Here is a 56,647-nt window from a genome sequence, read left to right on the forward strand (position 1 = left end):
CCATGCGGGACTACGCCGCCCCGCCGGCCCCCGGCCCCGGCGGGGCGGCCGACGGCCGGACCGTCCGACGGCCCCTCGCCCGCAGGCTGCTGGCCCGCCCCGAGGTGGGCGTCCTCCTCGGCGCGGTCGCGGTGTTCGTGTTCTTCCTCGTCGCCGCGCCCGCGGTGCGCGACGGCGACTCGATGGCGAACATCCTCTACCAGTCGTCCACCATCGGGATCATGGCGCTGCCGGTGGCCCTGCTGATGATCGGCGGCGAGTTCGACCTCTCCTCCGGCGTCGCCGTCATCACCTCGGCGCTGACCGCGAGCATGGTCAGCTACCAACTGACCATGAACGTCTGGGTCGGTGTGCTCCTCGCGCTCGCCGTCTCGCTCGCCGTCGGTCTGTTCAACGGCTGGATACTGGTGCGCACCGGTCTGCCGAGCTTCCTCGTCACCCTCGGCACCTTCCTGATCCTCCAGGGCGTCAACCTCGCCGTCACCAAATGGGTCACCGGCAACGTCGCCACCGACGACATCAGCGACATGGACGGCTTCGGCCAGGCCAGGGCGGTCTTCGCCGCCGGCTTCGACGTCGGCGGCGTCCAGATGAAGAGCACCGTCGTGTGGTGGCTGGTCCTCGCCGCCCTGGCGACCTGGCTGCTGCTGCGCACCCGGTACGGCAACTGGGTCTTCGCCGTCGGCGGGAACGAGGAGTCGGCCCGCGCGCTCGGCGTCCCGGTGACCTTCACCAAGATCTCCCTGTTCATGCTGGTCGGCCTCGGCGCCTGGATCGTCGGCATGCACCAGCTGTTCTCCTTCAGCACGGTGCAGTCCGGCGAGGGGGTGGGCCAGGAACTGATCTACATCGCCGCGGCCGTGATCGGTGGCTGTCTGCTGACCGGCGGCCACGGCTCCGCCGTCGGCCCGGTCTTCGGCGCCTTCATGTTCGGCATGGTCCAGCAGGGCATCGTCTACGCCGGCTGGAACCCCGACTGGTTCAAGGCGTTCCTCGGCGTGATGCTGCTCGGCGCCGTCCTGATCAATCTGTGGGTCAGCCGCGCGGCGACCCGGAGGTGACCCACCCGATGACCACCACCCACGCCCCCGGCCCGCCGCTCGTCGAACTGCGCAGGGCCGGAAAGTCGTACGGCAACATCCGCGCCCTGCAGGGCGTCGACCTCGCGGTCCACCCCGGCCGGGTGACCTGTGTGCTCGGCGACAACGGCGCCGGCAAGTCCACCCTCATCAAGATCGTCTCGGGGCTGCACCGGCACACCGAGGGCGAGTTCCTCGTCGACGGCGCACCCGTGCGCTTCGCCACCCCGCGAGAGGCCCTCGACCGGGGCATCGCCACGGTCTACCAGGACCTGGCGACCGTGCCGCTGATGCCGGTCTGGCGCAACTTCTTCCTCGGCTCCGAACTCACCCGGGGCCCCTGGCCGTTCCGCCGTCTCGACATCGACCGCATGAAGCGGACCGCGGACGCCGAACTGCGCGCCATGGGCATCGTCCTGGACGACCTGGAGCAGCCCGTCGGCACCCTCTCCGGCGGCCAGCGCCAGTGCGTCGCCATCGCCCGCGCCGTCCACTTCGGCGCCCGCGTCCTCATCCTCGACGAGCCCACTGCCGCCCTCGGCGTCAAACAGTCCGGCGTGGTCCTGAAGTACATCGCCGCCGCCCGCGACCGCGGACTCGGCGTCATCTTCATCACCCACAACCCCCACCACGCCTACATGGTCGGCGACCACTTCAGCGTGCTGCGCCTCGGCACCCTCGAACTCAGCGCCGCCCGCGCCCAGGTCACCCTGGAGGAGCTCACCAACCACATGGCGGGCGGCGCCGAACTCGCCGCGCTCAAGCACGAACTGGCACAGGTCAGCGGCGTCGACGTGGCCGAACTGCCCGAGGCCGAGGAGGTTACCGCCCCGCAGCCGCCGCCCGCCGACCCCGCTAGCTGACCAACTGGGGCACCGGCGTCCCGGCCGCCGGCTCCGGGGCGTCCGGTCGCCGGCCCCGCACCACCAGGGCCGCGCCCGCCACCGCGAGCAGGAGTCCGACGGCCCCGGCTCCGACCGGCACGGTCGTGCCGAGCGCCCGGAGCCTGGCGCCGTCCTGCTTCGCCTTGTCCACCGCCCGCTTCTGCGTGGCTGTCGTGTGGGTCAGCGCCGGTACGTCCAGCAGGACCACCGCGTCCTTCGTGGCCCCCGGCGCGCCCAGCGTCTGGCGCGGGCCGAGCCGGGCCGACAGCACCCGGCCGGTGACCTGGTCGACGACCAGCCTGATCCCGTGGTTGGAGTACCACTCCTCGGCGAGCACCTGGGGCGCGTCTACGCACCCGCGTGACAAAACAGACCTCGAACGCCGACCGCTCCGAGCGACACGCCCCTCAAGGGGCGCGGGGAACTGCGCGAACGGCCACGACGGGCCGGTGGTGGTTTCTTCGGAGGGGCGCGGGGAACTGCGCGAACGACCACGACGGGCCGACGGTGGTTTCTTCGAGGGGCGCGGGGAACTGCGCGAACGGCCACGGCGGGCCCGCTCCGGCCCACGAACGGTGCTCCGCTGCTCCTGGACGCGACCACGGCACGGACGGACGCGCCGGGCAGGTGGCGCGACCTCCGGCGTGGCACATTCGAGGCAGGAGGGGGCCGGCGGTGTCGCAGTCCGTCACGCTCGGGTATCGCCACCGGCCTCCCTCCACGATGTGCGGGTGCCTCGGCACGAGGTGTGGCTACGGCACCTCCACGCCCACCCAGGCCCCGCTGCGCACCGACCGCTCGATGGCGTCCAGTGCGGCCGCGCTGTGCACGGCGTCCGTGAGCGTCGCCCCGTGGGGCCGGCCCTCGTCGATCGAGCGCAGGAACCGGTACGCCTCGACGACCTTCAGATCGTCGTAGCCCATGGCGTTGGCCGCGCCGGGCTGGAAGGCGCCGAACTCACCGTCGCCTGGGCCGACGTACACCGTGCTCACCGGCTGGTCCTGGTAGCCGGAGCCACGGCTGACGCCGAGCTCGTTCATCCTGCGGAAGTCCCAGAACAGCGCGCCCCGGGTGCCGTGCACCTCGAAGCCGTACGCGTTCTGCTCGCCGACCGAGACCCGGCAGGCCTCCAGGACGCCCCGGGCACCGGAGGCGAAGCGCACCAGGCAGCTCACGTAGTCCTCGTTCTCGACGGGCCCGGGCGCACCACCCGGGGCGCGGGCGTGGCCGGCCGTGGCAGCCGTCGGACGGGGCCGCTCGGGCACGAACACGGCCGTGTCGGCGGTCAGTTCGGCCAGGTCGCCCAGCAGGTGACGGGCGAGGTCGACGCCGTGCGAGGCCAGGTCGCCCAGCACCCCGCTGCCGCCGCGCTCCCGCTCGTACCGCCAGGTCAGCGCGGAGTCGGGATGGGCGGCGTAGTCGCTGAACAGCCGGATGCGGGCATGTGTGACCGGGCCGATCTCCCCGGCGGCGATCAGCGTGCGGGCCGTCTCGACGGCGGGCGCGCCCCGGTAGTTGAAGCCGACCGCGCCCTGCACACCCGCCCCGGCGACCGCGTCGGCCACGGCACGGGCGTCCGCGACCGTCAGGCCGACCGGCTTCTCGATCCAGATGTGCTTGCCCGCCGCGGCCATCGCCGTGCCGATCACCCGGTGCAGGAAGTTCGGCGCCGTGATGCTGACGGCCTCGACCCGCGGGTCGGCCGCCACCTCCCGCCAGTCCCGTGTCGTCGAGGCGAACCCGAACTGCTCGGCCGCCAGCTCGGCCCGCCCCGGCACCTCATCAACGACCGTCACCAGCTCCGGCCGCAGCCCGAGCAGCGGATAGTGGTGCGGCAGCCGGGCGTACGCCCGGCTGTGCACCCGGCCCATCCAGCCGAATCCGACGACCGCGACACCGAGCGCGCGCACCACCATGGCCAGCTCTCCTCTGTGTCCCCGGATGCCTCTTCGGACCGGAGCGAACAGCCCCGAACCACCCTGGGCGCCCGTGTTCACAGGTGTCAATCCGTGCCGCCCGGCCGACCGGGCGCACCCCGCCTCAGAGGGTGATCGCGTACGCCTTGCGCAGCGTCTCGTGAACCGTCCACGTCGTACGGTCGCCCGCGCGCAGCACGGCGAGGTCGCCGGGCCCGACCCGCAGCGTGGGCCCGCCCTCGACCTCGACCGTCGCCGAGCCGCTGATCACCACGAACAGCTCGTCCGCCTCGGTGTCGGTCACCACGCCCGGGGTGATCTGCCAGACGCCCCGGATCTGCTTGCCGTCCGCCGACTCCCAGACCACCTTCCCACTCACCTCGGGCGTGCCGGAGACGATCTGCGCCGGGTCGAGCGGCTCGGGTTCGAGCTCGGCGTCGGGGATGTGGAGAGCGAAGCTGTGCGTCATGGGGCGACCTTAGCCAGCGGGCGGGGCGCTCGGGCGCCGACAGAGTGTGGGGTATCGCCGCTGGTGACCGGACAGTCCGTCGGGTCGGGCCGGACGGGCGAGGTGGCGGGGGCGGGCGGTCCGGGCGATCGTGGAGGGCAGGGCAGGGCAGGGCAGGGCAGGGCAGGGCAGGGCAGGACGAGGGCAGGCCGTGCACGGTGGCGGCCGTGACGCGGTCGCGCCGGCTCGGCGAGCGATCCCTTGAGGAGCGACGAATGATCGACGTCACCGACCAGATCACCTCCGTGCGGCGCAGGGTCGGCCGGCGTCCGTTCCGGGGAGCCGATGCCCGCGGCGTCACCATCGGGCGCACCTTCGACGTCCCGCTCGACGACCTCTGGCACGCCTGCACCAGCCCCGAGCGCCTCCCGCAGTGGTTCCTGCCCCTGACGGGCGACCTGCGCGTCGGCGGCCACTACCAGTTGCAGGGCCATGCCGGCGGCACCGTGGAGCGCTGCGACCCGCCCGAGAGCCTCCTCGCCACCTGGGAGTACGACGGCGACGTCAGCTGGATCGAGCTGCGCCTGACACCCGAGGGGGAGGGACGCAGCCGCTTCGAGCTGGAGCACTTCTTCGAGGCCGACGACGAGAAGTGGGCCCGCTACGGCCCCGGCGCGGTCGGGGTCGGCTGGGACATGGCCCTGATCGGACTCACCCTGCACCTGTCCACCGGCGAGGCCGTAGACGGGGAGCGGGCGATGGCCTGGTTCGGCTCCACCGAGGGCCTCTCCTTCGTCACCGCGGCCGGCGAGTCCTGGTACACCGCGAACGTCGACGGCGGCGAGGACCCGGCCGTCGCCCGCGCCGCCGCCGACCGCAACGCGGCCGCCTACACCGGCGCCGAGCAGGGGTAGCCGCCGGGGGCCCGTGGCGGCCATGCGGTAGGGTTTTACCTGCACGATCACCGGGCTTCGCCCGCTGATCGGGACACCGGGACGTGGCGCAGCTTGGTAGCGCACTTGACTGGGGGTCAAGGGGTCGCAGGTTCAAATCCTGTCGTCCCGACTTTGCTTCATGCAAGTCGGAGGCCGTCTTCTCAGAAATGGGAAGGCGGCCTTTCGTGCGTTGCTCAGCGGATGTCTTGGTCGAGCTGGACGTCGTCCCAGTGGAGTCCGAGGGCTTCGCCCTTGCAGTCGGCAGTCGGCAGCCGGCGGTTGGCGGTTGGCGGCGAGGTCCGGTGAGCAGGGCGAGTACGGCGACGGCGATGACTGACCCCGTGGACGCGGTGGTCGACCCCGTGGTCCTCGACGAACAGCTTCTCCGCCCCTGGTTCAAGAAGGCCAGGAATCGGGGCAAGGGACGCACGGGAATTGCGAGACCTGCACCCGGGAATTACTGCATACGAATGAATATGGTTGCGCGCGTTTTAGAAATGACTCCGTCAGGGGATCGCGGGCGTGATAAGTGTGAGCTGCGCCCCCGCCGGATGTCCCGGAGGGAGTATCGAAAGCGATGGGTTTTCATGGGGTCTCAAGTCATCGAGGAATTCACTGAGGAGCGACTGAAGGCTCTTCTTCAATCGCATTTCCAGATCGATCCGACGAAATTGGACGGGAGTGCGCGGTTCTCGGAGTTGGAACTGGATTCGATCGCCGTGATGGAATTGATCGTGGTGATCGAAGAGCAGACCGGAGTCGATGTCCAGGAAAGTCTCCTCGAACAGATGAACCTCGACACCACCCTCGCCCAGGCCGTCCAAGCGGTCCAACAGGTCTTGTGTACGACAGAAGCCGCCGCGAAGAACGACGGATGAACCGCCACGCGGTGGCCGTCACCGGACTCGGAATGGTCACGCCCGGAGGCGTCGGTGTCGGCGCCACCTGGGACCGCCTGTGCAGCGGCGACCCCACGGCCACCCACGATCCGTCGATGGACGGGCTGCCGGTGACGATGTCCTGCCGGGTGGCCGACACCGACCTCGCGGCTGCCCTGGGTCCCGGCCTGGCATGGCGCACTGACCGATTCATCCAGTTCGCTCACGCAGCGGCCAAGGAAGCCGTCACCGACGCCGGGCTCGACTCCGCGCTGTGGGACGGCAGCCGAGTCGCGGTGGTGATCGGTACCGGGGGCACGAGCCACGACACCACCCTGAAGGTCTGCCAGACCATGGAGAAGGGTCGCCTTCTCGGACTGTCGCCCACGACGCTGCCCCGCAGTCTGCCGAACATGGCCGCCGGCGAGGTCGGGACCATGCTCGGGGCGCTGGGTCCCACTCTGGGCGTCAGTACCGCCTGCGCGTCCGGTGCCACCGCCATCGGTATCGCGAGCATGCTGATCCGATCCGGCGCGTGCGACCTGGCGGTGGCCGGTGGGGCCGACTCCGGCTGCAACCGACTGGCGTCGGCGCTGTTCTGGAGAATGGGGGCGCTGTCCACCCGTGTCCATGACCCGGCCGGCGCGTCCCGTCCCTTCGACACCGACCGGGATGGCTTCGTCCTGTCCGAGGGCGCCGGAGTTCTCGTCCTCGAAAGGGTCGAGCACGCTCGGGCCCGACGAGCCCGCGAGTACGCCCGGCTCACCGGCTACGGCTTTTCGGGCGACGCCCACAACCCCACGGTCCCCCATCCCGAGGGTGCCGGCGCGGTGCGGGCCGTCAACGCCGCCCTGACCGGCGCCGAGCTTGCAGCCGGCGATGTGGGACATGTCAACGCCCACGCCAGCGCCACACGGCTGAACGACCGTGCGGAAGCCACGGCGCTACGCCGTGTCTTCGCCACCCCGCCACCTGTCACCGCGGTCAAGAGCGTCCTGGGGCATCTGCTCGGCGCCGCCGGGGCCGTGGAAGCCGTCTGCTCGGTGCTTTCCCTGCACCATCGACTCATCCCGCCCACCGCCAACCTCGACCGGATGGACCCGGAGATCGACCTCGACGTCGTCACCAAGCGGCCACGGTCCGCCCGTCTGGAGGCAGTGCTCTCCACCTCCTTCGGCTTCGGCGGCCAGAACGCGGCGCTTGTGTTCCAGCGCTCCTGACATCGCCCGGTGACCCGGAACGTCCAGCTCTCGAGGCATCCGAACCGCGTCCGGCCGCGGAGCGGATGGAGGACCGGGACCCGATGCCGACCGCCCGCTGGCGGGCCGAAAGTCTGTGATGACCCTTCCCCTCGATCTCCTGACAGAGCTGGAACCGACCGTGGCCAGGCTTCTGGACCGCCATCTGGCCGCCGCACCGGACTGGTTCCCCCACGCCTACATCCCCTGGAGCCAGGCCACCGACTTCGACGGCCCGCTGAACGGCACGCCCTGGCAGGCCGATCAGTCCGAGCTCCCGAAGGCCGTGGCGGACGCGCTGACGATCAACCTGCTGACCGAGGACAACCTGCCGAGCTACCACTTCGAGATCGCCACGCAGTTCGGCCGCGACGGCGCCTGGGGCGCCTGGGTGCACCGCTGGACGGCCGAGGAAGACCGCCACGCCCACGCGTTGCGGGCCTACCTCCACGCACGCCGTGCCGTGGACCCCGTCGCCCTGGAGCGCCAGCGCATGCGGCACGTGTCCACCGGCTACACCAGCGACCACGCGTCCTTTCTGCACGGCCTGGCCTACGTCACCGTCCAGGAACTGGCCACCCGCGAGGCCCACCGCAACACCGGACTCGCCTGTGCCGATCCCGTGGCCCGTCAGCTGACCACACGGATCGCCGCCGACGAGAACCTCCACATGATCTTCTACCGCGACCTGTACACCGCAGCAGTGGAGTCGGACCCCGACGGCGCCGTCTGTGCCCTCGCCGACGTCATCTGCGCCTTCGACATGCCGGGCACCACCATTCCCGGCTTCCAGCATCGCGCCCTGCGGATCGCCGCGGTCGGCATCTACAACCTCGACGTCCACCGCCGTCATGTACTGCAGCCCCTGCTGCGCGCCCTGGGAGTGATGACCCGCTCGGGTCTCGGCTCCGCCGGCGAGCAGGCCCGTGACCGCATCGGCCGCCATCTCGACGAGTTGCAGACGAAGGCCGAACGCTCCGACCGGCTGTTCGACCGGATGAGAGAAGCCGCTCCCGCCGCTCTGCTTCCCAGCCCTGGTTCATCCATTTCGTACGACGAGAGAGGCGGCCCGTGAACACCCGGACCGACCAGCGTCATCGCGCAGGCGCCACCGCCGAGGACATTCAGGCGCACTACGACATCGGCAAGGACTTCTACGCCCTCTGGCTCGACCCCGGCCTGACGTATTCCTGCGCCCTGTGGGACGGCATCGCCGGGGCGCCCGGGAGCACGGACCTGCTGGTGAAGGCACAGCACGCCAAGCTCCGCTACCACCTCGGCCAGGCGGGCATCACGGCGGACAGCCGACTGCTGGACATCGGTTGCGGCTGGGGCAGTCTGCTGCGGATGGCCACCGAGGAGACCGGTGTCAGGCACGCGGTCGGCCTCACCCTCAGCGCCGACCAGCACGCACATGTGCGCTCGCTCGGGTTGACCGGGGCGGACGTCCAGGTCCAGGACTGGCGCGACCACGAGCCGGAGGACGTGTACGACGGCATCGTTTCGATCGGAGCGTTCGAGCACTTCGCCGATCAGACCATGTCCCGTGACGAACGGATCGGGGCCTACCGTGCCTTCTTCGCGCGTTGCGCTGGATGGCTGCCGCCGCTGGGCCGGCTCAGTCTCCAGACCATCGCGCTCACCGACGACACGGACCACGACGAGTCGGTACCCGAATTCTTCGCACGCGCCGTCTTCCCCGGATCGGCACTGCCGCGATTGTCCGAGATCGCCACCGCGTGTGAGCCGTACTTCGCGATCAGCAGGCTGCGCGAGGACGGTGCGGACTACGCACGCACTCTGCAGGGCTGGTCCACCCGCCTGTTCCAGGCCCGGGAACAGGCTCAACTGCTCGTCGGCCCCGACAACTACCGGCGGTATCGCACCTACCTCCGAGCCAGCCAGATCGTCTTCATGCGCCAGGCCTCCACGCTGTACCGCATCACGTTGCGTCGCTGGCCGGCACGTCGAGGTCCCGGAGGGACTTCAGGGCGTCAGGCTCTCCCCGAGTGACAGGAGGACCTTCCGCCGGTGCGGGTTGATGTTCTCGAGGGAGAGCAAGAGGTAAAGACTGGCCTCATTGTGTTGCGGATCGTATGCGAACTCGCTGCACACCCATGCGCCGGCAAGCAGGTATCCACGGAATTTGGGGGGAATGCGAAGGCCGGGGTCGCGGTCGGCCGATGCGGGATTCCAGAGGGTGTGGGGGCGTACGCGATAGCGGTCGGGGCCCAGATGACCGCCGGCCACCACGTGGTCCCAACAGGTTGCGGCCAGGGCGCCACCCCCGTCGTCGAGGGGAAGAGTCATACGCCCTGAGAGCCAGGCGTGGCCGCTGCGGGTCATGTAGCGGATGATTCCCGCCCACAGCATGGTGATCACAGGGCCGGTGCGGTGGTCGGGGTGAACGCACCCTCGGGTGAGTTCGACGAGCGCCGGCCTCAAGGCGCGATGCGGACTCAGGTCGAACAGGGCCTCCGAGGCCAGTCCCCCCGTCCGCGCGGCGCCTTCGGGCGGGAGGAGGCGGTACATGCCGACCATTTCACCGGTGTCCGTGCGGCGAATGACGAGATGGTCGCAATGCCGGTCGAATCCGTCCATCTCGCGGCCCTGCTCCGAGTGATACCAGGATTTGAGTTCTTCATTGAAGATCCGGTGGCGCAGCTGCTGGGCTTCGAGAATCGTATTTTCGTCACGAGCGACAGAGGCCGTGTAGCGCTGTTCTCCTGCTTTTTTGCAATCGACGGCGGCGGATGTACTCATGATTGTCCTTGTGTGTGAGGGGGCTTTGAGATTGCGGGTGCGTGCCTCGATGCGCCCTGTTTACCGTATATCCCAGGGCTTGCCCGGCAGACGCGCGGTTCCTGTGGCCCGAAATGGTGAGGGGGCGGCGGCTCGTCGGCCCGGAAGCAGAGAGAACTCGTTATACAGTTGCCCCCATGCTCACGGCGAAGTGGATTCTCGGACATCCGTGCAGGATTCTCGCAATGGTCGCCGTGCTGGGGCTGGCACTGCTTCCGGTGACGATCGGCGGCTTTAGTCGATTGACTCCGTCTGGATTCACCGCCACCGGGACCGAGTCCGATCGGGCTGACCATGTGATTGAGGAACAGTTCGACGAGCCCTCCGCCGACCTGATCTTCTTGGTATCCGGCCGAACCTCGATGAAATACGGGGATGCGGCTGTCGCCGGCCGCGCGCTTGCCCGTTCCGTGGCCGGTCAGCCCGGGGTGGCGCAGGTGTGGAGCTATTGGGACACGGCAAGCCCCGCTCTGCTGTCCGCAGACGAGCGGAACGCCCTGATCGGTGTCGAGCTGATCGGAAAAGGGGCGCAAGCCGTCAAGACGGCGCAGAGAATTGTTCCGGGTCTGGTGGGGAATCACGGGGAAGTCACCGTAGCCGCGGCCGGACCAGTATGGAGCAATGCGGAAGCAGTCCGGCTGAGCCGAGAAGATCTACGCACTGCGGAGCTGGCTGCCGCTCCTTTTGTGCTGCTCATCCTGATGGTGGCCCTGCGCTCGGTCGCCTTGGCGCTGTTGCCGATGGTGATCGGGGTCGTCTCCGTCTCGGCGACGCTGGCAGTGCTGAACGGGCTGACTTTTGTCATGCCTGTCTCTGTGTTTGCCGTGAATGTAACAGCGGCCCTGGGATTCGGCCTCTCGGTGGATTATGGCCTCCTGGTCATGATGCGTTGCCGGGAGGAGATGGCTCTCGGGGAAGGGGTGGCGGAAGCCGTCGTTCTCGCGGTCCGTTCGGCTGGGCGCGCCGTGCTCTTCTCCGCCGCCACGGTCATTGCCTGCCTGGTGACATTGCTGATCTTTCCAGTGCCGTTTCTGCGTTCATTGGCAGCCGGTGGTATCGCTGTGGTGACTTTCGCCGCATTGACCACGGTCCTCGTCTATCCAGTACTGTTGCGATTCAGTTTGCTTCCTGCGGCACGGTTTGATCGGCGGCTTTTCGATCGGGTGCGAGGAACGCTGCCGCTCCGCGGGAGAAAGGGCTCGGACACGCCACAGGAGATCTCGACCGTCCCTGGGTACAGCAGAGTGTGGGCGTGGCTGGGAAACGCGGCCACGAGGCGTCCTGTTCTGCTCGGCGCTTCGGCAGCAGTGCTCCTGCTGGGCTGCGCGATGCCTTTGAGCAAAGCCCAGTTCGGTATTGCCGACGAGCGCGTCCTTCCCGAATCCACGCAGGTGCGAAAGACCGGTGAGCGTGTGCGCACCGAATTCCCGGACGCAGCCGGGGCCGAACTGCCCATTGTGCTGAGCGTGGCAGATCCCCGCGCTGCGGGCGTCACTGCGAACGTAGACCGCTACGCTCGTCGGCTGTCATCGGTCGACGGCGTCGCCCGGGTGGACACCATCACCGGCTCCTATCGTGGCGGCAGCCGAGTCACCCCGCCGAATCCGGCACTTCAGCGGTTCGCCGGTGAGGGCGCGTTGCTCCTGGACGTACGCATGCCGCCGGGTTCGCAACCGCCGGCATCCGAGCGCCTGTTGGACCAGATTCGCGCCCTGCCCGCCTTTACGCCGCGGATGGTCGGAGGAACCACTGCCCGCACAGCGGACACGAAGACGGAACTGTCCCGGCGTGTTCCTCTTGCCGCGCTCCTGGCCGGAGCCAGCGCGCTGCTTGTGGTCCTGTCCTTCACGGGCGGGCTGTTCGTTTCCTTCAAGACGGTCGCCCTTGCCGCGCTCAGCCTGAGCGCCGGTGTCGGCTGCATGGTTCCCGTCTTCCAGGAGGGGAATGCGGGTATGACGGGCTTCACGGTCACCGGGCAACTTGAGATCAGCATGCTCCTGCTGATGGTCTGCATCGCCCTCGGCCTGTCCGTGGACTATGAAGTATTCCTGCTGGCGCGCATCAAGGAGCAGTACAGGGCGACAGGGGACAGCCGCTCATCGATCGTTCATGGCATGGCCTGTACCGGACGTCTCATCAGCGCCTCCTCCTTGGTGGTGGTGACGACGATGAGCGCGCTGGCCATGTCCCGCGTCACCTCGCTGAAGCTGCTGGGTACCGGTCTGGCGTTGACCGTCCTCCTGGACGCGACGCTGGTCCGCGCGTTGCTGGTGCCGGCTGCCATGCAGCTGGCGGGACGGGCGAACTGGTGGCTGCCGGACTGGTTGCGCCACATCCGCTACCGGATCAGACCCGACAGTGATGCGATGCAGGAGTGGAGCTTCCCCGACAACCTGCGCTGACAAGAGGCTTGGGACGGGAACCGACGGCCCTCGCCGGCCGTGTCCGGGGCGGGGCGGGATTCTCCGGGGACGGTCGAGGGCCGGGCGGACCAGGGGCGGCCTCAGGCTGTGAGTGCGGGTATCAGGACGAACGCCTGTCTGGCTGTGCGGGAGGCCTGCGGAAACGATGGCCGGGCAGGGCGGTCCGAGCGCGCCGGGGCCCTGCGCTCCCACGCCCCCCAGCCTCGTGAAAGGCAGTGATCCCTCGTGAGTTCGAGCGCACGGCAGGCCGCGTTCGACCGGTGGCGGTACGCGGGTGTCCTCCTGCTGCTGTTCCTGTTCGGCACCGAGACATTCCTGGTCTCCCCGCTGCTGCCCACCATCGCGGACGACATCGACGTGTCCGAGTCCGCGGCCGCCCACAGCGTCACCGCGTACGTCCTCGTCTACGCGGTCGCGGCGCCCTTCCTGGGACTGCTCAGCGACCGCGTCGGCAGGCGGCGCACCCTTCTCGCCGGCACCGCGCTGTTCCTGCTCGCCAACGCGGCGGCCGCCGCGGCGGACGGGCTCGCCCTGCTGATCGTCTCGCGGGCCCTGGCCGGCCTCGCCGCCGCCGCGGCCGGACCGGCGATCTGGGCGCACATCGCCGAGACCGCCCCCGACCGGGTGCGCGGCCGGGCGCTCGCCCTGGGCATGGCCCTGTTCTCCTGCGGCCAGGTCGTCGGCGTGCCGCTCGGCGGGCTGCTGGCCGGGGCGGCGGGCTGGCGCTCGGCGTTCCTCGCCCTCGCCGTCGCCACCGCAGCGGCCGTGCCCCTGCTCCTGCGCCAGGTGACCGGCCGCCCCGCGCCCGAGGCCGCGGCACGGAACCAGGGCGCCTTCGTCGCCGTGCTCGCCGCGTGGCGCCACCCCGCCCTGCGCCGGGCCCTCGCCGTCAACACCGCCTTCCACGCGGCCAACCTGGGCGCCTACACGTTCCTCGGCGTGGTGCTCGTCGACCGGTTCGATCTGTCGGTCTCCGCGCTCGGCCTCGTCGGTGTCCTGGTCGGCGCGGGCAGCGTGGCCGGATCGCTGGCCGGCGGCCGGCTGGGCGACCGGGCGCGGGCCGCGGGCCGCGACCACCTGCCGCTGCTGCCGGTGTGGGGGCTGCTCCTCGCCGTGGGTGTCGCGCTGTCCGCCGTGGGTCCTGGCCTGGTGCTCGCGCTGCTCGGTGTGACCGTCTGGTTCGTGGCGAGCGGCGGATTCGTCATCGACCAGCAGACCCTCGCGGGTACCGCCGCCCCCGATCTGCGGGCCACCTCCAGCGCGTGGCTGACCTCGACGATGTACGCCGGAACCGGACTCGGTGCCTGGGCCGTCGGCGCCTTCGACGACGCGGCGACCGGCACGCTCCTGATCGGGTCGGGCCTCGCCCTGGTCTCGGCGCTCGCGGCACTGGCCGTGAGCGCCGGGATGCGACGGGACGGGAGACGCCAGGGCGACACGGCGGCCCCCGTGCCGGGCCGGGCGGCCGAGGAGACGGCCCGACCCTGACGTCCGGGAGCCGGACGGGCGTACGGACGTCAGGGCCGGGCCCCCGCGCTCAGCCCGCCGCGCGCGCGTCCGCCTCCGGGTCCACCGCCCGCAGCGGCCGCGCGCACAGCCCCGTCATCCGCTCGCGGTCCCGCTCGGTCGACGGCGTGAACAGCAGGATGAGGGCGGAGGGGTCGTCCACCGGGTGGAAGGACGACAGCGACAGCGTCATCGGGGCCGACCCCGGGGGCCGTACCGTCACCGTACGGGCCGTCAGCTCCGCCACCGAGTGGCACCCCCACCAGTGGCGGAGCTCCGGCGCGTCCTCCTCCAGCCGGTCGTAGAGCTCACCCGTGCGCCCGTCGGCCAGGGCGGGACCGGCCTGGGCGCGGAAGTGCTGGAAGATGTTCATCGCCAGCGGCTCCCAGTCGAGCAGCACCGTCCGCAGCCGCGGGTCGGCCACCATCAGCCACATCAGGTTGCGCCGGTCGCCCGGCACCGACTCGGGGCTGCCCCACAGGGCGCTCCACGCCGTGTTCCAGGCGAGCAGGTCGAAGTGCCGGTCCAGCAGCACCGCCGGACTGGCCGGCCAGGAGTCGAGGATCGGCCGGACGGTCGCGGCCAGCCCCGCCGACTCGGCGCCGGACGCCACCGGTTCGTGGTAGCCGGCCAGCCGCATCGCGTGCCGCAGCCCGGCCGCGTCCAGCCGCAGCGCCCTGGCCACCGACGTCAGCACCTGCCTGCTGGCGGTCACCCGGCCCTGCTCCAGCCAGGTGTACCAGGCGAGCCCGACACCGGACAGCGAGGCGACCTCCTCCCGGCGCAGGCCGGGCGTGCGTCGCCGCGGCGTCGCCGTGAGCCCCACGTCGACGGGCTTGAGCAGCTCACGGTGGGCGCGCAGGAAGGCCCCCAGCTCCTGGCTGGGGCCGGGGGTGGGAGTGGACATGCTGACGGCTCCTCGTTCGGTTCGGTTCCGCGGTCGGGCCGGAGTCCCGGGAGGGCATCCGGACCCGTGGGGTTCAGCCTAGGCCGCGTCGTTCGCGTGCGCCGAGCCGCCACAGCCGTACCGGCATCGCGCTGACCCGCCCCTGCCGTGACTGCCGCTCCCAGGCGGCCCGGCCGACGGCGGCGAAGAACTCCGCCCGCTTCTCGGGCTCCAGCACGGAGGCGTAGTAGTCGCCGAAGGTCGCCGCGTGGAAGTGCTCGTACTGTGCCGCGTCCCGCACGGTGACCACCGCCTCCCGCTCCCACCAGTCGTCGATCGTGAAGAACTCGGACAGCAGTTCGGCGAGTTCGCTCTCGGAGCGGGTCCGGGTCGCGATGGGCAGCACCTCGTGGCCGGCCAGCAGCGCCGGTACCGACTCCCGCGCGACGCCGAGCGCCGTCAGGGCCTCCCGCACGATGTCGTCCTCGCCGCCGAGCCCGTGCTCGTCCCGCGCCGGGTGATACGTCGTCAGCAGGAAGCTGCCGCCCGGCGCGAGATGGTCCCGCACCCAGGCCAGCACCCGGTGCTCCACCGGGTACAGCCAGTGCAGCACCGACGTCATCGTCACCACGTCGGCCCGGTACGGCAGCGCCGCCGGCGCGGTCAGATCGGCCTGCCGCAGCACCACCCGGTCGCCGTACGGGCGCAGCCGTTCGCCCGCCTCGGCGATCCGGTGCTCCGAGCGCTCCAGCCCGACGGCCAGCCGCAGCGAGGGGTGGCGCTCCAGCGCCTCCTGGAGCAACTGGCCTATCCCGCTGCCGAGATCGACCAGTACGCCGGGCTCGCCGGGCACCCGGTCGAGCACCCAGTCGCGGTCGTGCACCTGACGCAGCCGGCTGGCGTCGTCGTATCCGCCCAGGGTGCGGGCCTGGGCCTCGATGTCGGACAGGGTCACGACTGCTCCTCAACGGTGGATGCCGGGGTGGTGGGACGGCCGGGCTGCGGCACGGCGATGAACTCCTCCAGGCGCCGCCGTACTTCGCTCTGGTCGTACCGTTTGAACAGGTTGATCCGGTTGCGGGCCAGGTCGCCGCGGTGGACGAGCTCGTAGAGGTGCTGGCGCTGGCCGAAGCCGTCGCCGGTCAGCTCCCAGGCGAGCCGCAGCAGGCGGGACTTGCGCTCGGCGTCGATGCCGCGCCCGCGCATGTAGCGGTCGAGCAGGGGGCGCAGCCGGGGATGCGCGAGATCCTTCTCGGTGGGCTGCATCAGCAGCCCCGACGCCCCGATCCGGCGCAGTACGTCCACCGCGCCGTCGGCGACCTCGGCCGACCAGACCCGGCTCGCGGCCGTGTCACCGGGGGCGAGCAGCCCGCCGTCGGTGACGGTGGCACGGGCCTCGGCCGCGTCGAGGAAGAGTTCCGTCAGCTCGGTGTACGAGGCGAGCCGGCCGAGGTCCTCCTGGATGTTGCGGAAGCCGTCGACACCGATGCTCTCGGCGACCAGGGTGGCGGTGGCCAGCAGGGTGCGCAGCCGTTCCCGGTAGCGGACGTGCGCGATGTACGCCGACCACGCGTTGATCCGGGCCAGCCCGGTGCGGGCCAGGGGCGCGTCCTTCAGCAGGAAGACCCGGTCCCACGGGACGAGGACGTCGTCGAAGAAGAGCATGGCGTCCTGCTCGTCGTAGCGCGCCCCCAACGGGTGGGCGTGCCCCCACGGTTCGGCGCCCAGCGGCTCCCGGCACAGGGTCACCAGGCCGGGCGTGTTCAGCGGCAGCGCGAACCAGACGACGAACTGCTCGCCGCGCCGCTGGGTGAACGAGGCCGACAGATAGACGAGCACCTCGTGGGCGAGGGGAGCGAGCGTGGTGAGCTGCTTGGCGCCGCGCACGACGATGCCCCGGTCGTTCTCGGCCAGCACCCGCAGCGCCAGGTCCGGGTCGTCCACCGGGTCGGCGGAGCGGTCGATCTGCGGATCGCCCAGCGCGTGCGAGAGCACGAGGTCGTTCGACGCGCAGTACCGGTACCAGGCCTCCGCGTTGGCGCCGAAGCCAGGCCGGGACCGGTCCAGCTGGTGGCGGAAGTCGTAGACACCGACGGCGATCGAGGCCATGAAGGACGGCGAACGGCCGTGCTGCCCGAAGGCGTTCGCATGCCAGAACTCCGCGCTGCGGCGCTGGAGACGCAGTTCCTCGAGTGTGCGCGGCGGCTGGTAGGCGCGGGCCAGGCGCAGGCCGCTGTCGGGGTCCTCGTACGTGAGCAGTTCCCGGTGCTCGGGGGCGTGCTGGAGGTCGAGCAGGTCCGCGAGGGCGTCGGCCGCGGGACGGAACGCGGGGTGGCCGGCCGGGTCCGACACCCGCTCCCCGTCGAGGTACAGCTCACGGCCGTCGTCGAGCTCCGCTCGATACCGGTCGCCGGTGAGCAGCCCCCGGGCGGTGGCGGCCGAGGTGTCCAGCAGGGTCATGTGCGGGCTCCCGTCGAGGGTGTGGGCAGTCCGGCGAGTGAGCGGTACTCGCCGTGGTGGTAGATCAGCGGCTCGCCGGGCACCGCGTCGGCGGCGGCGACCCGTCCGACGAGGACGGCGTGGTCGCCGCCGGGCAGCACGGTGTGCAGCCGGCAGTCGAACCAGGCCAGACAGTCCTCCAGGACCGGCGCCCCGGTGGCCCGGTGGAGCATCGGCGCGGCGGTGAACAGCCCGAGGGCGCGCCCGGCGCCCGGTGCCGCGAAGTGCCGGGCGACCGGCTCCTGATGGCGGGCCAGCACGGACACGGCGTAGCGGCCGTCGGCGCGGATCGCGGCGGTCAGCGGGCTGCGGGCGCTGACCGCGACGCTGACCAGGAGCGGGTCGAGGGAGAGGGTGCACAGGGACGACACGGTCTTGGCGAAGACCTCGTCCCCGTGCCGGGCGGTGAGCAGGGCGACCCCGGTGGTCCAGCGGCGGGCGGCGAGGCGGAAGGCGTCCGTGCCCGCCTCACCGTTCCGGGGCAGGGGCGCGCCCGTCTCGCCGCGCCGGGGCGAGTCCGCGGCTGTCCCCCCGCGCCGGACGGCGTCCGTGCTCGCCTCGACCAGCCCGTCGGGGGGCCCGGCCGCGGCGCGGGCCGGGCCGGCGGTGCGTGGGGCGCTCATCGCAGCCCCACCCGGTAGGCGCGCAGCCATTCGTCGACCTGCACCAGGTGGTCCAGTCCGCCCACCGGGTTGGGCGCGGTGCGCGGACTGGGCAGCGGGCGGCCCTCCTTCAGGGCCCGGCGTACGGTCTCCCGGTCGACCAGGTCGAAGACCGGGGCCGCCGGGTCGGCGAGCAGTTCACGGGCGCGCTCGGTGAGGACCTGTGTGTAGCGCACGGCGGGTGTCGACGGGTAACCGCTCTTGGGCCGGTCGGCGACCTGCGTCGGCAGCAGGTCGCGCACGGCGTCGCGCAGCAGCCCCTTGGGCCTGCCGTCCGGTGCCTTGAGGGCCCAGGGCACGTTCCAGGCGTACTCCACGAGGCGGTGGTCGCAGAACGGCACGCGCACCTCCAGGCCGACCGACATGCTGATCCGGTCGACGCGTTCCAGCAGCGGCGGCAGCCAGCGGGTGAGCGCGAGATGGAACAGCTCACGCATCCGGCGGTCGGTGCCGCTCTCGCCGGGCAGCGCGGGCACCTGCGCCAGCGTGCCGCGGTACTGCTCGGCGGTGTACTCCTCGGGCCGGACCACGGCCCGCACCTCCGGACGCAGCAGCGCGGCCGGGGTCGTACGGCCGTGCAGCCAGGGGAAGGTGTCCGCGGCGCGGGCGGCGGGGTCGTGGAAGTAGGGGTATCCGCCGAAGACCTCGTCGGCGGCCTCCCCGGACAGGGCGACCGTCGAACGCCGGCGCACCTCGCGGAACAGCAGGTGCAGCGAGGCGTCCATCTCGCCCCAGCCCGGCCGGTCCCGGGCGCGCAACACGGCCTCCCGGGCGTCGAGGAGGTCGTCGTCGGGGATGACGACCGTGGTGTGCAGGGTGCCGATGTGCTCGGCGGCCGCCCGGACGAAGGGGGCGTCGGCGCCGGTGCGCCAGTCGTCGGGCGCCCGGTCGGCGCTGCCGGGGAAGTCCACCGAGAAGCTGCTGACCTTGCCCTGCCCGGCCCGTTCCCGGGCCAGGGCCGCGAGCGCCGTGATCGCGCTGGAGTCGACACCCCCGGACAGCAGGGTGCACAGCGGCACGTCGCTCATCAGCTGGCGCTCGACGGCGTCGGCGAGCAGCTCGCGCACGGTCCGCCGGGTCGTGGCCGGGTCGTCGGTGTGCGGCCGGGAGACCGGCTGCCAGTACCGGGTCTCCCGGGTCACGGACCGCCGTACCCGCACCAGATGGCCGGGACGCACCTCGCGCAGCCCCCGGAACAGGCCGTGCCCGGCGGTGGGTGCGGCGGGCAGCGCGAACAGTTCGGCGATGCCCTCGGCGTCCAGTTCGGCGCGGAACTCCGGATGGGCGAGCACGGATTTCGGCTCCGAGCCGAAGAGGACGCCCGTGGCGTGCGCGTGCCAGTACAGCGGCTTGATGCCCAGGTGGTCGCGGACCAGGAGCAGTTCCTGCGCGCGCTCGTCCCACAGGGCGTAGGCGAAGATGCCGTTGAAGCGGCGGGGTGCCTCGGCGCCCCACTGGAGATGGGAGCGGAGCACGACCTCCGTGTCGGAGCGGGTGCGGAAGGTGTGGCCGAGGGCCTCCAGTTCACGCCTGAGGTCCGTGTGGTTGTACAGCTCCCCGTTGTAGGTGAGTACCGTCCTGTCCGCCTCCAGGGGCTGGGCGCCGCCGTCGAGGTCGATGACGGAGAGACGACGGTGGCCGAGTGCCGCGTGCCGGGTGAGCCGGATGCCGGCGGCGTCGGGGCCGCGGCAGGCGAGGGTCTCGGTCATCTTCTCCACGGTGGAGCCCTGGGTCCGCAGGTCGGCCGCCCAGTCGAGCCATCCGGTGACGCCGCACATCACTGCTCCCCGGAAAGGTCGGCGGAACGGTCCTGCTCGGCGGGGGTGCCCGCACAGGCGGACGCCTCCCAGCGGCAGCCGTGTCCGGTGGGCCCGGTGCGCAGGCTGTGCGACGGCTCGAAACCCTTGGCGCGGATGTTCGCGGACAGGGCCTTGACGCAGTATGTGCAGGGCGAGGCGAGGGTGATGCGGACGCCGGAGCGCCGGGCCTTCTCCCGGTAGTCCCAGATCGCGCAGTGGGTGATGGTCAACGCCGCGCGGTCGGCCTCCCCGGTGTCGGGGTCGTCGTCGAACTCGTAGTCCGATCCGTACAGTTCCGCCTGGCGGGCGATGCGGTGCACGGGGTCGGCGGCGCCCCGGCCGCGGTCGGGCTCCACCTCGCGGTGGACCTCGCCGATGGCCGCCGCCCAGCCGGCGAGCGCCTGTTCGCCGAACCGGGCGACGAGGAAGCGCTCCATCAGGGCCTGGCCGCGGAAGAAGACCCGCTGCCAGGCCACGGAGGTGCCGGTCTCGGCGTCCGGCAGATCGGCGAAGATCTCCGACTGGAGCGCGAACCAGTCCACGAGGTGCGTGTTGTTGTTCCGTGCGGCCAGCAGCCGGGTCAGCCCGGACTCCGCCTCGTGCAGTCGCTGCCTCCAAAGGCTCGACCGCTCGGCGTCCGGCATGCCGCGGTAGGTGTTGCGCAGCCGCTCGGCTGTCTGCGGCTCGGGCGCACCGGGCGTGCGCGGGCCGTCCAGTACGGCGGTGACGGGACGCCCGGTCTCCCGGGCGCCGAGGCTGTCGTCCGCGGTGGTCGCCGGAACCCCGTCGGAACCGTCGCGTGCGATGCCTGCTGCGGGCGCATCGCTCATCTCGGATCTCCTTCGCGGTGGGGAGCGGACCGGTGGGGTCCTGTTGTACGGCAACGCTATGAAGCGGGCCGGGCAGGTCAGAAGCCCCGAAAGGCTGCGCCGACGGCGACCATCGGGGCCCGGGGACTGCTCCGAAGGTCGCCCCTGGGGGCGTTGATGTGGTGAGGGACGAGGTGCTTTCGGCTGACGCCGAGTGGCTCGGGGGCCGCCTGTCCGGCGTATTCCGGCCTTGAGGCCTTGAGGCCTTGAGGCCTTGAGGCTCTGCGGCTCTGCGGCTTGCGGCCTTGCGTCTGCGGTCTGCGGTCTGCGGTCTGCCGTCTGGCCGTCTGCGGCCCTGCGGCCTGCCGCTTGCCGTCTGCCGGCCCTGGACCGACGCGGGCGACCGTGGGCGCTCCCCGAGGACGCCGACGGGCGGGCACCTCACGGTGCCCGCCCGTCGAGGGTCGGCGGCTCAGCCCGCCAGGCCGTGGCGGTGCGCGTACAGCGCGGCCCGCAGCCGGTCCGACTGGCCGATCTTGCGCATGGCGTTCGTCAGGTGCTTCTTCACCGTGGCCTCGGCCAGCGCCAGTTCGCGCCCGATCTCGGCGTTGCTCAGCCCGCGGGCGAGCTGCGCGAGGACCTGGCGTTCCCGGTCGGTGAGCCCGCAGTGCTGCGGCAGGGGCTCGGCGGCCTCCCCGGCCAGGCTCGCCGCCTGCACACGGGCCGGCGGGGGAGCGGGCAGGAACACCGAACCGCCGGCACCGGCCACGGAGACCGCGCGGATGATCCGGTCCTCGGCCAGGTCGAGCGGGAAGCAGCCGCTCGCACCCGCCAGCAGCATGCGACTCGCCTCGGCGGTGCTCTCCGCCCGGCGCAGCAGCAGCACCCGCGCCTGGGGCGCCACATCGGCGGCACGCAGCCAAGCCACCAGCGCCAGGTCCTCCGCGAGCGTCCCGCCGCGGCCGAGCAGCACCACGTCGGGCTGGATCCGGCGCAGCGCCTCGGGCAGCCGCAGCGGGTCCGCGGAGCTGCCGACGACCGTGAGGCCCGGGTCTGCGTTCAGGACACTGCGCAGTCCGGCGCTGGCCACCGGGTGGCGCTGGGCGAGGAAGACCCGGACGACGGGCGCCTGGCGGTGGGCCCGCGGCCCCGCGCAGGTGGCATGGCCGCAGTCGCAGACGGCCACCGGTGGCCGCCCGCCGGGCCGTTCCTCCGACTCGGCCAGCAACTGGTGGCCGGCGATCATGTCGAGCGGGTTGTCGATCTCGGCGTGCAGCGCCCTCGGATCGTCGGGCGCGGGCGCGGGCGCGATGGTCAGCGTGGTCACGACGAACTCCCTGACAGAGCAAGGGAGATGGCGTCAGAACGGCGGTACGGCTTCATGTGTGTCCCCTCGGCGGTGGCGGATCGGCCTGGAGCAGGGAGAGGGGCGCGGACGGACGGAGCCGTCGGGTCAGCGCCCGGCACACGGACGACAGGACTCGTCGAAGCACCTGCGGTGCCACGAGCCGCCGATACCGACCAGGGTGAAGTCGGTTCGCCGTTTGACCATGCGAGCAGCGTAATTCGGCCGTTCGACGGGGGTCAACAAGGACCGGACCACATGCGTATGAGGGAACCGTGTATTCCGTACGGCCGGTCCTATGACCAGTGGTATCAGCATCAACGCCTGGCTGGTTCCCGCCCACGCGCTCCCCGCACTCTTCTGGCGAACCGCATCCGGCCAGGAAGGAAACCGAGCGCATGGCCGCCCACCCCCGCAGGACCGAAGGATGAGGCGGTACCTGTTGCGGCGTCTGCTGCTGGCCGTGCCCACCCTCCTCGGCGTCACCGTCGTCGTCTTCGCCGCCGTCGCCCTCGTCCCCGGCGACCCCGTGCTCGCCCTGCTCGGGCCCGGCGCCTCCGAGGAGGCCAGACAGCGGCTGACCGAACGCCTCGGGCTGGGCGAACCCCTGCCGGTCCGCTACGCCCACTGGCTGGGGCACGCGCTCCAGGGCGACCTGGGCGTCTCCGTCTCCGCCCAACGGCCGGTCGGTGAACTGCTGTTGCCCGCGCTGGGCCAGACCCTGCTGCTCGCCGGCGCCGCGTTCCTGCTGGTGCTCACCGGCGGCACCCTGCTCGGCGCACTCGGCGCGGGCCGTCCCGATGGGCCCGCCGCCCGGGTGTCGCGATCGCTCGGCACCCTCGCCGTGTCGGCGCCCCAGTACTCGGTGGCGCTGCTGCTGATCGCCGTGTTCGCAGTGGGGCTGCGCTGGTTCCCGGCCGGCGGCACCCGCGACCTGTTCACCGGCGGCGGTCCGGCCGACCAGCTGCACCACCTCGTGCTGCCTGCCGTGGCGGCGGCGCTCGTGCCGCTCGGTCTGACCGCCCGGGTCTTCGGCGCCGCCCTCGGCTCCGTCCTCCAGTCCGACCTGGCCGACGGACTGCGCGCCCGCGGCCTGCGCCGCCGGGCCGTCCTCAGGCACTGCGTGCACAACGCCGCCCCGGCCCTGCTCACCATCGGCGGGCTCCAGCTGGCCTATCTGCTGGAGGGCGTGGTCTTCGTGGAGACCCTGTTCGCCTGGCCGGGCCTCGGCCGGCTGCTCTACGACGCCCTCACCGCGCGCGACCTGCCGCTGATCCAGGCGGGCGTGCTGCTCGTCGCCGTCGCCTTCGTCGGCGTCAACATCCTCGTCGACACCGCGCACGCGCTGATCGACCCCCGGCTGCGAGGTGCGCTGTGAGCAGACGCCCACCCGTCTCCGCGTGCCTGGCCGCCGCCCTTCTCCTGCTGGCCGTCGCCGGTCCGCTGCTGGCCCCCGGCGACCCGGACGCGGGAGACCTGCGCGAGCGGCTGCTGCCGCCGGGCAGTCCGGGCCACCTGCTGGGGACCGACACCCAGGGCCGGGACGTCCTCAGCCGCCTCCTCGTCGCGGCGGGCCCCTCGCTGCTCGGCGGGCTCCTCCCCGTGGCCGTCGCCACCGTCGCCGGCGGCCTGCTGGGCATCGCCGCGGGCCTGGGCGGCCGCCGTACCGAGCACGCCCTGCTGCGCACCCTCGACGTGCTCTACGCCTTCCCTGGCGTCCTGCTGGCGATCACCGTCGCCACCGTGATGGAGCCGGGGCTCCTCGCCACCGTCGTCTCGCTCTCGGTCGTGCTCACCCCGGCGGTCACCCGGGTCGCCTTCACCGAGGTACGGCGCATCCGCGGCGCCGAGTACCTGGTGGCCGCCCGGGTCAGCGGGGCGGGCGCCCGGACGATCGCCGTGCGCCAGGTCGCCCCGGTCGTCACCCCCGTCCTGCTCGTCTACTCCTCCTCCCTGGTCGGGCTGGCCATCGTCTACGCCGCCGGGCTGTCCTTCCTCGGCCTGGGCGTGCCGCCGCCCGCCGCCGAATGGGGCGCCATGCTCGACGAACTGCGGCCCAGCCTGCTCACCCGCCCCGAGGTCGCCGTGCTGCCCGCCCTGACCATCCTCGTCGTCTCCGTTGTCTTCAACACCCTCGGCGAGGCCCTGCGCCGCCGTACCGGGGCCGGCCGCGGGCTGCTCGCGGAGGCCGGCCGATGAGCGCGCCCGAACGGCTGGACGTGGTCGACCTGACGGTCACCCACGGCGGCGTGCGCGCCGTGGACGGAGTGTCCCTGTCCGTACTCCCCGGCGAGGTCCTGGTTCTGCTGGGGGAGTCCGGCAGCGGCAAGTCCACCCTCGCCCGCACGGTCCTCGGCCTGCCCGGACCCACCGCCCGGGTCGGCGGCAGCGTGCGGCTGTCGGGCACCGAACTGCGCACCCTGGACGAGCGGGCCCTCGCCGACATCCGAGGCCGCCGCATCGGCTACGTCCCCCAGGACCCGGACGCCGGGCTCGACCCGCTGCGCCGGATCGGCTCCCAGCTCGTCGAGGTGCTGCTGCGCCACCGGGTGGTCCCCGGCCGCCGCGCGGCCCGCGAGGCCGTCCCGGAACTCCTGGCCGCGGCGGGCCTCACCGACCCGGACCGGGCGGCCCGCAGCCACCCCCACGAGCTCTCCGGCGGCCAGCGCCAGCGCGCGGTCATCGCCCTGGCCCTCGCCTGCTCACCCGGCCTGCTGATCGCCGACGAGCCGACGACGGCGCTCGACGCCCTGGTCCGCACCCGCGTCCTCGACCTGCTCGCGTCCCGCGGTGCATCCGTGCTCCTGGTCACCCACGACATCGGCGTCGCCCGCCGGATCGGACACCAGGTGGCCGTGCTGCGAGCGGGCCGGATCGTCGAGTCCGGCCCGGTGGCGAAGCTCCTGACCGAGCCCGAACACCCCTACGCCGCCGCACTGGTGGCCGCACAGCCGGGAGGCGCCCGATGAACCGGCGGGCAGGCTTCGAAGCGGCGGGCGCCGCGAGCACCGGGCGGCAGAGCGGCCCGGCGGCCCTGCCCGCCCCCGCCCCGCGACCCGGCACCCCCCGCGGCCACGACCTTCTCCGCCTCGACCAGGTCTCCAAGCGCTACCCGCGCGGCCCCCTCGCGCTCGACGGTGTCTCGCTCCAGGTGGCGCGCGGGGAGACCGTCGGGCTGGTCGGGGAGTCCGGGTCCGGCAAGTCGACCCTGGGCCGGCTGGCCCTCGGGCTGCTCGCGCCCGACGCCGGGACCGTCCGCTTCGACGGCCACGACCCCCACCGGCTGCGCGGTGCCGCGGGCCGACGCGTCCGGGCCCGGCTGCAGTTCGTGCCCCAGCAGCCGAGCGGCTCGCTGAACCCGGCGCTGCGGGCAGGCGAGGCGGTCGAGTTCGCCCTGCGCGTCCACGGCACACCCCGCGAGGAACGGCCGGACCTCGTCGCCGACCTGTTCCGCAAGGTCGGCCTGGACCCGGCCCTCGCCCGCCGCCGCCCGCGCGAACTCTCCGGCGGCCAGGCCCAGCGCGTCGCCATCGCCCGGGCCCTGGCGACCGGCCCCGACCTGATCGTGTGCGACGAACCGACCTCGGCGCTGGACACCACCGTCCAGGCCCAGGTCCTCACCCTCCTCGCCGAGCTCCAGCAACGCCTCGGCCTCGCCTACCTGTTCATCTCCCACGACCTGGCCGTCGTACGGCACCTCTCGCACCGGGTCGTGGTCCTGCGCGCGGGACACGTGGTGGAGGAGGGTCCGACCGAAGCCCTGTGGTCCGGGCCCCGCCACCCCTACACCCGCGCCCTGCTCGCCGCCGACGGCGGTGTCCCCGAGCCCCCCACACCGACCCGGCCCGGTGATCCGGCCCCGGTCGGTGAACCGTCCGCCCCTTGAGTCACGACGAGGAACCCATGACGCACCACCACCATCCACCCGTCTCCCGGCGGCGCGCCGGCCTGGCCGCCGTGCTCCTGCTGAGCCTCGCCGCGTCCGGCTGCGGCACCGGCACCGCCGCCGACGACACCCCCGGCGGCGGCAGGTCCGGCGGAACCCTCGTCATCGGCGCGACGGGCAAACTCCCCAACCCCGACACGGTGATCGGCGGCGCCGGCTTCGAGGGCAAGCGACTGGTGAGCTTCCAGCTCTACGAGGGACTGACCCGCTACGACCTGTCCAGCGGTGACGGCCCGTCCGAGATCACCGGAGCCCTGGCCACCTCCTGGAAGGTCGCCCAGGACCGGAAGACCTGGACGTTCACCCTGCGCAAGGGCGTGAAGTTCCAGGACGGCACCCGGTTCGACGCCGACGCCGTGCTGTTCAACCTCGACCGCTATCTGAACAAGCGCAGCCCGCAGTACACCGACGCCCTCGGCGCGGCGGCCAGTGAGTACGCCGGGGGCATCACGTCGTACTCCAAGCTCGGCGACGAGCGGATCCGGCTGGTCACCAAGGAACCCAACGGGCACTTCCCGCAGGACCTCGCCCATGTGCTGATCGCTAGCCCGGCAGCCGTCCGCAAGACGGGCACCGACAAGTTCTCCGAACACCCCGTCGGCACCGGCCCGTTCCGCTTCGTGCGGCAGCAGACGGGCGAACAGATCGAGCTCGCCCGGTTCGACGACTACTGGCGCGGTGCCCCCAAGCTGGACAAGCTCGTCGTGAAGGCGCTGCCCGACGCGGCCGCCCGCACCGCCGCCCTGCGCTCCGGCGAGGTCAACTGGATCGAGTACCCGAACCCCGACGACATCCCGAGCCTGCAGGCCGACGGCGTCAAGGTCGTCACCAACAGCTACGACCACCTCTGGTACTGGATCCTCGACACCGCCGCGAAGCCGTGGGACGACCCGCGGGTGCGCCGGGCCGCCAACTACGCTATCGACCGCGAGGCCATCGCCGAGAACCTGCTGCACGGCACCGCCGACCCCGCCCACCAGGCCGCCCCGCGCGGCACGTTCGCCTACGACGAGACCGGGGACGTCTACACCCACGACCCCGCGAAGGCCCGGCGGCTGCTCGCCGAGGCCGGCTACGCGAAGGGCTTCACCACCTCCGTCACCGTGCCCACCGGCGGCTCCGGGAACCTCGTCCCGGTGCCCATCGCCGAAGCCGTGCAACGCGACCTCGCCGCCGTCGGCATCAAGGCCGAGATCCGCACCACCGACTGGTCGACGCTGATCGGCGCCGAGGCCAAGGGCGAGGTGGCCCGCGGTTCGCAGGCCATCGCCCAGTCCACCACGCTGTTCCAGTCGGAGGCGCTGCTGCCGCTGTTCATCGGCACCGACAGCCCCTTCTGGACCGGCCACTACAGCAACTCCCGGGTCGACAAGCTGCTGGCCTCCGCCGGCGCCGAGGCCGACCGCGCCGCCCGCGAGGCCGACTACAAGCGGGCCCTGGACCTCGTCACCGAGGACGCGCCCTGGCTGTTCGTCGTCAACGACCGCAACCCCAGGGCGCTCTCGCCGAAGGTGCGCGGCTTCGTGCAGCCTCAGTCCTGGTTCCTCGACCTCACGACCGTACGGGTGGACTCATGACCCTCTCCCACACCCCGGCGCCCGGTCAGCCCCCGAAGTGGGGCGTCACGCTGCCGCTGCCCGGACTGACCATCGACCGGCACCGCTTCCTCGTCGAACGGCTCCCCGACCTCGGCTACACGGACGTCTGGAGCGCCGAGGGCGGCGGCACGGACGCCTTCACCCCGCTCGCGACCGCCGCTGCCTGGTCGCCCTCCCTGCGCATCGGCACCGGCATCGTCCCGGTGCACACCCGCGGCCCGGCCGTGCTCGCCCAGACGGCCGCCACCCTGGCCCAGCTCGCCCCGGGCAGATTCCTGTTCGGCCTCGGTGCCTCCGTGCCCGCGCATGTCACCGACATCAACGGCATCCCGTTCGACGAGCCCTTCAAACGCACCCGGGACGTGCTGCGGTTCGTCACCCGCGCCCTGCGCGGAGAGTACGTCGCCGGCGACTTCGACACCTTCTCCATCACCGGCTACCGGCTGCCCCACCCGCCCGCCGACCCCGTCAAGGTGATCCTCGGCGCCCTGCGCCCCGGCATGCTGCGCCTGGGTTTCACCGAGGGGGACGGGGCCATCACCAACCTCCTCTTCCCGGAGGACGTGCCGAAGATCCTGGACGCCGTCGGACCGCAGCCGCCGGGCAAGGAACTCGTCGTCAAGGTGTTCGTCTGCCCCACCGAGGACACCGACTACGCCCACCGCGCCACCCGCCCCTTCCTCGCCTGGATCCTCAACCGCGAGCCCTACCGCAAGTTCCACGAGTGGCTGGGCCACGGCGAGCTGCTGCGCGAGTCGCACGAACGGTGGGCGGAGGGCGACACCGACGGCGCGCAGAAGGCGCTCCCCGACGAGGTCGTGGACGGCCTGTTCATCAGCGGCTCGCCCGAGGAGTGCCGCGAACGCATCCTGCGCTACCACCGGCCGGGCGTGACCACGATCCAGCTGTACGTCTCCCTGCCCCCCGAGGTCTTCGTCAGCCGCGCCAGGGTGCTGGACACCCTGACCCGGCTCGGCCCGGCCGCCGCCCACTGACCCAGACCCCCGAAAGGCAGTCCCGTGGAGCTCGACATACGCGGCGGAGTCCGCGCGGCGCCCGTGCCGGGCACCACCCCCGAGGAGCGTCAGGCCCTGCGCTTCGCCCCCGACCCGCGCGAGCGCGACGCCGACCCGGAGTTCGTCGCCCGCAGCGCCCGGGAGAACGAGGAGGACGGGCTGGACAGCGCGCTCGTCGTGCAGTCCAGCTCCTGGCCGGACCCCTGGCTGGTGGCCTCCTGGGCGCTGGCGGCCACCAGCAGGCTGCGGGTGGCGGTGGCCCACCGGGCCGGCACCACCGCGCCGACCGTGGCCGCCCGGTCCCTGGCCACCCTGGACCGGCTCTCCGGCGGGCGGGCCGCCGCGCATGTCATCGTGGGCTCCAGCGACGCCGACGTGGCCCGCGACGGCGACACCCTGGGCAAGACGGACCGCTACCGCCGGGCGGGGGAGTACCTGGAGGTCTTCCGGCGGTATCTGACGGAACGTCAGGACTTCGACCACGAAGGCGAGTTCTACACCGTGCGCGGCGCCCGCGCGGGGCTGCTCCCGCGGCCCCGCGCCGAGCTGCTCTCCTTCGGCGGCTCCTCACCGCAGGGCGTGGCGCTCGCCGGCCGCTTCGCGGACGTGTACGCGGTGCCGCCGCTTCCCCTGACCGCCACCCGGCAGCACATCGCCCGCGCCCATGCCGCCGCCGCGGAAGCCGGCCGGACCCTGCGGATCTGGCGGCATGTCACCGTCGTCACCGCCCCCACCGACGCGGCCGCCGAGGAGCGTGTCCGCCGCATCCGCGAGGACGCGGTCCGGCTGACCTCCGGCCCGGACACGGCCCGCTGGCTGGAGGCCGTGCAGCTCGACCGGGACCGCGAACGCGGGCGGGCCGACAGCCGCCACCAGCTGTCCGCCTACGTCGCCCGCTCGCTGGCCGGCGCGTTCGTCGGCTCCCCCGACACGGTCGCCGCCCGCATCGGCTGGCTGCGCGCCGCCGGGGTGGGCATCGTCCAGCTCGACATGCCGCTGGAGACCGACCAGGACCGGGAACTGCGCCGGGCGCTCGTCGCCAGGCTCCGCTCGGCCTACCTCCCCTCCCCGAACCGCCGTGCCGCCCACGCCCGCCGCGGCTGGTGAATCCGCGCACCAGGTCACGCAGTTGTCACCGCCCATCTGACGGACGCCCCCTTGACACCGCCGCGAGCGGGACCGAGAGTCCAGGGGAGGAAATCTAGAGGACGGGTGGAGAAACCATGGGGCGCCTCGGGCCGGTCACCGCACGCGTGGCTCGCGTGTCCCCGCGCTCGCCGCTGCTGACCTCCCGCCGTCACATCGACCTGCTGCGTGTCTGCAGCGCCATGGACGCCCGCGGCTGAGGCCGCACCCGTCGATCCGCCGCGCCTGCGCGGCGCTCGACGCCCAGGGCTGAGCCCGCACCCCCGCTGTCGCGCGCGCCGTCGGCGCTGCCTGCGGCGTGCCGGGTCCGACACCACCGTCGCCGTGCGTACGTCCACGCCTTCACCCGGGGAGAACCATGTCCATCGCACCTCTCGCCGCCCGCCCCGCGCCCTCGCTGCGCGGCCGAATCGGCCGCGACGCGCGCAGCGGCCACTACGCCGTGCCCCGCCGCTACCGCCTGTACCTGTCGACGGCCTGTCCCGACGGACTGCGCCTCGCCGTCACCCACGCCCTGCTCGGCCTCGACGCCGTCTGCCCCGTCACCCACCTGCCCGCCGTCCCCGACCTGCCCGACGGCGGCCACTCGGCGCTGCTCCCGCTGTACGAGGCCAGCGCCCACCGCCACACCGGTCCGGCCGCGGCGCCGGTGCTCGGCGACGACTGGACCGGCCGCGTCGTCAGCGTGCACGCCCAGGACATCATGCGCGACCTCGCCCGGGGCTTCGGCGACGGCCGTCCCTCCCTTTACCCGTGCGGGACGCAGGGGGAGATCGAGGCCGTGCGGCGGCTGTGCGCGCGAGGCGTGGAGGACGCCGCCCAGCGGGCCGGTGCGGCCGGTGCGGACCCGGCGGAACGCGCCGCGGCCCTGGACGAGTTGCTCGCCGCGCTGGGAGAGCTGGAGCGGCTGGTGGGCACGGCCGACGAGTCGACGCACCGTCACCTCACGGCCGCCGACGTCGAGTTGTGGGTGGCGCTCGTGCAGCTCGACACCGTCCACCGCCATCACCTGGACGCCGCCGCGGTACAGCGCATCGCGGGGCACCGAGCCCTGTGGGCCTACGCCCGCCGGCTGGCCGCCCACCCCGCTTTCGGGCCACAGCTGGACCTCGACGGCATCGCCCGCCGCCACCATGCCCGTTGTCAGGGCCTGGAGGCCGCCGGAGCGGCCGTCGGCGTTCTCGACTGGGCGGCCCACGCGACGGCGGCCGGCCACCGCTGAGAGTCCGCCCAGTGGACCGGCTTTGACATATGCCAGGGCGGCTGTGTTCACTTACGGCCCAGAACGGTCATGAGCGTCAGCGACAAGCCCTGGCTAGCTGACCGGCAACCCTCGCACCGCGGTGGGGTGCCCCAGGTGACGACCGGACCGGAGCGGTTTTCGGTAAGCGCGAGGCCCTTCGCGGGCCGTCAGGCAGAGGACGACGGACATGGACGCAGCTTCCAGGACGGTGGCAGCACGCCGCCCCCGGGGCCGCGTCCTGCCGCCCGTGACACCGCTCGTCGCCGACCGCGCCGTCGACCTCCTGCGCGTCAGCAGCGCCCTGTGTACCGCACCGGGCCGTGCCCGCCCGCGGGGCTGACCTACTTCTCCCCGCACGGCCCCGCACGCCCGGACGAACACCGCCCGAGCGGTGTCCCGTTGCCCGCCCAGCCCCCGGTCCCGTGCGGTCCGCGCTCCCGCGCGCCGCCGTGCCGCGCCGCACCCCGCCCTCCCCGCGGGGTCCGCCGCGCCGCTCCGGGGTGTCCGACTCCGCTGGAGCCCGCCATGAGTGAACCCCCAGGCGCCGCCGTCTCCCTCGCCGAGGCGACGACCGCCGCCAAGGTCCAACGCCCGCTCGCCGCGCAGCGCGTGCTGCCGCTGCGCCGCCCCGGCCGCTGGATCGCCACCGCGATCGTCCTCGTCCTGCTCGCCCAGTTCGTCCACGGGCTGGCGACCAACCCCTTCTACCAGTGGGACCGCTTCCGCTACTGGTTCCTGCGCCCCGTGATCCTCGACGGGCTGGTCATCACCCTCGAAGTGGCCGCGCTCAGCGCGGTGCTGGGCCTGCTCGGCGGCATCCTGCTCGCGCTCGCGCGGCTGTCCGGCAGCCCCGTACTACGCGCGGTGAGCTGGGTGTACACCTGGCTGTTCCGGTCCATCCCGCTGATCGTCGTCCTGATCTTCCTGTACAACTTCAGCGCCCTCTACCAGACGCTCAGCCTGGGCGTGCCGTTCGGCCCGGCGTTCATCACCTTCGACGAGTCGCGGCTCGCCACCGACCTGGCGGTGGCCGTCGTCGGCCTCAGCCTCAACGAGGCCGCATACGCCTCCGAGGTCGTCCGGGGCGGCATCCTCTCCGTGGACCAGGGCCAGCACGAGGCGGCCGCCGCCCTCGGCCTGCCCAAGGGCTACCAGTTCCGCCGGATCGTCCTGCCGCAGGCGCTGCGCTCCATCACCCCGAACTACGTCAACCAGCTCATCGGCCTGATCAAGGCGACCTCGCTGGTGTTCTACGTGTCGCTGCTCGACCTGTTCGGCTCGGTGCAGACCATGGGCAGCACCTACCCCGGCGACATCGTGCCGCTGCTGATGGTCGCCACCGTCTGGTACCTGGTCCTCACCAGTGCCGTCTCGGTCGTCCAGTACTACGTCGAGCGGTACTTCGCCCGCGGCGCCACCCGCACCCTGCCGCCGACCCCGTTGCAGAGACTGCGCGCCGCCGCCGGCGAACTGCGCGCCCGCGCCCGCAGGGAGGCCGCCGTATGACCGCCACCGCCCTCGAAGTCCACGACGTGCACAAGTGGTACGGCTCCCACCGGGTGCTCGACGGCATCGACCTCACCGTCCGGCCCGGCGAGGTCACCGCGATCATCGGCCCCTCCGGCTCCGGCAAGTCGACGCTGCTCAGGGTGATCAACCACCTGGAGAAGCCGGAGATCGGCCATGTCAGCGTCGGCGGCGAGCTGATCGGCGTACGCCGGCACGGCGAGCGGCTCAAGGAGCTGGGGGAGCGGGCCATCCTGGCGCAGCGCAGCCGGATCGGGTTCGTCTTCCAGAACTTCAACCTCTTCCCGCATCTGACGGTCCTCGACAACGTGGCCGCCGCGCCGGTGGCCACCGGACGGCTCTCCCGCCCGGCCGCCGAGGAACTGGCCCGCGACCTTCTCGGCCGGGTCGGTCTCGCCGACCGCACCGGTGCCTACCCCCGCCAGCTCTCCGGCGGTCAGCAGCAGCGCGTCGCCATCGCCCGCGCCCTCGCGCTGCGCCCCGGGATCATCCTCTTCGACGAGCCGACCTCGGCGCTGGACCCCGAGCTGGTCGGCGAGGTGCTCGCGGTCATCAAGGACCTGGCGACCAGCGGCACCACCCTGGTGATCGTCACCCACGAGATCGGCTTCGCCCGCGAGGTCGCCGACCGGATCGTCTTCATCGACGGCGGCCGGATCGTCGAACAGGGCCCGCCCGAGCAGGTCCTGGACCACCCACGGCACGAACGCACCCGCGACTTCCTCGCCAAGGTCCTCTGACCCCCCTGCCTTCCAGCAAGTCACCCGCTCCACCGGACGACAAGGACAGCCATGCCCTCCCGACGCGCCCTGCTCCGCGGCCTCACGGCGGCGACCGCCGCCGCCACCCTCGCCACCGGCCTCACCGCCTGCGGAGGCGAGAGCGACGCGGCCACCACGACGACCGACAAGGCCGGCACCGTGACCATCGGGCAGCTGTCCAACGGCGCGGCGAAGCAGACCACCCTGAAGGCCGCCGAGGTCGAGTCCATCAGCGCCAAGCTGCCCGACGCGGTCCGCGAGAGCGGCAAGCTGGTCATCGGCGTCGGCGCCCTGCCCGACGGCTTCCCGCCGCTCGCCTACATCGGCGACGACCAGAAGACCCTCACCGGCGCCGAACCCGACTTCGCCCGCCTGGTCGCCTCCGTGCTCGGCCTGAAGCCCGAACTGAAGAACTCCACCTGGGAGAACATGTTCGTCGGCATCGACAGCGGCAAGGTCGACATCGCGTTCGCCAACATCACCGACACCGAGGAGCGCAAGCGCAAGTACGACTTCGCCTCCTACCGCAAGGACGACATCGGCTTCGAGGTGACGAAGAAGAGCACCTGGACCTTCGACGGCGACTACCGCGACCTCGCGGGCCTGATCGTCGCCGTCGACAACGGCACCAACCAGGAGAAGATCCTCCTGGAGTGGCAGGCGAAGCTGAAGAAGGAGGGCGAGCAGCTCACCGTCAAGCACTACGCCAGCAAGAACGCCACCTACCTGGCCCTCACCGGCGGCAAGATCGACGCCTACCTCTCCGCCAACCCCGGCGTCGCCTACCACGTCACCCAGACCGCGAACACCCCCAACGCCACCCGCGGCGCGGGCACCTACTCCGGCGCGGGGGAGAGCCTGCAGGGCCTGATCGCCGCCACCACCAAGAAGGACAGCGGCCTGGCCGAGCCCGTCGCCGAGGCCGTCAACCACCTCATCGAGGACGGCACCTACGCCAAGTGGCTCGCCGCCTGGAACCTCTCGAACGAGGCCGTCGCCAAGTCCGAGGTGAACCCGCCCGGCCTGCCCCTCGACAACTCCTGACGGACGGTCACCGGCCGGGGCCCCACACCTCCGGGGCCCCGGCACCTCACGAACGGATCTCCAGAAGGGACCCACCCGTGTCCGACACCCACCCCGCGCAGCTGCACCTCGCCGTCGCCCTGGACGGCACCGGCTGGCACCCCGCGTCCTGGCGCGAGCCGGAGTCCCGGCCCCGCGAGCTGTTCAGCGCCGCCTACTGGGCCCGCCTGGTCACCGAGGCCGAACTCGGCCTGATCGACTTCGTCACCATCGAGGACGGCCTCGGCCCGCAGTCCTCCCACTTCCTCGACCCGGACGACCGCACCGACCAGGTCCGCGGCCGCCTCGACGCCGTCCTGATCGCCTCCCGGGTCGCCCCGCTCACCCAGCACATCGGCCTGGTCCCGACGGTCGTCGCCACGCACACCGAGCCGTTCCACATCTCCAAGGCCGTCGCCACCCTCGACTACGTCAGCGGCGGCCGGGCCGGACTGCGCGTGCAGATCAGCGCCCGCCCCAACGAGGCCGCCCACTTCGGCCGCCGCACCATCGAGCACGTCGAGGACTACGACGCCCCCCTGGTCGCCGAACTCTTCGACGAGGCCGCCGACCACGTCGAGGTCGTCCGGCGGCTGTGGGACAGCTGGGAGGACGACGCCGAGATCCGGGACGCGGCCACCGGCCGTTTCATCGACCGCGACAAGCTGCACTACATCGACTTCGAGGGACGGCACTTCAGCGTCAAGGGCCCCTCCATCACGCCCCGCCCGCCGCAGGGCCAGCCGCTCGTCACCGCCCTCGCCCACCAGACCTGGCCCTACCGGCTCGTCGCCCGCGCCGCCGACGTCGGCTACGTCACCCCGCACGACGCCGCCCAGGCCCGCGCGATCGTCGCCGAGATCCGCGCCGAACAGCGGGCCGCGGGCCGAGCGGACGAACCGCTGCACGTCTTCGCCGACCTCGTCGTGTTCCTCGACGACTCCGAGGCCGAGGCCGTCGCCCGCCGGGACCGACTCGACACCCTCGCCGGGACCCCGTACACCAGCGACGCGCGCGTGTTCACCGGCACACCCGCCCAACTGGCGGACCTGCTGCAGGAGTTCCAGGAAGAGGGTCTGAGCGGGTTCCGGCTGCGCCCCGCCGTCGCCGGACACGACCTGCCCGCGATCACCTGGGGCCTGGTGCCCGAACTCCAGCGCCGCGGCGTCTTCCGCCACTCCTACGAGGCGCGCACCCTGCGCGGCCTGCTGGGACTGCCCCGCCCCGCCAACCGCTACGCGGCCGTCTGATCCGGAGGGAGAACGCACACCATGAGCAAGCCCCTGAAGCAGATCCATCTCGCCGCCCACTTCCCCGGCGTCAACAACACCACCGTCTGGAGCGACCCGCGGGCCGGCAGCCACATCGAGTTCTCCTCCTTCGCGCACTTCGCCCGCACCGCCGAACGCGCCAAGTTCGACTTCCTGTTCCTCGCCGAGGGCCTGCGGCTGCGCGAACAGGGCGGGCAGATCTACGACCTGGACGTCGTCGGCCGCCCGGACACCTTCACCGTCCTCGCCGCGCTCGCCGCCGTCACCGAACGCATCGGCCTGACCGGCACCATCAACTCCACCTTCAACGAGCCCTACGAGGTCGCCCGCCAGTTCGCCAGCCTCGACCATCTCTCCGACGGCCGCTCCGCCTGGAACGTCGTCACCTCCTGGGACGCCTTCACCGGCGAGAACTTCCGCCGGGGCGGCTTCCTGCCGCAGGAGGAGCGCTACTCGCGCGCCAGGGAGTTCCTGGCCACCGCGAACGAACTCTTCGACTCCTGGCGGGGCGACGAGATCCTCGCCGACCAGGACGGCGGCACCTTCCTGCGCGACGCCAAGGCCGGCGCCTTCGTCCACACCGGCAAGCACTTCGACATCCACGGCCGCTTCAACGTCCCGCGCTCCCCGCAGGGCCGCCCGGTGATCTTCCAGGCCGGGGACTCCGAGGAGGGCCGCGAGTTCGCCGCCTCCGGCGCCGACGCGATCTTCAGCCGGTACGCCCAGTTCGACACGGGCCGCGCCTTCTACACGGACGTCAAGTCCCGCCTCGCCAAGTACGGCCGCCGGACCGACCAGTTGCTCATCCTGCCCGCCGCCAGCTTCATCCTCGGCGACACCGACGCGCAGGCCGAGGAGATCGCCCGCGACGTCCGCCGGCAGCAGGTCAGCGGCGCCACCGCGATCAAGCACCTGGAGTTCGTCTGGAACCGGGACCTGTCCTCGTACGACCCGGACGGACCCCTGCCCGACATCGACCCCGACCCCGGTGAGCACCACATCGCGCGCGGCCGCGCCCAGGTCCGGATGTACCGCGACCCGGTCGCCACCGCACGGGAGTGGCGCGAACTGGCCGCTGCCAACAAGTGGTCCATCCGGGACCTGGTCATCGAGACCGGCAACCGGCAGAACTTCGTCGGCAGCCCGGCCACCGTCGCCAGGGACATCAACGACTACGTCCAGGCCGACGCCGGCGACGGCTTCATCCTCGTCCCGCACATCACCCCGGGCGGCCTGGACGAGTTCGCCGACAAGGTCGTGCCCCTGCTCCAGGAACAGGGCGTCTACCGCACCGACTACGAGGGCACGACCCTGCGCGACCACCTGGGACTGGCCCACCCCGACGGGGCGCGCGAGGAGCGGGCGGCCTCGTGAGGTTCCTCGCCATCACCCTCATCGTCCACCGCCCCGACCCGGTCACCGGCGTACTGAAGCCGACCCGGGACCGGTTCCGCGAGGTCCTCGACAACGCCGTCCTCGCCGAGGAACTCGGCTTCGACGGCTTCGGCGTGGGGGAGCGGCACGAACGGCCCTTCATCTCCTCCTCGCCGCCGGTCGTCCTCAGCCATGTCGCCGCCCTGACCGAACGCATCCGCCTGTTCACCGCGGTGACGACCCCGCCGCTGACGACGCCGAGATGTGGCCGCGGCCGTACCAGCGGCCCGTGCGGGTGTGGCACGGCAGCGCCACCAGCCGGGAGTCGGTCGACCTGGCGGCCCGTTACGGCGATCCGCTGTTCTCGGCGAACGTCACGTACCCCGTCGAGCCGTACGCCGAGCTGATCCGCCAGTCGAACTGCTCGCAGAGGAGTGGGCCCGCCGCGGCCACACGGCCCGGTGAACGCCGGGGACCGGCCCCTGACACGCGAAAGCCCCGCACCTCCCTCGTGGTGCGGGGTTTCCGCGCGCGGCCGGGGGCCGTCCCCCTCCCCCGAAGGAGACGGGCCCCGACCGCTTCCCCGGTGCCGGTCTGTGGTCCGTGCGTCCGTGCCGAGCGGTGTCGTGCTGTCGCGGCGGCGCTGTCACCAGCACATGACCGCTGTCTCGCCCGGACCCCAGCCGGAGTACAGGCGCACACGGACGAAGTAGCGGCGGCCCTTGACCAACCGGGCCCCGATCCGGGCGTTGCGCGAGGTGCCGCCGTCGTCGTCGGCGGCGAGATAGCGGGGTTCGCCGTCGCGCTCCTCGAAGAGCACCACGACGGTGTCGCAGTCGCCGAAGGCGGCGATGGTGTACTCGCGCGTCTCGGAAGGCTCCACCGTGAAATCGGCCTGCTCGCCCGGCCCGAGCCGGAGCGGGGCGGACCGGAACGGCACCAGTGCCGGGTGCGCCGCGTCGAGCGGCGGGTACCAGCGGAGCACGAACTCCTTGTCCAGAGGAGACAGCGTCCCCGGCGGGTTCAGACCGCCGCGGAACTCCTCCGGTTCCAGGATCAGCCCCGACGGGAACGCGAACTCCATGATCGACTGGGGGTCCCAGACCGAGCCGTTGACCTCGGCCGGGCTCAGCTTGCGCAGGATGTTGGCCTGCGTGGTCTCCCGGCTCCAGTGGTGCGGCGGGCCCGCCAGTTCGGCGCAGACCGCCTCGTCGTCCCAGTGGATCGCGGCGTACGGGTTCTGGTGTTCGTGCTGCATGCCCAGCGCGTGCCCGATCTCGTGCAGGGCGGTGCCGTGCTCTGCGGACGCGGTCAGATCCCAGCCGAAGTTCATGGTGCGGTCGTTGATGCCGACGCGCAGGGCGTCCTTGCCGAGGGCCGACCAGGAGCCGTCGCCGAGCTGGAACCCGATGCGCAGCTCCGCCTCCGAACGGTCGGCGACCTCCACGAAGCTCAGCCCGATGCCCAGGTCGTGCCACTCGCCGAAGCAGGCGCGCACCACGTCCCGCTGCTTCTCGGAGCCCACCCAGGACACCCTCCGGGTCTCCCCGGAGCCCGGCACATGGATCACGGAGGCGTCGGACTCGCCGTCGAAGAAGTAGTAGTGCAGGACCGTGCCGTTGACCCACATCGGCCGGCCGCCGACGAGCGCGCTCAGCCGCTCGGCCGCCAGCCCCGCGGACCGCTACTGCCGTCTGCGGGGCGAACTGCGCGACGCCGCCGCCTGGGCCCGCCAGGGCCTGCGGCACACCCCCGGCGACGGGCCCTGCCGCCTCGAACTCGCCCTGAGCGAAGCCCAGTCGGGCGGCGTGGACGAGCGTGGCACCGACGAGCCCGGGGCCCGGTGCGCCGCCGCCTGGCGAGCCGCCGCCCGGGGCGACCTGGAGGCCGCCCTCGCCGCCCTCGACGACGAACGGCCCTACGACGCCGTACGTCTCGGCGCGCCCGGGCGGGCCGCCGGACTGCTGCGCTCCGGCGAGGTGTTCGCGGCCCATGCCGAGGCGCTCGCCCGCGCGGACGGCCCCGCCCTGGACCGGGCGGCCGACACCCTCCGGGAGCGCGGCTTCCTGCTGTTCGCGGCCGAGGCGCACGCCCAGGCCGTGCGGGCGCACCGCGACCCGCTCGCCGCGCGGACCTCGCGCACCCGGGCCGTCGCCCTGGCCCGACGCTGCCAGGGCGCCCGCACCCCGGCGCTGACCGGTCTGGTGCTCGGTGAACTCACCATCCGCCAGCGCCAGATCGTCACCCTGGCGGCCGCCGGACTGAGCAACCGGCAGATCGCCGAGCGCCTCACCCTGTCCGTGCGGACCGTCGGCAACCACCTCTACAGCGCCTACACCCGCCTCGGCGGCGACCGTCAGACCCTGCCGGGCAGGATGACGGCCCCGGACGCCAAGTCGGCCCGACAAAAGCTCCGTTCATGATCCGCACGGCATAATGGGGCCTGCTCGAAGCGCCGTTGTGCCGGTCTCCCTGCAACCGCCGCCCCATCGAGGGCATGAGTCGAGGCAGTGGATCCGGGAAGGCCGCGCCATTGCCGCGAGTGTCCTCATGACGGTTCCGGCAGGGCGTGGCTCGGAATAGAGGTGTGACGAGCACGACCGAGGGCCTTCACCGGCCCTCGGTCACCCCTCGCACCCCCGGACGGCGCGGGCACCCGCACCGCCGGTCCCCGCACGGGCACCCGCACCGCCGGTCCGCACGGGCACCCGAGGACCCGCCCACCCGAGAACCCGCCAGAACCCGCCCTCACGCCGCGCCGAACGCGGTGAACGCCCACCCCGTCGCCTGGTGCACCGCGTCGTCCGGCACGGCGGCACGAGCGTCCCGCAGCGCCTCCGCCAGTGACAGCCCGGCGGCCAGCCCCTTGTGCAGGGCCAGCATGAGCGGCACCACCGCCTCGTCGTTCACGGGCGCGCTGCACGCCACCACCCCCGCGGTGCCCAGCGGCAACAACGCCGTGACCAGGCCCAGCAGTTCGTCCGCGCCGACGGAGGCGAACCGGGCGGTGTCGCAGCAGGACAGGATGATCCGGTACGGGCTGCGGTCCAGGCGCTCGAAGTCGTGGACGACGATCGGGCCGTCGGCCATGCGAAGGGAGGAGAACAGCGGACTGTCCGCGCGGAAGGCGCCGTGCGCGGCGATGTGCGCCAGCGCCGCCCCGTCCAGCGCCCCGAGCACCTTCGGTGCCCGCGCCTCGTCGTGCTCCAGGACCGTGGGAGCGCCGTAGCGGCCCGCCAGTTCGGGCACCTCCGCGCCACCGGTGGCCAGGCCCGGCCCGCGCACCAGCACATGCCGCCCGCCGGGCGGGGGAGCCGTCTCGTGCGCCCTGAGCCAACTGCTCGCCGACGGCGACACGCTCAGTACCCGCTCGCGCAACGACGGCAGCAGCGCCCACGGCACCCGGTGCAGCCGCCCCGGCGGTACGACCACGACCGGCCCGCCGCCCAGATGCGCCGCCGCGGGGCCGAGCAGCAGCTCCTCCAGGCGCCGCCCCATGGCCTCCACCAGCGGCAGCCGGGCCTCCGCCCCGGGATGCGCCAGCCGCCGCAGACCCGCCTGCACATGCTCGGCCTCGGCCACCGCCTGGCCCAGCAGCCCCGCCTCGAACCGCCGCACCCGCCCGCCGCCGCACACCAGCACATGCACCCGGCCGTCCACCACCGCCAGTTCCACCAGCCGTGTCCCGCCCAGCGCCGCCAGCAGCCGTCCCGCGTCGAACCGGTCCCCGTCGCCCGGCGCGTCGCCGCGCATGTGCAGGGTCAGCGAGCGGATCTCCCGCTCCAGGCGCCGCTGTTCGCGCTCCAGGGCGGGGACCGGACGCCCCTCCATCCGGGCGGCCTCCGCACGGGCCGCGATCTCCCGGAAGGCGGTCAGCCCGCTCTGCAGCGCCGGGTCGGCGGGCGGCCGGGTGGGAGGCGCGGACAGTGCCGTCGCGCGCCACCGCTCGCTCCACTCCAGCAGCCGCCGCGACCCGCCCGCCGCCAGCGAGGCCCGCTGCGCCAGCGCCGCCAGCTCCGCGCCCTGCTCGGTGGCCCGCGCCCGCAGCTCCGAGGCGCCCAGGGTGGTCCGGTGGTCGTCCAGCACGGCCAGACCCCGCCGGCACGCCTCCAGCACCCCCCGTCCCGACCCGGCCGCCTGGGCGCGCAGCGCCTGCGCCGCCCAGCCGGTGATCCGCGCCAGCGGCGGACCGCCGTGCCGGCTGCGCGCCGCCACCGCCAGATGCCGCTCGGCGTCCGCCCGCCAGCCCAGCGCCAGGGCTATCCGGCCCGCCAGCAGTGAGGCCTCCGGCGCCGAGGGCGCCCCGAAGGACGCCAGCCGCTCGGCCACCGCGGCCGCGTCCGCCACCAGCCGGCCCGCGTGCCGCCCGGCCGCCACCCGGGCCTCGATCAGCACCAGCCGGGCGTGCGTCTCCCACCACATGCGCCGCTGTCCGGCGAACAGCCGCACCGCCAGCGCCGCGCGCGCGATCGCCGTGTGCGGGTCACCGGCCAGCCGCGCCGCACGGGCGGCCGCCAACAGCAGTTCCGCCTTGCGCGTGGACTGCCCGCCGATCCCGTCCAGCGCCGCGATCGCCGCGTCCGCCTCGGCCAGCGCCTCCGGCGCCAGTCCCGCCGCCATCAGGACCTCGCAGCGCCGGATGTTCAGCATGAACGTCGGGGTGCCCAGTGCCGCGTAGCGTCCCTCGGCCTCGTCCAGCAGCCGCAGCGCCGCCGGGATGTCCCCGGCGCGGAACGCCGCCAGGCCCCGGCTCTCCACCGCGTCCGCCTTGTCGTGCTCCTGGCCCGTGGTGTCCCACAGGGCCTCCGCCGCCGTGAAGTCGGCGTCCGCCCGGTCCACCGCGCCCAGCGCCAGATGCACGGTGGCCCGCAGCGTCAGCGCCCGCGCGGTCCAGATCACGTCGTCCGCCTGCCGCAGCACCGGGATCGCCCGCCGTACGTCCTCCAGGGCCCGCCGGTGATGCCCCAGTACCCACCAGGCGTACGCCCGCCGGTACAGCACACGCGCGCGGGTGTGCCCGCTGCCGCGCAGCACGCCCCGCTCGAACGCGGCGAGCCCCTGCCGGGTGCGCCCCGCGTGCACCAACGCGACCCCCAGCGTGCCCAGTACGTCCGCCTCGCGCTCGGCCGAGTCCGCGCGTGCCGCGCAGTCCCGCGCCCGGCGCAGATGGTGCAGCGCCAGCCGCAGATCGCCGAAGTCCCGCTGCCAGATGCCGATGACCTGATGGGCCACGGAGGCGTGCAGCGGCGGCGCGTCGGACGCCAGCACGCCACGCGCCCGCGCGAGAGCCTCGTTCGGGGCGGCGAACACCATCGGCAGCAGTTCGAGCACCGAGTCGCCTTCCGCTGTCACGTAACGGATGGTAGTGGTCCACGGAACCGTGTCACATGGGTCGGGGTCTGTATCAGGCAACGGGCCCGCGGCTCTGTTTGACGACACGTGCCCCACTGGGAGGATCCGCCATGGCACCACAGCGATTCCACGAGCAGTTCGACCAGATCCAGCGCTCGCTGCCGGACGTTCCCCTGGCCATGGGACCGGACGACTCCGCCGAGTTCATCTACGAGAAGGGAGTCGTCCTCGCCCGCGACGGGGAAGAGGCCCGACTCGTCGAGGACACCGTGCGCGCCCACTTCACCGAGGCGCCCGAACTGACCGCCGACACCATCCGCCGCGCGGGCCCGAGGACCAACCGCTCCGGCATCACCCGCATCCAGGTCGGCGACCCCGGCCAGGGCCTCACCGCCCGCGGCGACCGCGAAGTGGCCGCCGCCCTGCGCGCGTTGCGGCAGGCCGAGGGCCGTGCCGGACGCCGGCTGGTCAGCCGCAACCACCTGGTGTCCATCGCGGTCAACGCCTGCCCGGGCGACGAACCCGAGCCCGTCGCCCGCACAGAGACCCCCAACCCCGGTCTGGACGGCACCCCTTACGACCCCGAGACCGCCGTCGGCGTCCTCGTCGTCGACACCGGCCTGATGAACGACTACCGCTCCTACCCGCCCCTGGCGCACACCCACGGCGACGCCCAGACCCAGGAGACCGACGACCAGGGCATACTCCAGCAGTACGTCGGCCACGGCACGTTCATCGCCGGGCTCGTCGCGGCCGTCGCCCCCAACACCGAGATCACGGTGAGCAACGCGCTGACCGACGCGGGCGCCATCCTGGAGTCCGAGTTCGGCGAGAAGCTGTTCGAGGCCGTCGACCACAGCGGCTGGCCCGACATCCTCTCCCTGTCCGCCGGCACCTCCAACGGCCGTCTCGACGGCCTGCTCGGCGTCGAGAACTTCATGCGCGAACTCCTCCAGCAGCACACCCTGCTGGTCGCCGCCGCCGGCAACAACGGCAGCGCCACCCCCTTCTGGCCCGCCGCCTACGCCAGCTTGCCCGACTACGAGGACGCCGTGCTGTCCGTCGGAGCCCTGCGCGGCGACGGCGAGTTCGGCGCCTGCTTCTCCAACCACGGCCCCTGGGTGCGGACGTACGCCCCCGGCGAGCGCCTCACCAGCGCCCTCACCGGCTTCACCGCCCCCGTGCCGTACGTGTACCAGCACTCCACCTATGACGCCTGCCGCTACGGCTTCACCTACGCCTGCACCTGCCAGGCCCCCAGCCACACCGGCGTGCTGACCGAGCAGCAGAGCGGTGCCGGCGGCAAGCCCGACCAGGTGATGTTCGAGGGCTTCGCGAGCTGGAGCGGCACCTCCTTCGCCACCCCGGTCGTCGCCGGGATGATCGCCGCCCACATGACCGCCCACCAGGTGACCGACCCGCGTCTGGCCCGGCAGCAACTGCTCGCAGCCAACACCGAGTTCGCCGAGGTGCGGGGAGCGCACGTGCCCGCGCTGCGGCCGGCCGGGTGGCGCGCGGTGTCGGTCGCGCCCACCGCGTGAGGCCCGGATGAGGATCGGAGCATGCCCCTCCACGGCGTACGATGACAGGCCGTACACGAGGGGTGGGGCCGTGGACCGTGCAGATGTCGGCGCGCTCGTCCAGTCCGCTGTCGACGGTGACGCGGCGGCCTGGAAAGCGCTGGTGGAGGGCATGAGCCCACTGGTGTGGTCGGTGGTGCGCGCGCACCGGCTGTCCGACGCCGACGCGCACGAGGTCTACCAGACCGTGTGGTTCCGTTTCGCCCAGCATCTGGGCCGGCTGCGGGAACCGGGCAAGGCGGGCTCGTGGCTCGCCAGCACCGCGCGGCACGAGAGCCTGAAGGTCATCAAGAGCCTGAAGCGGCTGACGCCCACCGACGACCCGCAGCTCCTGGACCGGGTCAGCGAGGACCGCACCCCCGAACAGTCGGTCCTGGACTCCGAGGAGGCGGCCGCAGAGACCGAGCGGATCCGCCGCATGTGGCAGGAGTTCGAGGGCCTCGGCGACCGCTGCCGGCAACTGCTGCGGGTGCTGATGGCATCGCCGCCGCCCACGTATCAGGAGGTGTCCGCGGCCCTGGGGATCGCCGTGGGCAGCATCGGACCGCTGCGCCAGCGCTGCCTGCGGCGGCTGCGCGCCCGAATCGACGCACGGGGAGCGCTGTGAACCGCGACATCGGCGACAACGACAACGACAACTGCAACGACAACTACACCGACAACTGCAACGACAACTACACCGACACCGCCTACGACGACGGGGCCCTGGGCGAGGACGCCTTCGACACCGGTCTGCTGGAGGAGGAGCTGCGGCGCGCCGCGGCCGTCCTCGACCCGGTGCCGGCCGGGCTGCGGCAGATCGCCGTCGAGGCGTTCCTGCTGCACGACCTCGACGCCCGGATCGCCGAGCTGACCTTCGACTCGCTGGTCGACGCCATTCCGGTCAGAGGAGCGGCCGACCCGCCGCGGATGCTGACCTTCCGCGCGGGCGACCTGACGGTCGACATCGAGGTGACCGGGGAGGGTCTGATGGGGCAGGTGATGCCGCCCCAGCCGGCCGGGATCGAGGTGCTGGGCGGACCGCATCCGGCCACGCCCGACACCCTCGCCGCGGACGAACTGGGCCGCTTCAGCAGCGATGTGGCCCCGTCCGGGCCGTTCGCGCTGAGGCTGCGGACCGGCGGTCAGGTGGTGGTCACGGAGTGGCTTCGCGCCTGAGGCCCTGACCCCGAATCCGCGCCCGAACCCCGACCCGTACGGTCACCAGGTGCACGGCAGGAGGCGCGGTCCCCGGAGCATCGTCCTGGTCCGCCAGGGCACGTCCTCGGCGGGGACCGCGAGCCGCAGGCCGGGCAGCCGGTCCAGCAGGGTGTCGACGAGCAGCTCGGCCTGCATCCGGGCCAGCGCCGCGCCCGTGCAGTGGTGTGTCCCGTTGCCGAAGGCCAGATGCGCGTTCGGCTCCCGGTCGGGGTCGATGCGCTGCGGGTCCGGGAACACCCCGGGGTCGCGGTTGGCCGCGAGGTAGGACACGTACACCGGCTCCCCGGCGGCGATCCGGTGACCGGCCACCTCGACGTCCTCCAGCGCGATGCGCGCCGGGCCGACGCTGCTGCGGTGCGGGACGAACCGCAGCAGCTCGTCGACGACCCGGCCGCGCTCCTCCGGCGCCTCGCGCATCCGGCGCATCAGATCGCGCCGGGTGAGCAGCAGGTACAGCATCTGCCCGCAGTTGTGGGTGACCGCCGCACAGCCGAGCTGGAGCGGTCCGGCCAGGCCCACCGCCTCCTCCTCGCCCACCTCGCCCCGCGCGACGGCCCGGCCAAGCATCGCGTACACGTCCTCGCCGTCGCTGTCCGCGCGGGCCCGCACGGTCTCGGTGATCCACCCGTACAGCCCGCGCCCGGCCTCCTCGGTGGCCTCGGCGCCCCCGGCGGTGGAGATGATCTCCCGGGTCCAGGCGCGCACCCGCTCCCGGTCGGCCGCGCCCACCCCCATCACCTCGCCGACCACGGCGGCCGGGAACGGCTCCAGCACCCGCTCGACCAGATCGGCCGGGGGACCCTGCCGCACCATGTCGTCCACGAGCTCGTCCAGGAGCTCCTGCGCCTTCGGCCGCAGCCGCACCGCCGCCTCCACCGTGAACGCGCCCGCGACCGTCCTGCGCAGCCGGTTGTGGTCGGGCTGGTCGGCGAACGCCAGCGAGCCGGGGAGGGGCTCGAAGTGCGGTGCCACCCGGGTGATCTGACGCTGTGTCACTTCCGCGCGGCCGAACCGCGGGTCGTCGGTGATCAGCCGTACGTCCTCGTAGCGGGTGGCCAGCCACGCCCAGCCCTCGCCGTGCGGCAGTGTGATGCGGGACAGCGGGCCCTCGCTCATCAGCAGGTCCAGCACCGGGTCGAAGTCCGTGCCCGGCACGGTCAGCGCGGGCCAGTTCCGCACGGTCGGCGGCGCCTGCCCGGTCAGCATGGTGGTCTCCTCGGTCATGCCCTCACCCTCGCCGCCCCGGCGCCGTCTGTCGCGCGGGAGTGCTCCAGCCGGTTACCGCGGTACGGCGTCCACCAGCCGGGCCAGCGCCTCGGCGAGCCGGCCGAGTCCGGGCCCGGCGGGTCCGCCCGGCTCGGTCATGTAAGTGTCCCGGCGGATCTCCACCATCAGCGCCGCCACGCGCGGATCACGACCGTAGAACTCCAGCGGCACGTAGGTCCCCGCGAACGGGCTGTCCAGCCCCGTCTCCCCGATCCCCGCGAACGCCTCCCTCGCGGCCGTGAGCAGCTCCGGCGGGGTGTGGAAGGAGTCGGTCCCCAGACACACGGGAGGCCGCGGCCCGGCCCCGTGCAGCTCGTACGGCAGGGCCTTCGCGGGATAGGAGTGCACGTCGACGATCACGGCCCGGCCGGTCGCCGCGAGCCGGTCGGCGACGGCGTCGGCCATGGCGCGCGCGTACGGCCGGAAGTACCGCTCGACCAGCGGCTCCGGGTCCCCGTCCGCCCGGCGCAGCACCTGCCCGTGCGTGGTGCGCGTGTACACCGCGCCCATGCCGACGGCGAGCATCTCCTCGCGCTCGTCCGGGAACCGCTCGGGGTCCACCACCAGCCGCGACAGCCGGTTGACGAACCGCCAGGGCGTCAGCCCCGCGAGCTCGGCGGCCGCGGCCGCGATCTCCGCCGTGTGCGCGTCGGTGATGTGGTCCAGCTCCCGCTCCAGCGCCGCGTCGTCGAGCACGATCCCGGCCCGTACGCCGGCGGGTATCCCGCGCGCCGAGTGGGGCACGTGCAGCAGGACGGGGGAGTCGGGGGCGCCGGGCAGGACGGCGTAGGACATACGAGGTCTCCCAGGGCGTGCGGGCGGGGGCGGCCGGGGCGGTGCGGCGAGGGCAGACGACTGCGCCCCGGCCGGGCGGCTGCACCGGTCGGGGCGGAGTCGTCGGGGAATCCCGGGGAGCGTCAGCTCAGGGTCGCCAGCGCCGCGTTCCAGGTGGCGGAGGGACGCATCACGGCGGCGGCCTTGGCCGGGTCGGGCTGGTAGTAGCCGCCGATGTCGACCGGCTTGCCCTGGACGGCGTTCAGCTCCTCGACGATCTTCTGCTCGCTCGCGGCGAGCGACTCGGCGAGCGGGGCGAAGGCCTTCGCCAGCTCGGCGTCGTCGGTCTGCCGCGCCAGCTCCTGGGCCCAGTACAGGGACAGGTAGAAGTGGCTGCCGCGGTTGTCGATGCCGCCGACGCGACGGGTCGGGGACTTGTCCTCGTTGAGGAAGGTCGCCGTGGCGCGGTCCAGGGTGTCGGCGAGGACCTTGGCCTTCGGGTTGTCGGTGGCCGTCGCGTACTGCTCCAGGGACGGGACCAGCGCGAAGAACTCACCGAGGGAGTCCCAGCGCAGGTAGTCCTCCTTGACCAGCTGCTGGACGTGCTTCGGCGCGGAGCCGCCGGCGCCCGTCTCGAACAGACCGCCGCCCGCCATCAGCGGGACGACCGACAGCATCTTGGCGCTGGTGCCCAGCTCCAGGATCGGGAAGAGGTCGGTGAGGTAGTCGCGCAGGACGTTGCCGGTCACCGAGATGGTGTTCTCGCCGCGGCGGATGCGCTCCACCGACAGCTTGGTGGCCTCGACCGGGGCGAGGACGCGGATGTCCAGGCCGTCGGTGTCGTGCTCGGGCAGGTACGCGTTGACCTTGGCGATCAGGTTGGCGTCGTGCGCACGGGTCTCGTCCAGCCAGAAGACGGCCGGGTCGCCGCTGGCGCGGGCGCGGGTGACGGCCAGCTTGACCCAGTCGCGGATCGGGGCGTCCTTGGTCTGGCAGGCGCGGAAGATGTCGCCCTCGGAGACCGGCTGCTCGATCACGACGTCGCCGGCCCGGTCGACCAGGCGGACCGTGCCCGCGGTGGCGATCTCGAAGGTCTTGTCGTGGGAGCCGTACTCCTCGGCCTTCTGCGCCATCAGGCCGACGTTCGGGACGGAGCCCATGGTGGCCGGGTCGTAGGCGCCGTTCGCGCGGCAGTCCTCGACCACGGCCTGGTAGACGCCGGAGTAGGAGGAGTCCGGCAGCACCGCGAGGGTGTCGGCCTCCTGGCCGTCCGGGCCCCACATGTGGCCGGAGGTGCGGATCATGGCGGGCATCGAGGCGTCGACGATGACGTCGGACGGCACGTGCAGGTTGGTGATGCCCTTGTCGGAGTCGACCATCGCCAGGGCCGGGCCCTCGGCGAGCTCGGCGTCGAAGGACGCCTTGATCTCGGCGCCGTTCGCCAGCGACTGAAGGCCCTTGAGGATGCCGCCCAGACCGTCGTTCGGGGACAGACCGGCGGCGGCCAGCGCCTCGCCGTACTGTGCGAAGGTCTTCGGGAAGAACGCGCGTACGACATGGCCGAAGATGATCGGGTCGGAGACCTTCATCATCGTGGCCTTCAGGTGCACGGAGAACAGCACGCCCTCCGCCTTGGCGCGGGCGACCTGCGCCGTGAGGAACTCGCGCAGGTGGGCGACGCGCATCACGGAGGCGTCGACGACCTCACCGGCGAGCACCGGCACCGACTCGCGCAGCACGGTGGTGCTGCCGTCCTCGGCCACCAGCTCGATCCTCAGCGCGCCGTCCTCGGCGATCACCGCGGACTTCTCGGTGGAGCGGAAGTCGTTCTCGCCCATGGTCGCCACGTTGGTCTTCGACTCGCCGGACCAGGCGCCCATGCGGTGCGGGTGGGTCTTGGCGTAGTTCTTCACCGAGGCGGGGGCGCGGCGGTCGGAGTTGCCCTCGCGCAGGACCGGGTTCACGGCGGAGCCCTTGACCTTGTCGTAGCGGGCCTTGATCTCCCGCTCCTCGTCGGTCTTCGGGTCGTCGGGGTAGTTCGGCAGCGCGTAGCCCTGGCCCTGGAGCTCGGCCACGGCGGCCTTGAGCTGCGGGATGGACGCCGAGATGTTCGGCAGCTTGATGATGTTGGCCGCGGGCGTCTTCGCCAGCTCGCCCAGCTCGGTCAGCGCGTCGGGGATGCGCTGGTCCTCTTTTAGGTACTCCGGGAACACCGAGATGAGGCGCCCGGCCAGCGAGATGTCCCGGGTCTCCACAGAGACACCCGCCTGCGAGGCGTAGGCCTGGACCACCGGCAGGAAGGAATACGTCGCCAGGGCCGGGGCCTCGTCAGTGTGCGTATAGATGATGGTCGAGTCAGTCACCGGGTGCTCCGCTCCACGTCTGCAACATTGCTCGACATCAAGATATCTCGTGATCGGCCCCGCCTCGACAGGGGTCCGGCCGGATGCGGCCACGGATCGCTTGGCCCGGGATGGAACCGGGGAGGGTGATCTTGCGGTCATCCAGGGTGATCGTCATCTCATCCGAGACGGCCGGACCTGACCAGCCGGCCGCCCGAGTGAAAGCGGACCATGAGATATCGCAGCAGAGTGACCGCCCCGGCCGCCCTGATCGGCACCGCCGTGGCTCTGAGCGCCGGCACCTCGGCCCACGCCGCCACGGGGAAGCGGCCCAAGCACACGGCCGGCCCGGGCCCCGAGACCCTCGGTGACCCCGTCTTCCCGGGCCTCGGCAACGACGGCTACCGCGTCTGTCGCTACCACCTCGACCTGGCCTGGGACGCCACGACCCGGCTCGTCACCGCGACCGCCACGCTGACCGTCCGCGCCACGCGGGCGCTCAGCCGCCTCTCCCTCGACGCCCTCGGCCTCGACATAGCCGACGTGCGGGTGGACGGCGACGCGGTAACCCATGCCCAGGAGGGCGAGAAGCTGCGGATCACTCCCGCGGCGGCGCTGCGCGCGCACCGGGAGGCCGAGATCACCGTCCGGTACACGGCCGACCCGCGCCGCACCCTCGCGCACACCGCCTGGGTGCCCACGCCGGACGGCTTCGCGGTCTGCCCGCAGCCGAACTCCGCGCACACCCTCTTCCCCTGCAACGACCACCCGGCGGACAAGGCGGACTTCACCTTCCGCCTCACCGTCCCCGCGGGACTGCGCGGCGTCGCCAGCGGCACGCTCGTCTCCACCGAGGACCTCGGGGACGGCCGGACCGCGTACACCTACACCTCGCGCGAGCCGATCGCCACCGAGCTCGTGCAGATCACCGTCGGCGACTACGCGGTCAAGGAGCGCTTCGGCCCCCACGGACTGCCCCTCAGGGACGTCGTCCCGGTCGCCCGCGCCGCCGCGCTGGAACCCGCGCTGGCCCTCACCCCGAACCTGGTGAGCTGGATCGAGCAGCGGCTCGGGGCGTACCCCTTCGAGACGTACGGCCTGCTGCCCTGCAACTCCGACGACGCCAACGCCTTCGACTTCACGGGCCTGGAGACCCAGACCCTCACGCTCTACAAGCCGAACTATCTGCTCCAGGCCGAGCCGAAGATCGCCTCGCACATGATGCACGAGCTCGTGCACTCCTACTTCGGCAACAGCGTCAGCCCCGCCACCTGGGCCGACCTGTGGCTGAACGAGGGCCACGCCGATTTCTACGGGCTGCTCTACCGCTACGAGCGGGGCTGGGCCGACTCCCTCGGGCTGACCACGATGGAAGCCCGGATGAAGGACACGTACGCGCGCGGCGACCAGTGGCGCAAGTCCTCCGGCCCCGTCGCCGCGCCGAACGAGGCCAACCTCTTCGACAGCCAGCGCTACCTCGGTGGCGTACTCGTCCTGTACGCCCTGCGCCGGCAGGTCGGCGAGGCGGTCTTCGACACGATCGAGCGCACCTTCCTGGAGCGCTTCCGCAACCGCTCCGCGTCGACCGACGACTACATCGCCGTCGCCACGCAGGTCGCCGGACAGGACCTGTCCGGCTTCCTGCGGGACTGGCTCTACGGCACGAAGACGCCGCGCATGCCCGGTCACCCGGACTGGACGGTGACGCCGGCGAGTTCGGCGCTCACCGCCCCGCACAGCCGCCGGGGCGGGCACTACCACGAGAACTCGGCGACTCTCTGAGCCGTGCGTCCGACGGCTCCGTGTGAGCCGTGTGTGCGAAGGCTCCTTGTGAGCCGTCAGTCGAGCCGGGCGGAGGACACCTCGCCCGGCTCGGCCGCGCCCGCGCGCTGCTGCGGGATGACCACCGCGCCCTGCTCCAGCGACACCGTGCGGGTGGGCGCCGGGATGCGGATGCCCTCCGCGCGGTAGCGGCGGTGCAGCCGCTTGATGAACTCGTGCTTGATCCGGTACTGGTCGCTGAACTCGCCCACACCCAGGATGATCGTGAAGTTGATCCGGGAGTCGCCGAAGGTGTGGAAACGGACGGCCGGTTCGTGCTCCGGCAGCGCCCCGGTGATCTCCTGCATCACCTCGGCGATGACCTCGACGGTCACCTTCTCCACATGCTCCAGGTCGCTGTCGTAGGCCACGCCCGCCTGGAGCAGGATCGTCAACTCCTGCTCGGGGCGGTTGTAGTTGGTCATGTTCGTCCCCGCCAGCTGCCCGTTGGGGATGATGATGAGGTTGTTGGAGAGCGAACGGATCGTGGTCTGACGCCAGTTGACGTCGGTCACATAGCCTTCCTCGCCGCTGCTCAGGCGGATGTAGTCGCCCGGCTGCACGGTCTTGGAGGCGAGGATGTGGATGCCCGCGAAGAGATTGGCGAGCGTGTCCTGAAGGGCCAGCGCGACCGCCAGACCGCCCACGCCGAGGGCGGTGAGCATCGGGGCGATCGATATGCCCAGCGTCTGGAGCACCACCAGGAAGCCGATGGCCAGCACCACGACCCGGGTGATGTTCACGAAGATCGTGGCCGAACCGGCGACCCCCGAGCGGGACTCGGTGACCGTACGCACCAGACCGGCGACCACGCGGGCCGCCGCCACCGTCGCCGCGAGGATCAGCAGCACCGTCAGGGTCTGGTTCACATGCCGCTGCACGGTACGGGTCAGCGGCAGCACGGCCCCCGCCGCGGCCGCGCCGCCCAGCACCGTGGCCCAGGGCACCACCGTGCGCAGGCCGTCCACGATGACGTCGTCGCCGCCCCAGCGGGTGCGGTCGGCCTGCCTGCCCAGCCAGCGCAGCACGACGCGCAGCACGAACGCCGTCAGCAGGCCCGCGGCCAGGGCGATCCCGGCGACGACACAGTCGTGCAGGGTGAGCGTGCGGGTCACCGGTCACCTCCGGGGAGACGGGGTGCGGCGGACCGGGCCGCCGACGGCCGGATGTGAAGTCTCGTCACGTTGTCACCTGCTCGTTTCGGGATGTGCGCAGGCGCCGGCGGCGTTGCGTCGCGAACCGGCGCGAGGGCTCATCCTGCCGTATCCGGAACATCAGTTCGCGCACGTGGTCGGGCTCGTGGTCACCCCGCGACGCGATGTCACAGTCCCTCGAACGTCCCGTGCCGCCCGGACCCCGCCGCGAAACGTGCCGCGCCCCGGAGGCTTTCCGCCAGCACCGCCGCCCCATGGCCGAGTTCGCCCCGCAGGGCCTCCTCCTCCCCCCTGCCCTCCTGGTCCAGCACCGAGGCCCGGTCCGAGCGCAGACAGGCCTGCGGGAAGCGGGCGATCTCCGCGGCCAGCGCCTCGGCCCCGGCGCGGGCGGTGCCGGTGGGCACGAGACGGTTGGCCAGACCGATCTCATGGGCCTCACGGGCCGGGACCGGACGGCCGGTGAGGATCAGGTCCAGGGCGCGCGAGGTGCCGATGAGCCGGGGCAGCCGTACCGTGCCGCCGTCGATCAGCGGCACGCCCCAGCGGCGGCAGAACACCCCGAACACCGCGTCCTCCTCGGCGACCCGCAGGTCGCACCACAGGGCCAGTTCCAGCCCGCCCGCCACCGCGTGCCCGGCCACCGCCGCGATCACCGGCTTGGACAGCCGCATCCGGGTGGGCCCCATCGGGCCGTCGCCGTCCTCGGCGACCCGGTTGGCGCGCCCGGTGCCGAGCGCCTTCAGGTCCGCGCCCGCGCAGAACGTGCCCCCTTCGCCCCACAGCACCGCCACCCGGGCCTCCGGGTCCGCCTCGAAGTCCCGGAAGGCCTCCGCCAGTTCACCGGCGGTCGGACCGTCCACCGCGTTGCGGGCCTCGGGGCGGGAGAGGACGACCGTGGTGACATGACCCACGCGTTCGACGCGGACCGGCATGCGGGAACCCCTTTTCGGCTCAGGAGCGACGAGAAGGGGAGTGTTCCACGGGCGCGTACGGCACCCGCGGGCGTCAGATCACCTTCAGCCGCACGAGCGCGCCCAGGGTCAGCGCCCCCGGCACCAGCGGCACCCAGACGGTGATGATCCGGTACGCCAGCACCACCGCCGTCGCCACCGCGACCGGGCCGCCCGCCGCGACCAGCGCGACGATCAGCGCGGCCTCCACCGAACCGATCCCGCCCGGGGTCGGTATCAGCGCGACGGCGACGGTGGCCGCCAGATACGCGATGACCATGTGCGCGGGCGGCACCGGCAGTTCCAGCGCCATGCCCACCGCGACGAGCCCCGCGGCCTGGAGCACCGGGAAGGCGAACGAACCGCCCCACAGGGCGAGAGCCCGCGCCGGCCGCGTGTGCACCGAGCGGGCCTCACCCAGCGCGGTGCGCAGGAACCTCAAGCCGGGCTCGCGCAACCGCCGGACCAGCAGCACCACCGCCACGACGGCCACCGCGCCCGAACCCAGCCCGAACAGCAGCGGGCCGCCCACCCCCTCGGGCAGCAGGGTGCCCAGCCGCAGCGCGTGCGGAAAGGCCAGCAGCAGCACCGCGAGCAGACCGACCCGGGCCACGCCCTCGGCGAGCAGGAACAGCGCGAGCGCGGCCGAGGACCGGGCGAGCGGGACCCCGCACACGGTCAGGAAGCGGAGGTTCACCGCGCCCGCGCCGAGGCCGGTCGGCAGCAGATGGTTGGCCGCGCCCGCCGCGAACTGGGTGGCCAGCAGCCGCAGCCGGGGCAGCCGCTCGACGACCGCGCCCTGCCGGCTGACCGCCGCCGCGACCCAGGTCAGACAGGTCGCCCCGCCCGCCGCGAGCAGCCACGGCCACCGCGCGTGCGCCAAGTGCCCGAACCCGTCCGTCAGCACGTCACGATGACGCACGGCCACCACGGCGACCAGCGCCACCGGAAGCAGGCACAGGACCTGCCGCACGGGAACGCGCCGCGCGAGCCGTCCCACGGAAATTCGAACCCCTGTCACATCCGGACAGGCTCTCCGTCCGGCGCCAACGCCGGGTAGCGGCAGCGCGGACGGCGCCTTACACGACGGCGACCGGACACACTTCCTTGACCTCAACACCGCTTCAGGTCCTACGGTCGTGCCATGAGCATGGAGACCACCGCCTGGACGCAGTTGTACAGCGTCATGCACGCCCAGCAGGATCGCCGCCCCTTCGCCGCCGCGACGCTGCGCCGTATCGCCGCGTTCGCCCGACCGCACCGCTCCCGGATCGCCCTGTTCGTCCTGTTCGGGGTCGTCACCGCGCTGCTCGCCGTGGCGACGCCGGTCCTCGCCGGAGGGGTGGTGGACGCGATCGTGACCGGCGGAGACGAGGACACCGTCGTACGGCTCGCCCTGCTCATCGCGCTGATCGCCCTTGTGGAGGCGGGACTCGGCATCCTCGGGCGCAGGCTCTCGGCCCGGCTCGGCGAGGGCCTGATCCTCGACCTGCGCACCGCCGTCTTCGACCACGTCCAGCGCATGCCGGTCGCGTTCTTCACCCGCACCCGCACGGGCGCGCTGGTCAGCCGGCTCAACAACGACGTGATCGGCGCCCAGCGGGCGTTCAGCAACACCCTGTCCGGTGTGGTCAGCAACGTGGTCACGCTGGTGCTCACGCTCGCCGTCATGCTCACCCTGTCCTGGCAGGTCACGGTGCTCGCGCTGGTCCTGCTGCCGGTGTTCGTGGTGCCCGCCCGGCGCATGGGCGGGCGGATGGCGCGGATGCAGCGGGAGGCGGCGACGCTGAACGCGGCCATGGGCACCCGGATGACCGAACGCTTCTCCGCGCCCGGCGCCACGCTGGTCAAGCTGTTCGGGCGGCCGGAGGAGGAGTCCGCCGAGTTCGCCGACCGGGCCCGCCGGGTCGCCGACATCGGCGTCCGTACGGCGACCGCGCAGTCGGCGTTCATGACCGCGCTCACCCTGGTCTCGGCCCTCGCCCTCGCCCTCGTCTACGGCCTCGGCGGCTGGTTCGCGCTGCGCGGCAGCATGGAGCCCGGTGCCGTCGTCGCCCTCGCCCTGCTGCTGACCCGGCTGTACGCGCCGCTCACCGCGCTGGCCGGGGCGCGGGTGGAGGTGATGAGCGCCCTCGTCAGCTTCGAGCGGGTCTTCGAGGTACTCGACCTCAAGCCGCTCATCGAGGAGCGGCCCGACGCCCGCGAGGTGCCCGAGGGGCCGGTCGCCGTCGAGTTCGAGGACGTCCGCTTCGGCTACCCCGCCGCCGACAAGGTCTCCCTCGCCTCCCTGGAGGAGGTGGCGACCCTGGACACCCGCGGCGGCGCGGAGGTCCTGCACGGCGTGACCTTCCGCGCCGAACCCGGGCAGACCGTGGCCCTGGTCGGCTCCTCCGGCGCGGGCAAGTCGACGATCGCCCAACTGCTGCCCCGGCTCTACGACGTGGACTCGGGCGCGGTGCGGGTCGGGGGCGTGGACGTCCGCGAGGTGACTCAGACCTCGCTGCGGGCCACCCTCGGCATGGTCACCCAGGACGGCCATCTCTTCCACGACACCGTCCGCGCCAACCTGCTGCTGGCCCGGCCGGACGCGCCCGACGAGGACCTGTGGGACGCCCTGCGCCGGGCCCGCCTGGACGACCTGGTCCGCGACCTGCCCGACGGGCTCGACACGGTCGTGGGCGAGCGCGGATACCGCCTCTCCGGCGGCGAGCGCCAGCGCATGACCATCGCCCGGCTGCTGCTGGCCCGCCAGCGCGTGGTCATCCTCGACGAGGCCACCGCCCATCTGGACAACACCTCCGAGGCGGCGGTCCAGGAGGCCCTGACGGAAGCCCTCGCGGGCCGTACCGCGATCGTCATCGCCCACCGGCTGTCGACCGTGCGCGCGGCCGATCTGATCCTGGTCCTGGAGAAGGGCCGCGTCGTGGAGCGCGGAACGCACGAGGAGCTGCTGGCGGCGGAGGGCCGGTACGCCGAGCTGTACCGGACGCAGTTCGAGCAGCAGCGCGGGGGCGTGACGGACGGGGCCGAGGAGGAAGGGGCGCAAGCGGCGGGAGTGCTGGCGTAGGCCGGGGCCCGGCCGAAGGGACGGCGGCGGGTGGGCGGGGGCACCCGGGACGGCGGCGAAGGGGCAGGGCTACCCGGGACGGCGGCGG

General features: G+C 72.7%; 47 protein-coding genes, 1 tRNA gene, 3 pseudogenes and 1 riboswitch. Of the genes and pseudogenes, 32 read left to right on the top strand and 19 right to left on the bottom strand.

The features are described from left to right. The first annotated feature begins 2 nt into the window (after positions 1-2). Positions 3-1,061 carry an ABC transporter permease gene (locus ABZZ79_RS09695; protein ID WP_356688306.1) on the top strand — a complete coding sequence of 353 codons (1,059 nt, stop codon included), beginning with the start codon at positions 3-5 and terminating at the stop codon, positions 1,059-1,061. 8 nt (positions 1,062-1,069) lie between these two features. Continuing rightward, positions 1,070-1,942, top strand: coding sequence for an ATP-binding cassette domain-containing protein (locus ABZZ79_RS09700; RefSeq protein WP_356688308.1), 873 nt, complete (start codon positions 1,070-1,072; stop codon positions 1,940-1,942). Here ABZZ79_RS09700 and ABZZ79_RS09705 read toward each other — a convergent pair. The 3 genes and pseudogenes from ABZZ79_RS09705 to ABZZ79_RS09715 form a co-directional block, all read right to left on the bottom strand. Further along, positions 1,935-2,333: pseudogene (locus ABZZ79_RS09705) on the bottom strand (porin PorA family protein); the annotation flags it as partial. The gene ABZZ79_RS09700 and the pseudogene ABZZ79_RS09705 overlap by 8 nt on opposite strands. A 382-nt stretch (positions 2,334-2,715) precedes the next feature. Further along, positions 2,716-3,876: a Gfo/Idh/MocA family oxidoreductase gene (locus ABZZ79_RS09710; RefSeq protein WP_356688641.1), complete on the bottom strand. Its 1,161-nt coding sequence runs from the start codon at positions 3,874-3,876 to the stop codon at positions 2,716-2,718. A 127-nt stretch (positions 3,877-4,003) separates the two neighbouring features. After that, positions 4,004-4,348 (bottom strand): cupin domain-containing protein, encoded by a 345-nt coding sequence (locus tag ABZZ79_RS09715; protein ID WP_356688310.1) that lies wholly within the window; start codon positions 4,346-4,348, stop codon positions 4,004-4,006. A 254-nt stretch (positions 4,349-4,602) separates the two neighbouring features. Here ABZZ79_RS09715 and ABZZ79_RS09720 point away from each other — a divergent pair, with 254 nt between their 5' ends. From ABZZ79_RS09720 to ABZZ79_RS09745, 6 genes are all read left to right on the top strand, one after another. After that, positions 4,603-5,241, top strand: a complete 639-nt coding sequence (locus tag ABZZ79_RS09720; RefSeq protein ID WP_356688312.1) for an SRPBCC family protein — start codon at positions 4,603-4,605, stop codon at positions 5,239-5,241. Positions 5,242-5,318: 77 nt separating this feature from the next. Beyond that, a tRNA-Pro gene (locus tag ABZZ79_RS09725) sits at positions 5,319-5,392 on the top strand. 199 nt (positions 5,393-5,591) lie between these two features. Further along, positions 5,592-6,140 carry an acyl carrier protein gene (locus ABZZ79_RS09730; protein WP_356688314.1) on the top strand — a complete coding sequence of 183 codons (549 nt, stop codon included), beginning with the start codon at positions 5,592-5,594 and terminating at the stop codon, positions 6,138-6,140. After that, on the top strand, positions 6,137-7,360 hold the full coding sequence (locus ABZZ79_RS09735) for a beta-ketoacyl-[acyl-carrier-protein] synthase family protein (protein WP_356688316.1): 1,224 nt from the start codon (positions 6,137-6,139) through the stop codon (positions 7,358-7,360). The genes ABZZ79_RS09730 and ABZZ79_RS09735 overlap by 4 nt, the downstream gene beginning before the upstream one ends. Before the next feature lie 160 nt (positions 7,361-7,520). Next, a complete protein-coding gene (locus tag ABZZ79_RS09740; protein WP_356688318.1) occupies positions 7,521-8,453 on the top strand; it encodes an acyl-ACP desaturase in 933 nt (310 codons plus the stop codon). Continuing rightward, positions 8,450-9,391, top strand: a complete 942-nt coding sequence (locus ABZZ79_RS09745; RefSeq protein WP_356688320.1) for a cyclopropane-fatty-acyl-phospholipid synthase family protein — start codon at positions 8,450-8,452, stop codon at positions 9,389-9,391. Before ABZZ79_RS09740 ends, ABZZ79_RS09745 begins: the two co-directional genes overlap by 4 nt. Here the strand turns inward: ABZZ79_RS09745 and ABZZ79_RS09750 are convergent. Further along, positions 9,365-10,141, bottom strand: coding sequence for a GNAT family N-acyltransferase (locus ABZZ79_RS09750; RefSeq protein ID WP_356688322.1), 777 nt, complete (start codon positions 10,139-10,141; stop codon positions 9,365-9,367). The genes ABZZ79_RS09745 and ABZZ79_RS09750 overlap by 27 nt on opposite strands. 176 nt (positions 10,142-10,317) lie before the next feature. Between ABZZ79_RS09750 and ABZZ79_RS09755 the strand changes: the two genes are divergently transcribed. Then, a complete protein-coding gene (locus ABZZ79_RS09755) occupies positions 10,318-12,582 on the top strand; it encodes an MMPL family transporter (RefSeq protein ID WP_356688324.1) in 2,265 nt (754 codons plus the stop codon). Positions 12,583-12,828: 246 nt separating this feature from the next. Further along, the gene (locus ABZZ79_RS09760) at positions 12,829-14,091 is read left to right on the top strand and encodes an MFS transporter (RefSeq protein WP_356688326.1); all 1,263 of its coding nucleotides are present in this window, start codon (positions 12,829-12,831) and stop codon (positions 14,089-14,091) included. A 49-nt stretch (positions 14,092-14,140) separates the two neighbouring features. Here the strand turns inward: ABZZ79_RS09760 and ABZZ79_RS09765 are convergent, their stop codons facing one another. From ABZZ79_RS09765 to ABZZ79_RS09795, 7 genes are all read right to left on the bottom strand, one after another. Continuing rightward, positions 14,141-15,016 carry a helix-turn-helix transcriptional regulator gene (locus ABZZ79_RS09765; protein ID WP_356688328.1) on the bottom strand — a complete coding sequence of 292 codons (876 nt, stop codon included), beginning with the start codon at positions 15,014-15,016 and terminating at the stop codon, positions 14,141-14,143. A gap of 73 nt (positions 15,017-15,089) precedes the next feature. After that, positions 15,090-15,950, bottom strand: coding sequence for a class I SAM-dependent methyltransferase (locus ABZZ79_RS09770; protein ID WP_356688330.1), 861 nt, complete (start codon positions 15,948-15,950; stop codon positions 15,090-15,092). Continuing rightward, the gene (locus ABZZ79_RS09775) at positions 15,947-17,455 is read right to left on the bottom strand and encodes a 4-hydroxyphenylacetate 3-hydroxylase N-terminal domain-containing protein (protein WP_356688332.1); all 1,509 of its coding nucleotides are present in this window, start codon (positions 17,453-17,455) and stop codon (positions 15,947-15,949) included. The genes ABZZ79_RS09770 and ABZZ79_RS09775 overlap by 4 nt, the downstream gene beginning before the upstream one ends. After that, positions 17,452-18,117 (bottom strand): flavin reductase family protein, encoded by a 666-nt coding sequence (locus ABZZ79_RS09780; protein WP_356688334.1) that lies wholly within the window; start codon positions 18,115-18,117, stop codon positions 17,452-17,454. The genes ABZZ79_RS09775 and ABZZ79_RS09780 overlap by 4 nt, the downstream gene beginning before the upstream one ends. After that, positions 18,114-19,934 (bottom strand): asparagine synthase (glutamine-hydrolyzing), encoded by a 1,821-nt coding sequence (gene asnB, locus ABZZ79_RS09785; protein WP_356688336.1) that lies wholly within the window; start codon positions 19,932-19,934, stop codon positions 18,114-18,116. Before asnB ends, ABZZ79_RS09780 begins: the two co-directional genes overlap by 4 nt. Further along, positions 19,934-20,785, bottom strand: coding sequence for a hypothetical protein (locus ABZZ79_RS09790; protein ID WP_356688338.1), 852 nt, complete (start codon positions 20,783-20,785; stop codon positions 19,934-19,936). Before ABZZ79_RS09790 ends, asnB begins: the two co-directional genes overlap by 1 nt. Before the next feature lie 451 nt (positions 20,786-21,236). Then, complete coding sequence (locus ABZZ79_RS09795; RefSeq protein WP_356688340.1) at positions 21,237-22,091, bottom strand: response regulator transcription factor; 855 nt, start codon at positions 22,089-22,091, stop codon at positions 21,237-21,239. 445 nt (positions 22,092-22,536) lie between these two features. Between ABZZ79_RS09795 and ABZZ79_RS09800 the strand changes: the two genes are divergently transcribed. The 16 genes and pseudogenes from ABZZ79_RS09800 to ABZZ79_RS09875 all read left to right on the top strand — a co-directional run. Then, complete coding sequence (locus tag ABZZ79_RS09800; RefSeq protein WP_356688342.1) at positions 22,537-23,487, top strand: ABC transporter permease; 951 nt, start codon at positions 22,537-22,539, stop codon at positions 23,485-23,487. Then, positions 23,484-24,308 carry an ABC transporter permease gene (locus ABZZ79_RS09805; protein WP_356688344.1) on the top strand — a complete coding sequence of 275 codons (825 nt, stop codon included), beginning with the start codon at positions 23,484-23,486 and terminating at the stop codon, positions 24,306-24,308. The genes ABZZ79_RS09800 and ABZZ79_RS09805 overlap by 4 nt, the downstream gene beginning before the upstream one ends. Beyond that, the gene (locus ABZZ79_RS09810) at positions 24,305-25,078 is read left to right on the top strand and encodes an ABC transporter ATP-binding protein (RefSeq protein WP_356688346.1); all 774 of its coding nucleotides are present in this window, start codon (positions 24,305-24,307) and stop codon (positions 25,076-25,078) included. Before ABZZ79_RS09805 ends, ABZZ79_RS09810 begins: the two co-directional genes overlap by 4 nt. Next, positions 25,075-25,995: an ABC transporter ATP-binding protein gene (locus ABZZ79_RS09815; RefSeq protein WP_356688348.1), complete on the top strand. Its 921-nt coding sequence runs from the start codon at positions 25,075-25,077 to the stop codon at positions 25,993-25,995. The genes ABZZ79_RS09810 and ABZZ79_RS09815 overlap by 4 nt, the downstream gene beginning before the upstream one ends. Then, complete coding sequence (locus ABZZ79_RS09820; protein ID WP_356688350.1) at positions 25,992-27,632, top strand: ABC transporter substrate-binding protein; 1,641 nt, start codon at positions 25,992-25,994, stop codon at positions 27,630-27,632. Before ABZZ79_RS09815 ends, ABZZ79_RS09820 begins: the two co-directional genes overlap by 4 nt. Then, positions 27,629-28,648, top strand: a complete 1,020-nt coding sequence (locus ABZZ79_RS09825; RefSeq protein ID WP_356688352.1) for an LLM class F420-dependent oxidoreductase — start codon at positions 27,629-27,631, stop codon at positions 28,646-28,648. The genes ABZZ79_RS09820 and ABZZ79_RS09825 overlap by 4 nt, the downstream gene beginning before the upstream one ends. A gap of 24 nt (positions 28,649-28,672) precedes the next feature. Further along, complete coding sequence (locus ABZZ79_RS09830; RefSeq protein WP_356688354.1) at positions 28,673-29,776, top strand: LLM class flavin-dependent oxidoreductase; 1,104 nt, start codon at positions 28,673-28,675, stop codon at positions 29,774-29,776. 116 nt (positions 29,777-29,892) lie between these two features. Next, the gene (locus tag ABZZ79_RS09835; protein ID WP_356688356.1) at positions 29,893-30,015 is read left to right on the top strand and encodes a putative leader peptide; all 123 of its coding nucleotides are present in this window, start codon (positions 29,893-29,895) and stop codon (positions 30,013-30,015) included. Between the two features lie 158 nt (positions 30,016-30,173). Then, the gene (locus ABZZ79_RS09840; protein ID WP_356688358.1) at positions 30,174-31,037 is read left to right on the top strand and encodes a glutathione S-transferase C-terminal domain-containing protein; all 864 of its coding nucleotides are present in this window, start codon (positions 30,174-30,176) and stop codon (positions 31,035-31,037) included. 65 nt (positions 31,038-31,102) lie between these two features. Then, a riboswitch (SAM riboswitch) is annotated at positions 31,103-31,212 on the top strand. A 33-nt stretch (positions 31,213-31,245) separates the two neighbouring features. Next, the gene (locus ABZZ79_RS09845; RefSeq protein ID WP_356688360.1) at positions 31,246-31,398 is read left to right on the top strand and encodes a hypothetical protein; all 153 of its coding nucleotides are present in this window, start codon (positions 31,246-31,248) and stop codon (positions 31,396-31,398) included. Between the two features lie 185 nt (positions 31,399-31,583). Further along, positions 31,584-32,564 (top strand): amino acid ABC transporter permease, encoded by a 981-nt coding sequence (locus ABZZ79_RS09850; RefSeq protein ID WP_356688362.1) that lies wholly within the window; start codon positions 31,584-31,586, stop codon positions 32,562-32,564. Next, positions 32,561-33,325: an amino acid ABC transporter ATP-binding protein gene (locus tag ABZZ79_RS09855; protein WP_356688364.1), complete on the top strand. Its 765-nt coding sequence runs from the start codon at positions 32,561-32,563 to the stop codon at positions 33,323-33,325. The genes ABZZ79_RS09850 and ABZZ79_RS09855 overlap by 4 nt, the downstream gene beginning before the upstream one ends. Positions 33,326-33,376: 51 nt before the next feature. Beyond that, on the top strand, positions 33,377-34,390 hold the full coding sequence (locus ABZZ79_RS09860; RefSeq protein WP_356688366.1) for a transporter substrate-binding domain-containing protein: 1,014 nt from the start codon (positions 33,377-33,379) through the stop codon (positions 34,388-34,390). Positions 34,391-34,467: 77 nt separating this feature from the next. Continuing rightward, positions 34,468-35,658 carry an LLM class flavin-dependent oxidoreductase gene (locus tag ABZZ79_RS09865; protein WP_356688368.1) on the top strand — a complete coding sequence of 397 codons (1,191 nt, stop codon included), beginning with the start codon at positions 34,468-34,470 and terminating at the stop codon, positions 35,656-35,658. 21 nt (positions 35,659-35,679) lie between these two features. Beyond that, positions 35,680-37,053 (top strand): NtaA/DmoA family FMN-dependent monooxygenase, encoded by a 1,374-nt coding sequence (locus tag ABZZ79_RS09870; RefSeq protein WP_356688371.1) that lies wholly within the window; start codon positions 35,680-35,682, stop codon positions 37,051-37,053. Continuing rightward, positions 37,050-37,465: pseudogene (locus tag ABZZ79_RS09875) on the top strand (LLM class flavin-dependent oxidoreductase); the annotation flags it as partial. The gene ABZZ79_RS09870 and the pseudogene ABZZ79_RS09875, both read left to right, overlap by 4 nt. Before the next feature lie 234 nt (positions 37,466-37,699). On the opposite strand, the gene ABZZ79_RS09880 reads toward ABZZ79_RS09875, so the two are convergent. After that, a complete protein-coding gene (locus ABZZ79_RS09880) occupies positions 37,700-38,683 on the bottom strand; it encodes a M12 family metallopeptidase (protein ID WP_356688373.1) in 984 nt (327 codons plus the stop codon). Positions 38,684-38,735: 52 nt separating this feature from the next. On the opposite strand from ABZZ79_RS09880, the pseudogene ABZZ79_RS09885 reads away from it, so the two are divergent. After that, positions 38,736-39,476, top strand: a pseudogene (locus ABZZ79_RS09885) (LuxR C-terminal-related transcriptional regulator); the annotation flags it as partial. 325 nt (positions 39,477-39,801) lie between these two features. Here ABZZ79_RS09885 and ABZZ79_RS09890 read toward each other — a convergent pair. Then, positions 39,802-42,366 (bottom strand): CHAT domain-containing protein, encoded by a 2,565-nt coding sequence (locus ABZZ79_RS09890; RefSeq protein ID WP_356688642.1) that lies wholly within the window; start codon positions 42,364-42,366, stop codon positions 39,802-39,804. 149 nt (positions 42,367-42,515) lie between these two features. On the opposite strand from ABZZ79_RS09890, the gene ABZZ79_RS09895 reads away from it, so the two are divergent. The 3 genes from ABZZ79_RS09895 (at position 42,516) to ABZZ79_RS09905 (ending at position 45,143) form a co-directional block, all read left to right on the top strand. Further along, positions 42,516-43,946: a S8/S53 family peptidase gene (locus tag ABZZ79_RS09895; RefSeq protein ID WP_356688375.1), complete on the top strand. Its 1,431-nt coding sequence runs from the start codon at positions 42,516-42,518 to the stop codon at positions 43,944-43,946. A 7-nt stretch (positions 43,947-43,953) separates the two neighbouring features. Next, positions 43,954-44,592, top strand: coding sequence for a sigma-70 family RNA polymerase sigma factor (locus ABZZ79_RS09900; RefSeq protein ID WP_356688377.1), 639 nt, complete (start codon positions 43,954-43,956; stop codon positions 44,590-44,592). Positions 44,593-44,690: 98 nt separating this feature from the next. Continuing rightward, positions 44,691-45,143 (top strand): hypothetical protein, encoded by a 453-nt coding sequence (locus ABZZ79_RS09905; RefSeq protein WP_356688643.1) that lies wholly within the window; start codon positions 44,691-44,693, stop codon positions 45,141-45,143. Positions 45,144-45,185: 42 nt separating this feature from the next. Here ABZZ79_RS09905 and ABZZ79_RS09910 read toward each other — a convergent pair whose 3' ends face one another. From ABZZ79_RS09910 to ABZZ79_RS09920, 3 genes are all read right to left on the bottom strand, one after another. Further along, the gene (locus ABZZ79_RS09910) at positions 45,186-46,409 is read right to left on the bottom strand and encodes a cytochrome P450 (protein WP_356688379.1); all 1,224 of its coding nucleotides are present in this window, start codon (positions 46,407-46,409) and stop codon (positions 45,186-45,188) included. Between the two features lie 54 nt (positions 46,410-46,463). Further along, a complete protein-coding gene (locus ABZZ79_RS09915; protein ID WP_356688381.1) occupies positions 46,464-47,246 on the bottom strand; it encodes an N-formylglutamate amidohydrolase in 783 nt (260 codons plus the stop codon). 122 nt (positions 47,247-47,368) lie between these two features. Beyond that, complete coding sequence (locus tag ABZZ79_RS09920) at positions 47,369-49,588, bottom strand: NADP-dependent isocitrate dehydrogenase (RefSeq protein ID WP_356688383.1); 2,220 nt, start codon at positions 49,586-49,588, stop codon at positions 47,369-47,371. A gap of 210 nt (positions 49,589-49,798) precedes the next feature. Here ABZZ79_RS09920 and ABZZ79_RS09925 point away from each other — a divergent pair, with 210 nt between their 5' ends. Further along, positions 49,799-51,349 (top strand): M1 family metallopeptidase, encoded by a 1,551-nt coding sequence (locus ABZZ79_RS09925; RefSeq protein ID WP_356688385.1) that lies wholly within the window; start codon positions 49,799-49,801, stop codon positions 51,347-51,349. Positions 51,350-51,405: 56 nt separating this feature from the next. On the opposite strand, the gene ABZZ79_RS09930 is transcribed toward ABZZ79_RS09925, so the two are convergent. From ABZZ79_RS09930 to ABZZ79_RS09940, 3 genes are all read right to left on the bottom strand, one after another. Continuing rightward, the gene (locus ABZZ79_RS09930) at positions 51,406-52,503 is read right to left on the bottom strand and encodes a mechanosensitive ion channel family protein (RefSeq protein WP_356688387.1); all 1,098 of its coding nucleotides are present in this window, start codon (positions 52,501-52,503) and stop codon (positions 51,406-51,408) included. Positions 52,504-52,709: 206 nt separating this feature from the next. Next, positions 52,710-53,474 (bottom strand): crotonase/enoyl-CoA hydratase family protein, encoded by a 765-nt coding sequence (locus ABZZ79_RS09935; protein WP_356688389.1) that lies wholly within the window; start codon positions 53,472-53,474, stop codon positions 52,710-52,712. A gap of 73 nt (positions 53,475-53,547) precedes the next feature. Next, the gene (locus tag ABZZ79_RS09940; RefSeq protein ID WP_356688644.1) at positions 53,548-54,498 is read right to left on the bottom strand and encodes a lysylphosphatidylglycerol synthase transmembrane domain-containing protein; all 951 of its coding nucleotides are present in this window, start codon (positions 54,496-54,498) and stop codon (positions 53,548-53,550) included. Between the two features lie 144 nt (positions 54,499-54,642). Between ABZZ79_RS09940 and ABZZ79_RS09945 the strand changes: the two genes are divergently transcribed. Next, positions 54,643-56,559 (top strand): ABC transporter ATP-binding protein, encoded by a 1,917-nt coding sequence (locus ABZZ79_RS09945; RefSeq protein ID WP_356688645.1) that lies wholly within the window; start codon positions 54,643-54,645, stop codon positions 56,557-56,559. Positions 56,560-56,647 lie beyond the last annotated feature (88 nt).

The organism is Streptomyces sp. NPDC006458 (assembly GCF_040612135.1).
Taxonomy (GTDB): domain Bacteria; phylum Actinomycetota; class Actinomycetes; order Streptomycetales; family Streptomycetaceae; genus Streptomyces.

Excerpts from the sequence above, each read along its gene's own strand:
- ABZZ79_RS09695 (WP_356688306.1), top strand. The coding sequence starts at position 3 with ATGCGGGACTACGCCGCCCCGCCGGCCCCCGGCCCCGGCGGGGCGGCC.
- ABZZ79_RS09700 (WP_356688308.1), top strand. The coding sequence starts at position 1,070 with ATGACCACCACCCACGCCCCCGGCCCGCCGCTCGTCGAACTGCGCAGG.
- ABZZ79_RS09715 (WP_356688310.1), bottom strand. The coding sequence starts at position 4,348 with ATGACGCACAGCTTCGCTCTCCACATCCCCGACGCCGAGCTCGAACCC.
- ABZZ79_RS09720 (WP_356688312.1), top strand. The coding sequence starts at position 4,603 with ATGATCGACGTCACCGACCAGATCACCTCCGTGCGGCGCAGGGTCGGC.
- ABZZ79_RS09730 (WP_356688314.1), top strand. The coding sequence starts at position 5,592 with ATGACTGACCCCGTGGACGCGGTGGTCGACCCCGTGGTCCTCGACGAA.
- ABZZ79_RS09735 (WP_356688316.1), top strand. The coding sequence starts at position 6,137 with ATGAACCGCCACGCGGTGGCCGTCACCGGACTCGGAATGGTCACGCCC.
- ABZZ79_RS09750 (WP_356688322.1), bottom strand. The coding sequence starts at position 10,141 with ATGAGTACATCCGCCGCCGTCGATTGCAAAAAAGCAGGAGAACAGCGC.
- ABZZ79_RS09755 (WP_356688324.1), top strand. The coding sequence starts at position 10,318 with ATGCTCACGGCGAAGTGGATTCTCGGACATCCGTGCAGGATTCTCGCA.
- ABZZ79_RS09765 (WP_356688328.1), bottom strand. The coding sequence starts at position 15,016 with ATGTCCACTCCCACCCCCGGCCCCAGCCAGGAGCTGGGGGCCTTCCTG.
- ABZZ79_RS09775 (WP_356688332.1), bottom strand. The coding sequence starts at position 17,455 with ATGACCCTGCTGGACACCTCGGCCGCCACCGCCCGGGGGCTGCTCACC.
- ABZZ79_RS09780 (WP_356688334.1), bottom strand. The coding sequence starts at position 18,117 with ATGAGCGCCCCACGCACCGCCGGCCCGGCCCGCGCCGCGGCCGGGCCC.
- asnB (WP_356688336.1), bottom strand. The coding sequence starts at position 19,934 with ATGTGCGGCGTCACCGGATGGCTCGACTGGGCGGCCGACCTGCGGACC.
- ABZZ79_RS09790 (WP_356688338.1), bottom strand. The coding sequence starts at position 20,785 with ATGAGCGATGCGCCCGCAGCAGGCATCGCACGCGACGGTTCCGACGGG.
- ABZZ79_RS09800 (WP_356688342.1), top strand. The coding sequence starts at position 22,537 with ATGAGGCGGTACCTGTTGCGGCGTCTGCTGCTGGCCGTGCCCACCCTC.
- ABZZ79_RS09810 (WP_356688346.1), top strand. The coding sequence starts at position 24,305 with ATGAGCGCGCCCGAACGGCTGGACGTGGTCGACCTGACGGTCACCCAC.
- ABZZ79_RS09815 (WP_356688348.1), top strand. The coding sequence starts at position 25,075 with ATGAACCGGCGGGCAGGCTTCGAAGCGGCGGGCGCCGCGAGCACCGGG.
- ABZZ79_RS09825 (WP_356688352.1), top strand. The coding sequence starts at position 27,629 with ATGACCCTCTCCCACACCCCGGCGCCCGGTCAGCCCCCGAAGTGGGGC.
- ABZZ79_RS09835 (WP_356688356.1), top strand. The coding sequence starts at position 29,893 with ATGGGGCGCCTCGGGCCGGTCACCGCACGCGTGGCTCGCGTGTCCCCG.
- ABZZ79_RS09840 (WP_356688358.1), top strand. The coding sequence starts at position 30,174 with ATGTCCATCGCACCTCTCGCCGCCCGCCCCGCGCCCTCGCTGCGCGGC.
- ABZZ79_RS09845 (WP_356688360.1), top strand. The coding sequence starts at position 31,246 with ATGGACGCAGCTTCCAGGACGGTGGCAGCACGCCGCCCCCGGGGCCGC.
- ABZZ79_RS09850 (WP_356688362.1), top strand. The coding sequence starts at position 31,584 with ATGAGTGAACCCCCAGGCGCCGCCGTCTCCCTCGCCGAGGCGACGACC.
- ABZZ79_RS09855 (WP_356688364.1), top strand. The coding sequence starts at position 32,561 with ATGACCGCCACCGCCCTCGAAGTCCACGACGTGCACAAGTGGTACGGC.
- ABZZ79_RS09860 (WP_356688366.1), top strand. The coding sequence starts at position 33,377 with ATGCCCTCCCGACGCGCCCTGCTCCGCGGCCTCACGGCGGCGACCGCC.
- ABZZ79_RS09870 (WP_356688371.1), top strand. The coding sequence starts at position 35,680 with ATGAGCAAGCCCCTGAAGCAGATCCATCTCGCCGCCCACTTCCCCGGC.
- ABZZ79_RS09880 (WP_356688373.1), bottom strand. The coding sequence starts at position 38,683 with ATGTGGGTCAACGGCACGGTCCTGCACTACTACTTCTTCGACGGCGAG.
- ABZZ79_RS09890 (WP_356688642.1), bottom strand. The coding sequence starts at position 42,366 with ATGGTGTTCGCCGCCCCGAACGAGGCTCTCGCGCGGGCGCGTGGCGTG.
- ABZZ79_RS09895 (WP_356688375.1), top strand. The coding sequence starts at position 42,516 with ATGGCACCACAGCGATTCCACGAGCAGTTCGACCAGATCCAGCGCTCG.
- ABZZ79_RS09900 (WP_356688377.1), top strand. The coding sequence starts at position 43,954 with ATGAGGATCGGAGCATGCCCCTCCACGGCGTACGATGACAGGCCGTAC.
- ABZZ79_RS09910 (WP_356688379.1), bottom strand. The coding sequence starts at position 46,409 with ATGACCGAGGAGACCACCATGCTGACCGGGCAGGCGCCGCCGACCGTG.
- ABZZ79_RS09915 (WP_356688381.1), bottom strand. The coding sequence starts at position 47,246 with ATGTCCTACGCCGTCCTGCCCGGCGCCCCCGACTCCCCCGTCCTGCTG.
- ABZZ79_RS09925 (WP_356688385.1), top strand. The coding sequence starts at position 49,799 with ATGAGATATCGCAGCAGAGTGACCGCCCCGGCCGCCCTGATCGGCACC.
- ABZZ79_RS09935 (WP_356688389.1), bottom strand. The coding sequence starts at position 53,474 with ATGCCGGTCCGCGTCGAACGCGTGGGTCATGTCACCACGGTCGTCCTC.
- ABZZ79_RS09945 (WP_356688645.1), top strand. The coding sequence starts at position 54,643 with ATGGAGACCACCGCCTGGACGCAGTTGTACAGCGTCATGCACGCCCAG.